Annotated in this window: 56 protein-coding genes (1 of these 56 only partly in view); 21 read left to right on the forward strand and 35 right to left on the reverse strand. The window is 72.9% G+C overall.

The genetic code is table 11. The annotated features are described in order from the left end of the window. On the reverse strand, nt 1–1,459 hold a 1,459-nt coding region (locus tag E1284_RS04255; RefSeq protein WP_481726173.1), incomplete at its 3' end, for a preprotein translocase subunit SecA. A 235-nt stretch (nt 1,460–1,694) separates the two neighbouring features. Here E1284_RS04255 and E1284_RS43585 point away from each other — a divergent pair. Beyond that, on the forward strand, nt 1,695–1,829 hold the full coding sequence (locus E1284_RS43585) for a hypothetical protein (RefSeq protein ID WP_275407033.1): 135 nt from the start codon (nt 1,695–1,697) through the stop codon (nt 1,827–1,829). Nucleotides 1,830–1,906: 77 nt separating this feature from the next. Here E1284_RS43585 and E1284_RS04260 read toward each other — a convergent pair whose 3' ends face one another. Further along, a complete protein-coding gene (locus E1284_RS04260) occupies nt 1,907–3,130 on the reverse strand; it encodes an ROK family transcriptional regulator (protein WP_131937252.1) in 1,224 nt (407 codons plus the stop codon). A 253-nt stretch (nt 3,131–3,383) separates the two neighbouring features. Here E1284_RS04260 and E1284_RS04265 point away from each other — a divergent pair, with 253 nt between their 5' ends. The 6 genes from E1284_RS04265 (at nt 3,384) to E1284_RS04290 (ending at nt 9,425) form a co-directional block, all read left to right on the forward strand. Then, nucleotides 3,384–4,655: an extracellular solute-binding protein gene (locus E1284_RS04265; RefSeq protein ID WP_131937254.1), complete on the forward strand. Its 1,272-nt coding sequence runs from the start codon at nt 3,384–3,386 to the stop codon at nt 4,653–4,655. 21 nt (nt 4,656–4,676) lie between these two features. Then, nucleotides 4,677–5,648 (forward strand): carbohydrate ABC transporter permease, encoded by a 972-nt coding sequence (locus E1284_RS04270; protein ID WP_131937256.1) that lies wholly within the window; start codon nt 4,677–4,679, stop codon nt 5,646–5,648. Beyond that, entirely contained in the window at nt 5,645–6,487 is an 843-nt protein-coding gene (locus E1284_RS04275; protein ID WP_165965119.1) for a carbohydrate ABC transporter permease, read from the forward strand. Before E1284_RS04270 ends, E1284_RS04275 begins: the two co-directional genes overlap by 4 nt. Further along, entirely contained in the window at nt 6,484–7,962 is a 1,479-nt protein-coding gene (locus tag E1284_RS04280; protein WP_243714242.1) for a glycoside hydrolase family 3 protein, read from the forward strand. Before E1284_RS04275 ends, E1284_RS04280 begins: the two co-directional genes overlap by 4 nt. Nucleotides 7,963–8,139: 177 nt before the next feature. Beyond that, nucleotides 8,140–8,604, forward strand: a complete 465-nt coding sequence (locus E1284_RS04285) for an RrF2 family transcriptional regulator (protein ID WP_131937258.1) — start codon at nt 8,140–8,142, stop codon at nt 8,602–8,604. 32 nt (nt 8,605–8,636) lie between these two features. Next, nucleotides 8,637–9,425 (forward strand): DNA-formamidopyrimidine glycosylase family protein, encoded by a 789-nt coding sequence (locus E1284_RS04290; RefSeq protein ID WP_131937260.1) that lies wholly within the window; start codon nt 8,637–8,639, stop codon nt 9,423–9,425. Between the two features lie 80 nt (nt 9,426–9,505). Here the strand turns inward: E1284_RS04290 and E1284_RS04295 are convergent, their stop codons facing one another. From E1284_RS04295 to E1284_RS04345, 11 genes are all read right to left on the reverse strand, one after another. Then, nucleotides 9,506–9,976 carry a Dps family protein gene (locus E1284_RS04295; protein ID WP_131937262.1) on the reverse strand — a complete coding sequence of 157 codons (471 nt, stop codon included), beginning with the start codon at nt 9,974–9,976 and terminating at the stop codon, nt 9,506–9,508. 128 nt (nt 9,977–10,104) lie between these two features. Beyond that, nucleotides 10,105–10,458 carry a helix-turn-helix domain-containing protein gene (locus E1284_RS04300; protein WP_131937264.1) on the reverse strand — a complete coding sequence of 118 codons (354 nt, stop codon included), beginning with the start codon at nt 10,456–10,458 and terminating at the stop codon, nt 10,105–10,107. 111 nt (nt 10,459–10,569) lie between these two features. Then, complete coding sequence (locus E1284_RS04305; protein ID WP_131937266.1) at nt 10,570–11,865, reverse strand: CinA family nicotinamide mononucleotide deamidase-related protein; 1,296 nt, start codon at nt 11,863–11,865, stop codon at nt 10,570–10,572. Nucleotides 11,866–12,330: 465 nt separating this feature from the next. After that, nucleotides 12,331–12,915 carry a CDP-alcohol phosphatidyltransferase family protein gene (locus E1284_RS04310; protein ID WP_131937268.1) on the reverse strand — a complete coding sequence of 195 codons (585 nt, stop codon included), beginning with the start codon at nt 12,913–12,915 and terminating at the stop codon, nt 12,331–12,333. Next, nucleotides 12,912–14,372: a 30S ribosomal protein S12 methylthiotransferase RimO gene (rimO, locus tag E1284_RS04315; protein WP_131937270.1), complete on the reverse strand. Its 1,461-nt coding sequence runs from the start codon at nt 14,370–14,372 to the stop codon at nt 12,912–12,914. Before rimO ends, E1284_RS04310 begins: the two co-directional genes overlap by 4 nt. A 91-nt stretch (nt 14,373–14,463) precedes the next feature. Next, nucleotides 14,464–15,210: a helix-turn-helix domain-containing protein gene (locus E1284_RS04320; protein WP_131937272.1), complete on the reverse strand. Its 747-nt coding sequence runs from the start codon at nt 15,208–15,210 to the stop codon at nt 14,464–14,466. 173 nt (nt 15,211–15,383) lie between these two features. Then, on the reverse strand, nt 15,384–18,047 hold the full coding sequence (locus E1284_RS04325) for a DNA translocase FtsK (RefSeq protein WP_131937274.1): 2,664 nt from the start codon (nt 18,045–18,047) through the stop codon (nt 15,384–15,386). A gap of 100 nt (nt 18,048–18,147) precedes the next feature. Next, the gene (locus E1284_RS04330) at nt 18,148–19,833 is read right to left on the reverse strand and encodes a ribonuclease J (RefSeq protein ID WP_131937276.1); all 1,686 of its coding nucleotides are present in this window, start codon (nt 19,831–19,833) and stop codon (nt 18,148–18,150) included. Continuing rightward, nucleotides 19,830–20,729, reverse strand: coding sequence for a 4-hydroxy-tetrahydrodipicolinate synthase (gene dapA, locus E1284_RS04335; protein WP_243714243.1), 900 nt, complete (start codon nt 20,727–20,729; stop codon nt 19,830–19,832). The genes E1284_RS04330 and dapA overlap by 4 nt, the downstream gene beginning before the upstream one ends. Before the next feature lie 182 nt (nt 20,730–20,911). Then, nucleotides 20,912–21,133 (reverse strand): hypothetical protein, encoded by a 222-nt coding sequence (locus E1284_RS04340; protein WP_067631925.1) that lies wholly within the window; start codon nt 21,131–21,133, stop codon nt 20,912–20,914. 139 nt (nt 21,134–21,272) lie between these two features. After that, complete coding sequence (locus E1284_RS04345) at nt 21,273–22,328, reverse strand: glycoside hydrolase family 18 protein (protein WP_243714244.1); 1,056 nt, start codon at nt 22,326–22,328, stop codon at nt 21,273–21,275. A 216-nt stretch (nt 22,329–22,544) separates the two neighbouring features. On the opposite strand from E1284_RS04345, the gene E1284_RS04350 reads away from it, so the two are divergent. Further along, nucleotides 22,545–22,736, forward strand: coding sequence for a hypothetical protein (locus tag E1284_RS04350; RefSeq protein WP_131937280.1), 192 nt, complete (start codon nt 22,545–22,547; stop codon nt 22,734–22,736). A gap of 84 nt (nt 22,737–22,820) precedes the next feature. On the opposite strand, the gene E1284_RS04355 is transcribed toward E1284_RS04350, so the two are convergent. Both E1284_RS04355 and E1284_RS04360 read right to left on the reverse strand, forming a co-directional pair. Then, nucleotides 22,821–23,165 carry a VOC family protein gene (locus tag E1284_RS04355; protein WP_131937282.1) on the reverse strand — a complete coding sequence of 115 codons (345 nt, stop codon included), beginning with the start codon at nt 23,163–23,165 and terminating at the stop codon, nt 22,821–22,823. Beyond that, nucleotides 23,162–23,449: a hypothetical protein gene (locus E1284_RS04360; protein ID WP_131937284.1), complete on the reverse strand. Its 288-nt coding sequence runs from the start codon at nt 23,447–23,449 to the stop codon at nt 23,162–23,164. Before E1284_RS04360 ends, E1284_RS04355 begins: the two co-directional genes overlap by 4 nt. A 124-nt stretch (nt 23,450–23,573) precedes the next feature. On the opposite strand from E1284_RS04360, the gene E1284_RS04365 reads away from it, so the two are divergent. The 4 genes from E1284_RS04365 to E1284_RS04380 are packed head-to-tail and all read left to right on the forward strand — an operon-like array spanning nt 23,574 to nt 27,335. Then, nucleotides 23,574–24,131 carry a CGNR zinc finger domain-containing protein gene (locus E1284_RS04365; RefSeq protein ID WP_131937286.1) on the forward strand — a complete coding sequence of 186 codons (558 nt, stop codon included), beginning with the start codon at nt 23,574–23,576 and terminating at the stop codon, nt 24,129–24,131. 54 nt (nt 24,132–24,185) lie between these two features. Next, entirely contained in the window at nt 24,186–24,725 is a 540-nt protein-coding gene (locus E1284_RS04370) for a GNAT family N-acetyltransferase (protein ID WP_131937288.1), read from the forward strand. Between the two features lie 56 nt (nt 24,726–24,781). Next, nucleotides 24,782–26,434 (forward strand): MFS transporter, encoded by a 1,653-nt coding sequence (locus E1284_RS04375; RefSeq protein ID WP_243714245.1) that lies wholly within the window; start codon nt 24,782–24,784, stop codon nt 26,432–26,434. Nucleotides 26,435–26,468: 34 nt separating this feature from the next. Further along, nucleotides 26,469–27,335 carry a 1,4-dihydroxy-2-naphthoate polyprenyltransferase gene (locus E1284_RS04380; protein WP_131937290.1) on the forward strand — a complete coding sequence of 289 codons (867 nt, stop codon included), beginning with the start codon at nt 26,469–26,471 and terminating at the stop codon, nt 27,333–27,335. Here the strand turns inward: E1284_RS04380 and E1284_RS04385 are convergent. After that, complete coding sequence (locus E1284_RS04385) at nt 27,299–28,309, reverse strand: hypothetical protein (protein ID WP_131937292.1); 1,011 nt, start codon at nt 28,307–28,309, stop codon at nt 27,299–27,301. The genes E1284_RS04380 and E1284_RS04385 overlap by 37 nt on opposite strands. 96 nt (nt 28,310–28,405) lie before the next feature. Then, nucleotides 28,406–29,080 (reverse strand): uracil-DNA glycosylase, encoded by a 675-nt coding sequence (locus E1284_RS04390; protein ID WP_131937294.1) that lies wholly within the window; start codon nt 29,078–29,080, stop codon nt 28,406–28,408. A gap of 112 nt (nt 29,081–29,192) precedes the next feature. On the opposite strand from E1284_RS04390, the gene modA reads away from it, so the two are divergent. The 3 genes from modA to E1284_RS04405 all read left to right on the forward strand — a co-directional run bounded on the left by modA (nt 29,193) and on the right by E1284_RS04405 (nt 31,277). Continuing rightward, complete coding sequence (modA, locus tag E1284_RS04395; protein ID WP_131937296.1) at nt 29,193–29,972, forward strand: molybdate ABC transporter substrate-binding protein; 780 nt, start codon at nt 29,193–29,195, stop codon at nt 29,970–29,972. A gap of 77 nt (nt 29,973–30,049) precedes the next feature. After that, nucleotides 30,050–30,739 (forward strand): Uma2 family endonuclease, encoded by a 690-nt coding sequence (locus E1284_RS04400; protein ID WP_243714249.1) that lies wholly within the window; start codon nt 30,050–30,052, stop codon nt 30,737–30,739. A gap of 70 nt (nt 30,740–30,809) precedes the next feature. After that, a complete protein-coding gene (locus tag E1284_RS04405; protein WP_131937300.1) occupies nt 30,810–31,277 on the forward strand; it encodes a nitroreductase family deazaflavin-dependent oxidoreductase in 468 nt (155 codons plus the stop codon). 3 nt (nt 31,278–31,280) lie between these two features. Here the strand turns inward: E1284_RS04405 and E1284_RS04410 are convergent, their stop codons facing one another. The 16 genes from E1284_RS04410 to rimP form a co-directional block, all read right to left on the reverse strand. Further along, complete coding sequence (locus tag E1284_RS04410) at nt 31,281–31,820, reverse strand: transglutaminase-like domain-containing protein (protein WP_131937346.1); 540 nt, start codon at nt 31,818–31,820, stop codon at nt 31,281–31,283. After that, nucleotides 31,820–32,557: a 4-hydroxy-tetrahydrodipicolinate reductase gene (gene dapB / locus E1284_RS04415; RefSeq protein ID WP_131937302.1), complete on the reverse strand. Its 738-nt coding sequence runs from the start codon at nt 32,555–32,557 to the stop codon at nt 31,820–31,822. Before dapB ends, E1284_RS04410 begins: the two co-directional genes overlap by 1 nt. A 37-nt stretch (nt 32,558–32,594) precedes the next feature. Continuing rightward, nucleotides 32,595–33,218 carry an FMN-dependent NADH-azoreductase gene (locus tag E1284_RS04420; protein WP_131937304.1) on the reverse strand — a complete coding sequence of 208 codons (624 nt, stop codon included), beginning with the start codon at nt 33,216–33,218 and terminating at the stop codon, nt 32,595–32,597. Nucleotides 33,219–33,315: 97 nt separating this feature from the next. Continuing rightward, the gene (locus E1284_RS04425; RefSeq protein WP_131937306.1) at nt 33,316–34,635 is read right to left on the reverse strand and encodes a M16 family metallopeptidase; all 1,320 of its coding nucleotides are present in this window, start codon (nt 34,633–34,635) and stop codon (nt 33,316–33,318) included. A 78-nt stretch (nt 34,636–34,713) separates the two neighbouring features. Beyond that, nucleotides 34,714–37,044, reverse strand: a complete 2,331-nt coding sequence (locus E1284_RS04430; protein WP_131937348.1) for a polyribonucleotide nucleotidyltransferase — start codon at nt 37,042–37,044, stop codon at nt 34,714–34,716. 282 nt (nt 37,045–37,326) lie between these two features. Then, nucleotides 37,327–37,596: a 30S ribosomal protein S15 gene (rpsO, locus tag E1284_RS04435; protein WP_021599383.1), complete on the reverse strand. Its 270-nt coding sequence runs from the start codon at nt 37,594–37,596 to the stop codon at nt 37,327–37,329. Nucleotides 37,597–37,821: 225 nt separating this feature from the next. Then, nucleotides 37,822–38,766: a bifunctional riboflavin kinase/FAD synthetase gene (locus E1284_RS04440; RefSeq protein ID WP_131937350.1), complete on the reverse strand. Its 945-nt coding sequence runs from the start codon at nt 38,764–38,766 to the stop codon at nt 37,822–37,824. Nucleotides 38,767–38,863: 97 nt separating this feature from the next. Continuing rightward, nucleotides 38,864–39,532 (reverse strand): PAQR family membrane homeostasis protein TrhA, encoded by a 669-nt coding sequence (gene trhA / locus E1284_RS04445; RefSeq protein WP_243714246.1) that lies wholly within the window; start codon nt 39,530–39,532, stop codon nt 38,864–38,866. Nucleotides 39,533–39,636: 104 nt separating this feature from the next. Further along, nucleotides 39,637–40,509, reverse strand: a complete 873-nt coding sequence (gene truB, locus E1284_RS04450) for a tRNA pseudouridine(55) synthase TruB (RefSeq protein WP_131937308.1) — start codon at nt 40,507–40,509, stop codon at nt 39,637–39,639. 15 nt (nt 40,510–40,524) lie between these two features. After that, nucleotides 40,525–41,724 carry a DHH family phosphoesterase gene (locus tag E1284_RS04455; protein WP_341770369.1) on the reverse strand — a complete coding sequence of 400 codons (1,200 nt, stop codon included), beginning with the start codon at nt 41,722–41,724 and terminating at the stop codon, nt 40,525–40,527. Next, a complete protein-coding gene (gene rbfA, locus E1284_RS04460; RefSeq protein WP_131937310.1) occupies nt 41,721–42,233 on the reverse strand; it encodes a 30S ribosome-binding factor RbfA in 513 nt (170 codons plus the stop codon). The genes E1284_RS04455 and rbfA overlap by 4 nt, the downstream gene beginning before the upstream one ends. 33 nt (nt 42,234–42,266) lie before the next feature. Beyond that, a complete protein-coding gene (locus E1284_RS04465) occupies nt 42,267–42,575 on the reverse strand; it encodes a DUF503 domain-containing protein (protein WP_243714247.1) in 309 nt (102 codons plus the stop codon). Nucleotides 42,576–42,783: 208 nt separating this feature from the next. After that, nucleotides 42,784–45,774, reverse strand: coding sequence for a translation initiation factor IF-2 (gene infB, locus E1284_RS04470; RefSeq protein ID WP_131937312.1), 2,991 nt, complete (start codon nt 45,772–45,774; stop codon nt 42,784–42,786). A gap of 108 nt (nt 45,775–45,882) precedes the next feature. Beyond that, nucleotides 45,883–46,224, reverse strand: a complete 342-nt coding sequence (locus E1284_RS04475; protein ID WP_341770370.1) for a YlxR family protein — start codon at nt 46,222–46,224, stop codon at nt 45,883–45,885. Continuing rightward, nucleotides 46,190–47,239, reverse strand: a complete 1,050-nt coding sequence (nusA, locus tag E1284_RS04480) for a transcription termination factor NusA (RefSeq protein WP_131937358.1) — start codon at nt 47,237–47,239, stop codon at nt 46,190–46,192. The genes E1284_RS04475 and nusA overlap by 35 nt, the downstream gene beginning before the upstream one ends. Nucleotides 47,240–47,264: 25 nt before the next feature. Further along, a complete protein-coding gene (gene rimP, locus E1284_RS04485; protein WP_131937316.1) occupies nt 47,265–47,873 on the reverse strand; it encodes a ribosome maturation factor RimP in 609 nt (202 codons plus the stop codon). A gap of 154 nt (nt 47,874–48,027) precedes the next feature. On the opposite strand from rimP, the gene E1284_RS42905 reads away from it, so the two are divergent. The 3 genes from E1284_RS42905 to E1284_RS04505 all read left to right on the forward strand — a co-directional run bounded on the left by E1284_RS42905 (nt 48,028) and on the right by E1284_RS04505 (nt 50,778). Beyond that, entirely contained in the window at nt 48,028–49,056 is a 1,029-nt protein-coding gene (locus E1284_RS42905) for a DUF4439 domain-containing protein (RefSeq protein ID WP_243714248.1), read from the forward strand. 81 nt (nt 49,057–49,137) lie between these two features. Then, complete coding sequence (locus E1284_RS04500; protein ID WP_131937318.1) at nt 49,138–49,587, forward strand: hypothetical protein; 450 nt, start codon at nt 49,138–49,140, stop codon at nt 49,585–49,587. A 93-nt stretch (nt 49,588–49,680) separates the two neighbouring features. Next, nucleotides 49,681–50,778, forward strand: a complete 1,098-nt coding sequence (locus E1284_RS04505; protein WP_131937320.1) for a TRM11 family SAM-dependent methyltransferase — start codon at nt 49,681–49,683, stop codon at nt 50,776–50,778. On the opposite strand, the gene E1284_RS04510 is transcribed toward E1284_RS04505, so the two are convergent. Next, the gene (locus E1284_RS04510) at nt 50,770–51,471 is read right to left on the reverse strand and encodes an HAD family hydrolase (RefSeq protein ID WP_131937322.1); all 702 of its coding nucleotides are present in this window, start codon (nt 51,469–51,471) and stop codon (nt 50,770–50,772) included. The two genes, E1284_RS04505 and E1284_RS04510, sit on opposite strands and share 9 nt — an antisense overlap. Nucleotides 51,472–51,575: 104 nt before the next feature. Between E1284_RS04510 and E1284_RS04515 the strand changes: the two genes are divergently transcribed. The 3 genes from E1284_RS04515 (at nt 51,576) to E1284_RS04525 (ending at nt 54,795) form a co-directional block, all read left to right on the forward strand. After that, on the forward strand, nt 51,576–53,132 hold the full coding sequence (locus E1284_RS04515) for a PQQ-binding-like beta-propeller repeat protein (RefSeq protein WP_131937324.1): 1,557 nt from the start codon (nt 51,576–51,578) through the stop codon (nt 53,130–53,132). A gap of 61 nt (nt 53,133–53,193) precedes the next feature. Further along, nucleotides 53,194–53,463: a hypothetical protein gene (locus E1284_RS04520; protein WP_131937326.1), complete on the forward strand. Its 270-nt coding sequence runs from the start codon at nt 53,194–53,196 to the stop codon at nt 53,461–53,463. Nucleotides 53,464–53,592: 129 nt separating this feature from the next. Beyond that, nucleotides 53,593–54,795 (forward strand): lysylphosphatidylglycerol synthase transmembrane domain-containing protein, encoded by a 1,203-nt coding sequence (locus tag E1284_RS04525; RefSeq protein ID WP_131937328.1) that lies wholly within the window; start codon nt 53,593–53,595, stop codon nt 54,793–54,795. Nucleotides 54,796–54,808: 13 nt separating this feature from the next. On the opposite strand, the gene E1284_RS04530 is transcribed toward E1284_RS04525, so the two are convergent. Then, nucleotides 54,809–55,644, reverse strand: partial view of an ROK family transcriptional regulator gene (locus E1284_RS04530; RefSeq protein WP_131937362.1) — the 3' portion only. It continues 391 nt past the right edge of the window; only the last 836 of its 1,227 coding nucleotides appear in the window; its start codon lies off the right edge, out of view — the gene reads right to left on this strand; the stop codon is at nt 54,809–54,811.

Genomic DNA, 55,644 nt, shown 5'->3' on the forward strand with positions numbered 1-55,644 from the left:
GGATGTCGGTGCCGCGGCCGGCCATCTGGGTGGAGACGGTGATCGCGCCGTACGCGCCGGCCTCGGCGATGATCGCGGCCTCCTCGGCGTCGTTCTTGGCGTTGAGGACGACCCGGTCGAGCCCGGCGCGGGCGAGGCTGCGGGCGAGGCGCTCGGACTCGGCGACGTCGCCGGTGCCGATCAGCACCGGGCGGCCGGCGGCGTGCGCGGCGGCGACCTCCTCGACGATCGCGACCTCCTTGTCGGCGGTGGTCGCGTAGAGGCGGTCGGGCCGGTCGTCGCGGACGCAGGGCCGGTTCGGCGGGACCACCGCGATCTGCAGCGCGTAGAACTCGGTGAGCTGGCCGGAAACGGCCATCGCCGTGCCGGTCATGCCGCACCGCACGGGGTAGCGGCCGATCAGCTCCTGCACGGTGATCGAGTCGAGGATCTCCCCGCTCGGGGACGCTTCGAGGGCCTCCTTCGCCTCGACCGCGGCCTGCAGGCCGTCCGGCCAGCGCTGCAGGAGGGCGACCCGGCCGCGCGACTCGCTGATCAGCTTCACCGCGCCGTCCCGGACGATGTAGTCCACGTCGCGGTGCAGCAGGACCTCGGCGTGCAGGGCCACGTTGACGGCGGTCAGCGTGCGGAGGTTCTCGGGGGCGTAGAGGTCGACGCCGAGGACGCGCTCCACCTCCCGCGTCCCGGCCGGGGTGAGCTGGACGCTGCGCGCCTCGTCGTCGGTCGCGTAGTGCAGCCCGGGCCGCAGCCGCCGGACGAGGTCGGCGTACCGCGGGTCGGCGGGGTCGAGGTCGGCGGCGCCGGCGAGGACGAGCGGCACCATGGCCTCGTCCACCAGCACCGAGTCGGCCTCGTCGATCAGCGCGACGGACGGCTCCGGCTGGACGGCGTCGGCGGCGTCGGTGCAGAGCCGGTCCCGGAGGAGGTCGAACCCGACCTCGCTGACCGGCGCGTAGGTCACGTCGGCCCGGTACGCCGCGCGGCGCTCGTCCGGCGTGGACGACTGACCGACCCAGCCGGCGGTCACGCCGAGCATCGCGTAGAGGGGGCCCATCCACTCGGCGTCGCGGCGCGCCAGGTAGTCGTTGACCGACATGACGTGGACCCGGCGGCCGCGCAGCGCGTACCCGGCGGCGGCCAGCGCGCCCGACAGGGTCTTGCCCTCGCCGGTGGCCATCTCGGCGACGTGCCCGGACAGCAGCGCCAGCGTCCCGATCAGCTGCACGTCGTAGGGCCGCTCGCCGAGCGTCCGGCGGGCGGCCTCGCGGCCGAGGGCGCACAGTTCGGCGAGGTCCTCCTTCTCGCGGAGGGCGGAGGCGGCGGCGGTCAGCTCGGCGTCCGACAGGTCCTGGACGCGGGACTCGCGCTTGCCCGCCTCGTCCACCAGCGCCCGGAAGGGCGCGAGGTCGACGCTGCCGGGCTTCTGCACGAGCCGCCGCAGCCGGTCACGCAGCGCCATGGCGGCCCTTCGGTTCTTCTCTCACGGTTCCCCCCAACGGCGGATGCGCGACGGTCGTTCCCTCCATGATCCCAGGGGGAACCCCCGCGGCGACCCGGGCGTTCTACGCTGTTGGTCTGACCTGGAATTCATCCCTCGGACGGACCCCTCGCACCCCTCTCATTTGAGAGCATGGAGGCATCACGGGGTTTGCGGTGGCCAAGGGGAAAGCGCCACCGCGGAACGGGGTTTCGCCATGACACCTACGGCACGCAAGGCCGCCGCGCTCCGGCGCAAGCGCCAGATCATCAGTCAGACCGTCATCGACCGCGCGCTGAACGACCCGCGGCGCCACAAGGAGGCCGCGGTCGCGGTGGCGGCCGCCAAGTAGCGGAGCGCCCCGCGCGGGGAACGGTCCACGCGAGGCAGGAGCCCCCGGCCGCACCGGCCGGGGGCTCTTCCCGTCTCTCAGGACGCGCCGTCCGCCGAGAAGACGTCGTCGCGGGCCTTCTGCAGCGCCGCGTACAGGGCGCCGCGCAGCACCGGGTTGCCCTCCACCTCGGTCACGGCCACGGTCGGACGGGTCGGGGTGATCCGCCCGACGATCCGCTCTATGCGCGCGGCGAGCGGCCGGCCGCCGGCCCGGCCGAGGCTGCCCGACAGGACCACCAGCCCGGGGTCCAGCACGATGTTGACCGAGGTCACGCCGTAGGAGATGCGGTTGGCGAGCTCGTCCAGGAACGCGCCGCCGCGGTCCTCGTCGGCGGCGGCCGCGCTGACGCAGTCGTAGGCGGTCTCCCCCGCGATCCCGTGCCCGTGCGCGAGTTCGCGGACGGCGTCCGCGCCGACCAGGGCCCCGTAGCCGCCGGAGAGGGTCGGGATGCCCCACGACCTCGACTCGGTGACGCCCTCGTCCTTGGGGCCCCGCCGGGCGGCCCCGACCGGCAGCGGCGCGCCCGGGACGGGCAGGTAGCCGATCTCCCCGGCGCCGCCCCACCGGCCGCGGTGCAGCCGGCCGCCCAGCATGACCGACAGGCCCATGCCGCGGTCGAACCACATCAGCGCGAAGTCATCGGCGTCGCGCGCGGCGCCGTAGGCCCGCTCGGCGATGGCGGCGAGGTTGACGTCGTTCTCGATGGTCACGGGCCGGCGCAGGTCGGTCTTCAGGGCGGCGAGGACGCCCTCGTGCCAGGTCGGGAGGTCGAAGGCGAACTGGACGTCCCCGGACCGGGGGTCGACGACGCCGGGCGACCCGATCACGAAGGCGCTCAGCTTCGACAGCGCGACCTTGGCCGAGCGGCACGCCTTCACGACGGCGTCGTGCACCGTCTTCACCGGCTCGGCGGTGCCGTTCGGGTCCACGGTGACCTGGGCGGTGATGTGCCCGGTGATGTCGGCGACGCCGGCGGTCACCCCGTCCGGCCCGACCTCGAGCCCGGCGACATAGGCGCTGGACGGGACGACGGCGTACAGCGCGGCATTGGGCCCGCGCCCCCCGGCCTGCTCGCCGACGACCGAGACCAGCCCCCGGTCCTCCAGTCTCGACAACAGCTGGGAAGCGGTTACCTTCGATAGCCCGGTGTGCTCGCCGATCTGCGCGCGGGTCAGCGGGCCCCGCTCGACGAGCAGGTCCAGTGCCGCGCGGTCGTTGAGCTCACGCAGCAGCCTCGGCGTTCCCGGGCGTCTGGCCATGCCGGCCCCCTCGATGTCTCAATCCGCTAACGAGCAGTTTTGTTTAGGAAAGTTTCTTGTTAGTTTACGCCCAAGCGCCGACCGGACCGGTACCCCGGACCGGGGGCGCGCGCAGAGCGCGGACTGGCGAGCAGGGCGCCCGCGAGCGATGCGAAAGCGAGTAGGACATGGCCAGGACCTTAAAGGGTCGGCGCCGTCTCCCTCGCACGCAGGCCATGAGGCCACGCGAGGCGACGCCGGAAAGGATCCCCCAGTGAAGTACATCAAGGTTGCGGCCGCCGCGGCCGCGATCGCCCTGGCCGCCACGGCCTGCGGCGGCGAGAGCAAGGACGACAAGGCCGACGCGGGCAAGGACCCCGCGCAGCTCAAGGTCTGGATGATGGGCGACGGGACGCCCGAGCAGACCAAGCTCCTCGACGAGGTCGAGACCGAGTTCAAGCAGAAGCACCCGAACACCGACGTCCAGATCAAGTACGTGCCCTGGCCGCAGGTCGCCACCACCTTCCAGAAGGCGGCGGCGGGCGGCGAGGGGCCGGACGTCACCGAACTCGGCAACACCGACGTCCAGTCCCACATCGACCAGGGCAGCCTCGCCGACATCACCGACCAGTTCAAGGGCTGGGCGGACGGCAAGACGCTCAACAAGACCGCGCTCGGCAACGACAGCGCCGACGGCAAGATCTACGCCGTGCCGTGGTACGGCGGCGTCCGCGGCATCTGGTACCGCACGGACTGGTTCCAGAAGGCCGGCGTCCAGCCGCCGAAGAACTGGGCGGAGCTGACCACCGCGGCGAAGAAGGTGCAGGACACCGCGAAGGTGCCCGGCATCGGCGCCCCCAGCGACCAGACCAACGCGCTGCTCAGCTTCATCTGGGGCAACAACGGCACCGTGGCCGTCGACGACGGCAGCGGCGGCTGGAAGGGCCAGCTCGACCAGCCGCAGGCCGTCGAGGCCGTGAAGTACTACGCCGGCCTCGTCACCACCGAGAAGGTCGCGCCGGAGAAGTACATCGGCAAGAACGAGCTGGACGGCCCGCAGCGCGACTTCGCGCTCGGCAAGCTCGGCATGTACATCGACGGCAGCTGGGCGCTGAAGCAGATGAAGGAGATCTCCCCCAAGAACGCCGACAAGTGGGCGGTCTTCCCGATCCCGGCCAAGGACGGCGGTAACGCCCCGGCGCTCGCGGGCGGCTCCGACCTCGCCGTCTGGAAGGACAGCAAGGCCAAGGCCGCGGCCTTCGACTACATCACGGTGCTGAACAACGCCAAGAACGCCAAGGCGTGGGCCGACCAGAGCGGCTTCTCCTCCATGCGCTCGGACGTGAAGTTCACCGACCCGCAACTGGAGGTCTTCACCCAGATCGCCGCCAACACCAAGTTCCCCCCGATCGGCCCCGGCTGGGCGGAGTTCGAGCAGGCCAAGAAGGTGCTGCCGAACACCGTCAAGGCGATCATGCAGGGCAAGAACGCCGATGAGCAGATGAAGAAGGCGAACGAGCAGGCCAACACCCTGCTGAACCCGTAGTACCAGCTGATCGGAACGTCCATGCTCGACACCGCTCCCGCGGTGCGGAGAACGCCCGGCCGGAGGTCCTCCGGCCGGGCGCGCCCCCGCCGCCGGCCCCGCCTCGGGCCCTACCTGCTGATCGCGCCGACCGTGCTCGTGATCGCGGTCCTGATGTTCTGGCCGATGATCCAGATCGGGATCATGTCGTTCCAGAAGGTCGGCAACCGCCAGCTGCGCGGCGAGCCGGCCGAGTCGGTGGGCACCGAGAACTTCACCAAGATCCTCAATGACCCGTTCTTCTGGCAGACCTTCAAGCACACCGTGCTGTTCGCCGTCGTGGCGGTCAGCCTGACAATGCTCATCGGGACGCTGATCGGGCTGCTGCTCAACAAGCTCGGCAAGAAGATGTCGAGCTTCGTCGCGGGCGGCGTGATGGTCGCCTGGGCGACCCCGCCCGTCACGGCCGCGATCATCTTCAGCTGGCTGTTCGGCACCACCGGCGGCCTGGTCAACTGGTCCCTCGATCTGCTGCCCGACTTCCTGGTCGGCGGCGGCTGGCTCGACTACAACTGGTTCGCCACACCGCTGTCCACCTACACCGTGCTGACCGTGTGCGTGGTGTGGCAGGCGTGCCCGTTCGTGGCCGTGTCCGTGCTGGCCGGGCTGAAGAGCGTCCCCGGCGAGCTGTACGAGGCCGCCCGGGTGGACGGCTCCAGCCCGTGGCGGACGTTCTGGAGCATCACCTACCCGATGCTCAAGCCGATCTTCATGGTCTTGCTGGTCATGTCGATCATCTGGGACTTCAAGGTCTTCACGCAGCTGTTCATCATGGCCGGGCTGGCCAACCGCGACGCGTTCAACCTGTCGTTGTACGCCTACTCCGAGGCGTTCGGCTCGCTCAATCCGAAGCTCGGCATGGGCTCGGCGATCGCGCTCGTGCTCACGTTCATCCTGCTCATCGTCACCGCCCTCTACGTGCGGGTCATGGTCCGTCAGGGGGAGACGCGATGAGGTCCTCGCTGCCGCGCAAGATACTGCTGAACGGGACGGGCCTGCTGGTCTTCGTCCTCGCGGTCTTCCCCGTCTTCTGGATGGCCTCCACCGCGTTCAAGCCGAACTCCGAGATCTTCAGCACGACGCCGAAGCCGTTCCCCACCCATCCGACGCTGAAGCACTTCGACCTGGTGCTGAACGGCGGCATCGCCGAGGTCTCCTTCTGGGCGTACTTCGCCAACAGCGCGATCCTCGCCATCGTCACGGTCCTCGTGTCCGGCCTGCTCGCGCTGATGGCCGCCACCGCCGTCGCCCGGTTCCGCTTCCGGTTCCGCACCACCTTCCTCGTGATGCTCCTGGTGGTGCAGATGGTGCCGCTGGAGGCGCTGGTCATCCCGCTTTTCCTGGACCTGAAGCAGCTCGACATGCTGAACAGCCTGGCGGGTCTCTCGCTCGTCTACATCGGCTTCGCCGTGCCGTTCGCGATCTGGATGCTGCGGGGCTTCGTCGCCGCGGTGCCGCGCGAGCTGGAGGAGGCCGCCGCGATCGACGGCGCCGGCCCGGTCCGGACGTTCTTCACGGTCATGCTCCCGCTGGTCGCGCCCGGACTGGTGGCGACCAGCATCTTCTCCTTCATCACCGCCTGGAACGAGTTCATCTTCGCCTACACGTTCCTGGAAGACCAGGACAAGTACACCCTGCCGATCATGCTGCAGTTCTTCTTCGGCCGCAGCGGCAACGCCTGGGGGCCCATCATGGCAGCGTCCACGCTGCTCACCATTCCCGTCATCGCCTTCTTCCTGCTCGTCCAGCGCCGCATGGTGTCCGGCCTCACCGCCGGGGCGGTGAAGGGGTGACGACCGACGACATCGCGACCACGGCGGAGATCGCCCGGCTGGCGCGCGGCACGCTGCTCCCGTCGTTCCCCGGGGCGACCGCGCCGCGCTGGCTGCTGGACGAGCTGGAGGCCGGCCTCGGCGGCGTCACGCTGTTCGCGCTCACCGGCAACGTGCCGAGCCCCGAGTCGCTCGCGGCGCTCACCGCGCAGATGCGCAAGGCGGGCGACCCGTTCGTCACGATCGACGAGGAGGGCGGCGACGTCACCCGGCTCGGCGGCCACGCCACCGGCAGCCCCTACCCGGGCAACGCCGCGCTCGGCGCCGTGGACGACCCGGAGCTGACCCGGCGCATCTACCGCTCGCTGGGCGCCGAGCTGGCCGAGGTCGGCGTCAACTTCAACTTCGCGCCGTCGGTGGACGTCAACACCGCCGACGACAACCCCGTCATCGGGACCCGCTCGTTCGGCGCCGACCCGGACCTGGTCGCCCGGCACGCCGCCGCGTCCGTCACCGGGACGCAGGAGGCGGGCGTCGCGGCCTGCGCCAAGCACTTCCCCGGCCACGGTGCCACGGTGGACGACTCCCACCTGTCGATCCCCCTCGTGGACGCCGACCTGGAGCTGCTGGACCGCCGCGAGCTGGTGCCGTTCCGGGCCGCGATCGCCGCCGGCACCCGCGCGGTGATGACCGGCCACCTCAACCTGCCCTCGATCACCGCGGGCGCGCCCGCCACCCTGTCGCACGCCGCGATCACCGGGCTGCTCCGCGAGCACCTCGGCTACCAGGGCGTGATCGTCACCGACGCGCTCGACATGGAGGGCGCGAGCGGCGCGATCGGCATCCCGGAGGCGTCCGTGCGGGCCCTCATCGCGGGCGCCGACCTGCTGTGCCTCGGCCCGCACGAGCACGCCGAGACCGTCGCGGCGACGCTCGCCGCGATCGACGAGGCGGTGCGGGCCGGACGGCTGCCGGCCGCGCGGCTGGCCGAGGCGGCCGAGCGCACCGCGCGGCTGCGGGAGTGGCTCGCCGGGCACGGCACCGCCGCCGTGGACCGCGCCGCCGGCCTGGCGGCCGCCCGCCGCGCGCTGCGTGTCACGGGAGCGCTCCCAGGCTGGGACGGGCCGCCGCTGGTCGTCGAGACCGAGTCGACCGGCAACATCGCCGTCGGCCCGACCCCGTGGGGGCTGGGCCCGTGGGCGCCCGACGCCGTCCAGACCGACGGCGCGGACGGGGCGGCGGACCGGGTCCTGGACCGCGCCAAGGGACGCGGCCTCATCGTCGTCCTGCGCGACGCGCACCGGCACGCCGGGCAGCGCGCCCTCACCACGGCCCTGCTGACCGCCCGCCCCGACACCGTGGTGGTGGAGATGGGCCTGCCCGTCTGGCGCCCCCGATCGGCCGTCTACCTGGCCACCTACGGCGCCGCCGCCGCCAACGCCCAGGCCGCCGCCGAGCTGCTCGGCCTGACCGGCTCCCCGGCCGCGGCCGGCTAGACCCGCGGCGCGCCCGCCGGACTCAGAGCCCGGTTCCGGCGGGCGCACCGCGTCGCGGTCCAGGTCGCGGTCCAGGTCGCGGTCCAGGACGCGGTCCAGGTCGCACGCAGGTCGCACGCGGGGTCCCCGCCCGGCGGCCGGGCCCGACCGGTCCGGCCGACAAGGGATAATACGTACATGCGATTGTCCGCCCGGGTCGACTACGCGTTGCGCGCCTCCGCCGAACTGGCGGTCGCCGGGAGTCACCCGGTGACCGCGGTCCAGCTCGCCGAGGCCCAGCAGATACCGCCCAAATTCCTGGAGAACATCCTCGGCCAGCTGCGCCGGTCCGGCATCATCCGGAGCCAGCGCGGCCCCGAGGGCGGCTACTGGCTGGCGCGGCCCGCCGAGCGGATCTCCCTCGCCGACATCATCCGCGCGATCGACGGGCCGCTGCTCGGCGTCCGCGGCGAGCGCCCCGAGCACGTCGGCTACGAGGGGCCCGCGCGGTCCCTGCAGGAGGTGTGGATCGCGCTGCGCGCCAGCGAGCGCGCCATCCTGGAGCAGGTCACGCTCGCGCACATCGCGGCCGGGGAGCTGCCCGCCCCCGTCGCCAAGCTCACCGAGGACCCGTCCGCCTGGGAGAGCCCCTCCCTGATCTGACTCCCGGCGACCGTCCGGAGGAGAGAAGGCCCATGCCGGAAGGGGACGTCGTCTGGCTGACGGCGCGGCGGCTGCACGAGGCGCTCGCCGGGCGGGCGCTCACCCGCTCGGACTTCCGCGTCCCCCGGCTCGCGACCGCCGACCTGCGCGGGCGGACGGTCCTGGACACCGTGCCGCGCGGCAAGCACCTCCTCACCCGGGTCGAGGACGGGCTCACCGTCCACACGCACCTGCTGATGGAGGGGCGCTGGCAGATCCGCCGGGCGGGCCCCGCGCCGCGCGACCACCGCGTCCGGCTGGTGCTGGGCAACGCGGAGTGGCAGGCGGTCGGGTACTCGCTCGGCGTCGTCGAGTTGCTGCGGACCGCCGAGGAGGACCGGGCGGTCGGCCATCTCGGACCCGACCTCCTCGATCCGTCCTGGGGGCCGGAGACGGCCGCGGAGGCCGTCGCGCGGCTGGCCGAGCAGCCGGCGCGGCCGGTCGGCGAGGCGCTGCTCGACCAGACGCGGCTCGCCGGGATCGGCAACGTCTACAAGGCCGAGGTCCTGTTCCTGCGGGGCGTGAACCCGTGGGCCCCTGTCGGGGACGTCCCCGACCTCCCGGCGCTCGTGGAGCTGTCTCACCGGCTCCTGGACGCCAACAAGGAGCGGCACGGCCACATCACCACCGGCGAGCGCGGACGCGGCCGCGAGCACTGGGTGTACGGGCGGGCGGGACGCCCCTGCCGCCGCTGCGGCACCCGGATCGAGCGCGCGGAGCAGACCGGCGAGCGCGTCACGTTCTGGTGCCCGCGCTGCCAGCCTCGCCCATCGAGCCGCTAGGCGAGCCGGAGCGATGCAGCGATGGCCGCACAGCCGTCGGCGGCCGGGCCCCAAGGCTCCGGCCGCCGGCGGCTGCGCGATCAACGCGTCTGGGCCTGGAACATCCAGTGCTGCTTCTCGAGTTCGGCGGTGATGCCGATGAGCAGGTCCTGGGTGACCTGGTCGGGCTCGTCGGTCGCGGCGATGCGCTCCCGGAAGCGGCCGATGATCTGCGCCAGGATGTCGGTGATCGCGGCGACGACCTTGTCGTCGTCGAGGTAGCCGGCCTCCAGCTGCGGAAGCTCGGTGCGGTCGGCCACGGTGCGGGACCGGCCGTCGGGGTTCACACCGACCGCCACGGCCCGCTCGGCCACGTCGTCCTGCCCGGTGCGGGCGAGGGCCACGACCTCGTCGAGGTGCTCGTGCACGACCTTGAAATTGCGCCCGGTCAGGTTCCAGTGGGCCTGCTTGGCCACCAGGGCGAGATCAACGAGGTCGACCAGCGCGCCCTGCAGGGCCTGGCCCACCACCTTCACGGCGTCGTCGGGAAGCGGGCTCTTGACCGTCGCCATTATCGGGCTCCTTCCGCATCGTTACGGTTATCCGTTACAACACGCAAAGATCCCCGGTAATGCCGCGTTCATGCGTGAGGCCGCGCACACCCGCGGCTCCGGTAGGGCATGAACGCGCCAGGAGCGGGTCAGGCCGCGACCATGTCGGCGCGGAACTCCCCGGTGATCTCCTCCGGCGTCTCCGGAATGCTCTCTGCGGTGATGCGCTCGTGCTCGGGCGCGCCCGCCATGACGGGCTCGTGCTGCAGCTCGGCGAGGGCCAGCTGATCCGCGACTTCCCTCAGCACGTGCGACAGCGGGACTCCCAGGGCCTTGCAGATCGAGGACAGCAGCTCCGACGAAGCCTCTTTCTGTCCCCGCTCGACCTCGGAGAGATAGCCGAGTGACACCCGCGCCGCCGCGGACACCTCACGGAGGGTGCGTCCCTGGCGCAGCCGCAGCTGCCGCAGTACGTCACCGAGCAGCTGGCGAAGCAGGACCATCGTCTCGCTCCCTCCCTCAGTTCGGACCATCTGCCGGTTCCACCGTACCCGCCTTGACGGTGACCATGGCAGACCGTTGATTTCGTGTTCGCTCGGAACGTAACGCTGTAATCAGTCCCGGTCTTCCCGATCTGCCTGAGCCTCCTCGCTCTCGTCCTCGGCGTCAAGCCCCAGCAGGACGCGTCTCAGCAGCTCAAGGGCGTGCACGACGGTCATCCGCCGGATCACCGCGCGGAGCTCCGGCCCGGCACCGGGCACGGGGAGTTTCGGGCTGACCACAGTGCGCGAATCGCCGGGACCGGCCACGCCGATATAGACCGTTCCGACCGGCTGCCCGTCCTGGGTGACGGGACCGGCGACACCGGTGACGGCGAGCCCGTAGGTCGCGCCGACCGTGTCGCGGACGCCCGCGGCCATCGCGCCGGCCACGTCCGGGTGGACGGCGCCGTGCTCGGCGAGCAGATCCGCCGGGACGCCGAGCAGCCGGTGCTTCGCCTCCGTCGCGTACGTCACCATGCCGCCCGCGTAGGTGGCGGACGAGCCGGGCATCGCGGTCAGCTCCGCGCCGATGAGCCCGCCGGTCAGCGACTCCGCCGTCGCGACCGTCTCCCCGCGGGCGGCGAGCAGGCGGTGGACGACCCGGTCCAGCGTGTCCTCCTCGGCCCCGTAGACGGCCGAGCCGAGCAGCTCCCGGACGCGCGCCTCGACGCCCTCCAGCCGCCCGGCGGCGTCCGGGCCGGCCACGGTGATGCGGATCTTCACCTCGGCGGGGTCGGGCAGGTAGGCGAGCCGGACCCCCTCCATGGCCTCGACCTCGGCGAGCTTCGTCGCGACGACCGACTCCCACACCCGGTCGGTGCGCAGCGTGCGGCGCGCGACCGCGGGCAGCCCGGCGGCGCGGGCCAGCTCCGGCAGCACCACCTCGTCCATGATCGTGCGCATCTCGTGCGGGACGCCGGGCAGCGCGTAGACGACGCCGCCGGGCAGCTGGACGCGCAGGCCGGGCGCCGAGCCGGCGGAGTTGGCCAGCACTCCCGCGCCCTTCGGCACGTCCGCCATGCGCAGCGCCATCGGCTGCAGCTCGCGGCCGGCACGGGCCACCCGCTCGCGCAGCCGCCGCTCCAGCTCCGGGTCGCGGACGAGCGGCACGCCCGCCGCCGCGGCGAGCGCGTCCCGGGTGAGGTCGTCGGAGGTGGGGCCGAGCCCGCCGGTGGTGATGACCGCGTCCGCCCGCTCGAGCGCCGACGCCACCGCCGCGACGATCACGTCGAGCTCGTCGCCGACGACCACGCTGCGGGTGACGTCGACGCCGTGGTCGGCCAGCCGGCGGCCCAGCCACGCCGCGTTGCCGTTGACGGTGTCGCCGAGGAGCAGTTCGTCCCCGACCGTGAGCAGTTCGACTCGCATGGCGTCCGAATCTACCGCCAGGAGCGCCGCGCCACGGGCACGTGGACGGCGCGGGCGCATCCCCGGTTCACCGGGAAATGCGGCCGAATGAGGACGGCACGGGCGCGGCGCGTTCGCACCGGTCCAACGGGCGCATCCCTTTTCCGTCCCGGTGTGAAAGAGGCGGCCGCGCTTTGTCCGCCGGGACGGGACCGCGCCCGTCAGGGCACGCGGGCGAGGCGGCCGCGTGAACGCGGATCGTCGCCGCGGATCATTGCTTGCAGGTCCGACAAATGCCGCGAAGTCCAGGTCACGCTGTGAGTCAAAACTCATTTGATCGATTCGTCCGCACGGACGCGAGCGGGGATAATCGAATTCGCGTGGCGCCCGCGAGACGGGGCCGCGGGACCACGACCGGGGTGGGCGTGGCCTCGCGGCCCCCCGCGGGCGCCGCGGCTCTACCCCCGGAAGCTCCGGGACGGCGCCTCAGGACGCCGCGGAGCGGCGGCGCAGCCGCCACGCCTGGGCGAGGTAGTCCACGCCCGTGACGACGGTGACGACGAGGGCGGCGCCCATCGTGACCCAGCGGACGTAGTCGAGCGGGCCGGGCAGGATGTAGAAGCCGATCGCTATCACCTGCAGCATCGTCTTCAGCTTCCCGCCCTTGCTGGCCGGGATCACCCCGTGCCGGATCACGACGAAGCGCAGCACCGTGATGCCGATCTCGCGGACCATGATGGCGGCCGTCACCCACCACCACAGCTCCCCCATCACCGACAGGCTGACCAGCGCCGCGCCGGTGAGCGCCTTGTCGGCGATCGGGTCGGCGATCTTGCCGAAGTCGGTGACCAGGCCGCGCGCCCGGGCGATGTCGCCGTCGATCTTGTCGGTGACCGAGGCGGCCGCGAACACCGCGAACGCGGCGAGCCGCCAGCCGGTGCCGTCCAGGAACAGCAGCCACACGAAGAGCGGGACCAGCGCGATCCGCACCATCGTGAGCGCGTTGGCGATGTTCCACACCCCGGCCGGGGGCGGGTCGCCCGCGACCGGTTCGGTGGCGCCGGCGATCATGCGGTGTCCGCGTTCGGGCCGGCGCTCGCGTCCGCGACGGGGTCGACGGCCGCGTCCGCGATGAGGTCGACGCCATCGCTGCCGACGACGCGGGCGGCCACGATCTCGCCGAGCGCCAGGCCCTCGCCGCGGACGAGGACCGTCCCGTCGACCTCCGGCGCCTGGTGCTCGGCGCGGCCCTCGAAGCCGCCCTCCTCGCCCTTGTCCTCCAGCAGGACGCGGACGAGCGAGCCGATCCGGTCCTCGGCCCGCTGGGACGTCAGCTCCTCGGCCAGGCCGGACAGCTCGTCGACGCGGCGGGCGATCTCGGCCGGGCTGAGCTTGCCCGCCAGGTCCGCGGCCTCCGTGCCGTCCTCGTCGGAGTAGCCGAACACGCCGACCGCGTCGAGGCGGGCGGCGGACAGGAACTCGGCCAGCTCCTCGAAGTCGTCCTCGGTCTCGCCGGGGAAGCCGACGATGAAGTTCGACCGGACGCCGGCGTCCGGGGCCAGCTCGCGGATCTGGCCGAGCAGCCCGAGGAACCGCTCCCGGTCGCCGAACCGCCGCATCGAGCGCAGCACCGGCCCGGACGCGTGCTGGAACGACATGTCGAAGTAGAGGGCGACACCGGGCGTGCCGCAGATCGCCTCGATGAGGCCGGGGCGGGTCTCGGCGGGCTGCAGGTAGCTGACCCGCACCCGCTCGATGCCGTCCACGGCGGCGAGGCCCGGCAGCAGCTTCTCCAGCGCGCGCAGGTCGCCGAAGTCCTTGCCGTAGGACGTCGAGTTCTCGCTGACCAGGACCAGCTCGCGGACGCCGTGCCCGGCGAGCCAGCGCGCCTCCTCCAGCACCTCCGCCGGCGGCCGGGACACGTACGCGCCGCGGAACGCGGGGATCGCGCAGAACGTGCAGCGCCGGTCGCAGCCGGACGCCAGCTTCAGCGGGGCCACCGGGCCGCCGCCGAGCCGCCGCCGCAGCACCCGCGGACCGGACGCGGGCGCCACCCCGTCCGGCAGGTCGGCGGGCGCGCCGTGCCCCGGGACCGCCACCCCGGACGCCGACCGGTCCACCGGGCTGATCGGCAGCAGCGTCCGGCGGTCGCGCGGCGCGTGCGCGTCCCGCCTGCGACCCGCCATGACGTCGTCGAGCCGCTCCCCGATGCCGGCGTAGTCGTCGAAGCCGAGCACCGCGTCGGCCTCCGGCAGCGCCTCCGCCAGCTCCTTGCCGTACCGCTCGGCCATGCAGCCGGCCGCCACGACCTTGGCGCCGGAGTCGTGCGCGGCGAGCAGCGTGTCGATGGAGTCCTTCTTGGCCGCCTCGATGAACCCGCAGGTGTTGACGACGACCACGTCCGCGCCGCCGGCGTCGTCGGCCAGGTCCCAGCCGGCGGCCTCCATGCGCGCGGCGAGTTCCTCGGAATCGACCTCGTTGCGGGCGCAGCCGAGCGTGATGAGAGAGACCTTGCGGCGAGTCGACATGCCCTCAAAGGTAATGGGCGCGGGCGCCGGGACGTACCAGCGGGCCCCCGGGCGGGTCATCGCGGGGGGACGGCCGCCGCGCACGTCCGGCTCAGGCGTGTTCCGGGTCCTGCCGGTCGAAGCTCAGGCGCTGCACGCCCTTGCCCTTGCCGGGCGAGCCGATGTCCTTGCCGTTGACGGTCAGGTTGACGCTGCCGCCCACGCCGATCACCAGCTTGACCTTCTTCTTGGCGCTGAAGTCCTTCTGCTCGCCCTTGTGCAGCGTGCCGATGAACAGCGTCCTGCCCTGGTCGCCCATGACGTTCAGCCAGGTCGTGCGCTTGGCCTCGACCCGCACCTCGACCTTGGTGCGCGGCGCCTCCGCGACCGGCGCGCCGCTCTGGGACGCCGACGGCTTCGGGCTCGGCGGCACGGGCGTCCCGGCGACCTGCTGCGCGGTGCGCTGCTCGCCGCCGCCGTCGTGCCCGACCACCTGGACGACCCCGTAGATGACGACGAGCGCGAGGGCGAGCGCCATCGCGGCGCTCCAGTTCGGCGCCTTGCGCTCGCGGAACGCGACGGGCTGCTCCGGCTCGAACGCCGACACCGCCGAGACGGGCTGCGGGGCGCCGCCGTGCGCGGCGTCGAACTCGGCGACGAGCGGTTCGGGGTCGATGCCGATGACCCGGGAGATGCTGCGGATGTGGCCGCGGGCGTAGAAGTTGCCGCCGCAGAGGGAGAAGTCGTCGGCCTCCATGCCGCGGATCACGGTCTCCCGGATCCGGGTCTGGAGACTGACCTGTGTCACCGAGAGACCGGCCCGCTGACGCTCCTCCGCCAAGGTCTCACCGATGCTCACCTCGGGCCTCCTTCGGGGGCGCTCGTGGCCGATCTTCCGGGACACCAGTCTAGGAACGGGAATGCCCGTTGAGCGACTGCCAACACGTTCGAAACAGGGCAAGATTTCGCATCATTCCGCAATGCCCTGCCCTTGCCCCGCACGACCTGCACCGGCCTCCGCGGGGCCCCGGCTCAGCCTCCGCCGCGCAGTTCCGCGAGCACCCCGGGGAGATCGTCCGGCTTGGCGAGGACGTCCCGCGCCTTGGACCCCTCGCTCGGCCCGACGATGTCGCGGCTCTCCATCAGGTCCATGAGCCGGCCGGCCTTGGCGAACCCGACGCGGAGCTTGCGCTGCAGCATCGACGTCGACCCGAACTGGGTGGACACGACCAGCTCGATCGCCTGGACGAGCAGGTCCATGTCGTCGCCGATCTCCTCGTCGATCTCCTTCTTCGGCTTGTTGGCCTCGGCGACGTCCTCCCGGTACTTCGCCTCCATCTGCCCCTTGCAGTGGTCGACGATCCCGTGGATCTCCTTCTCCGCCACGTAGGCGTTCTGGAGGCGCATGGGCTTGCTCGCGCCCATCGGGAGGAACAGCGCGTCGCCCTGCCCGACGAGCTTCTCCGCGCCCGGCTGGTCGAGGATGACGCGGCTGTCGGACAGCGAGGACGTCGCGAACGCCAGCCGGGACGGCACGTTGGCCTTGATGAGCCCGGTGACGACGTCCACCGACGGCCGCTGCGTCGCCAGGACGAGGTGGATGCCGGCGGCGCGGGCGAGCTGGGTGATGCGGACGACCGAGTCCTCGACGTCGCGGGGCGCGACCATCATCAGGTCGGCCAGCTCGTCCACGATGACCAGCATGTACGGGTACGGGGTGTAGACGCGCTCGCTGCCCGGCGGCGGCTTGAGCTTCCCCGCCTTCACCGCCTTGTTGAAGTCGTCGATGTGCCGGTACCCGGACGCGGCGAGGTCGTCGTAGCGGCGGTCCATCTCGCCGACGACCCACTCCAGGGCCTCGGCGGCCTTCTTCGGGTTCGTGATGATCGGCGTGATCAGATGCGGGATGCCCTGGTACATCGTCAGCTCGACCCGCTTGGGGTCGACCAGGATCATCCGCACCTCGTCGGGCGTGGCGCGCATCAGGATCGAGGTGATGAGCCCGTTGATGCACGTCGACTTGCCCGCGCCGGTGGCGCCCGCGATGAGGATGTGCGGCATCTTCGCCAGGTTCGCCACGACCGTGCGGCCCTCGACGTCCTTGCCGAGCCCGACGATCATCGGGTGGTGCTCGTTGGTCGCGGCGGGCGAGCGCAGCACGTCGCCCAGGCTGACGATGTCCTTGTCGGTGTTGGGGATCTCCACGCCGATCGCCGACTTGCCGGGGATCGGGGAGATGATCCGCACGTCGGCGCTCTTCACCGCGTAGGCGATGTTCTTGGTCAGCGCGGTGACCTTCTCGACCTTCACCGCCGGGCCCAGCTCGATCTCGTACCGGGTGATCGTCGGGCCGCGGGTGAACCCGGTGACCTGCGCGTCGATGTCGAACTGCTCCAGCACGCCGGTGAGCGCGTTCACGACCGTGTCGTTGGCCTTCGTCCGCGGCTTGGACACGCTGCCGGGACGCAGCGCCGACGGGTCGGGCAGCAGGTAGATCTCGCCGGACGACGACAGCGGCAGCTGCTCGGACCGGCGCGGCGCGGGCGTCGGGTCGGGGACCTCGTGCCGCGCCTCCTGCCCGGCGTCGTGCCCGGCCTCGGCCATCGGCCCGCCGGCGGCGTGCGCGTCCACCGGCTCGTCGTCGGCGGGCGGCGCGGGCGGCGGGACGTCGGCGCCGAACGGGTCGGGCTCGAACAGCTCGTCGGCGAGGTCGCGCTGCGGCCGGGCGGCCTTCTTCGACTCGTCCTCCAGCAGCGGCGTGTCGTAGGGCCGCGAGTGCTCGCCGATTTCCAGCTCGTCGCCGCCGTCCTCGGCCTTCTTCTTGCGGCGGCGCTTCTTCGGCGCGTCCTCGCCCTCCTGCCCGGCGTCGGACGGACGCTCCGGGCGGCTCTGCAGGGTCGCCATCGCCCACAGGTCGGCGACCCGCTCGGGGACCTTCGCGATCGGCGTCGCGGTGACGACCAGCAGCCCGAACCCGGACAGCAGCAGCAGCAGCGGGACGGCCACCCACCCGCTGAGCGCCGCGTCGAGCGGCGCCGACACCAGCCAGCCGAGCACGCCGCCGGACTCGCGCACGCCCGCCATGTCCTCCGCCGGGGACGGGACTCCGGCGGCGATGTGCAGGATGCCGAGCACGCCGACACCGAGCGCGGTGATGCCGATGACGATGCGGCCGGTGTCCTCGTGGTGCTCGGGGTGGCGCAGCGTCCGCCACGCCAGCAGCGCCAGCAGGACCGGCAGCGCCATCGCCAGGATGCCGAGGCCGCCGCGCGCGACCTTCTCCAGCGCGATCGTGACGACGCCGTCCGGCCGGAACCAGGTGACGGAGGCCAGCACGATGGACGAGCCGAGCAGCGCCAGCCCGAGGCCGTCGCGCCGGTGCTCGGGGTCGAGGTTGCGGGCGCCGTGCCCGTAGGCGCGGAAGACCGACCCGACCGCGACGGCCGCGAGCAGGTACAGCTTGAACAGGAGCTTGAAGAAGCCGAGGACGGCCTGGGAGATCGGGTCGGGCTTCTGCGGGGGGCGCCCCCGCGCCGAGCCCCGGCCGCCCTTGGAGGTGCCGCTCGGTCGCTTCCGGGGGGACGAACCTGCGGGCTTGCGAGCCGCACTGCCTCCCGCACGCGAAGAGGACTGCTTTACGCCCCCATGGCTACGCCCCGCCTCCCGCTTTGCACCCCCGGACGCACGTGTGGCCATGCTTATGAGAGTAACCAAGGACCCCGAGGGTTCCCGGGGAGGCGGCCGGGCGTGTTGGAGAACGGACGGCCGCGGGCCCCGCGGCCGTCCGCCCCCGCGCCTAGACCTCCACGACCACCGGGACGATCATCGGGCGGCGCCGGTAGTTCTCGCTCACCCACTTGCCCACGGTGCGCCGGATGAGCTGGTTCAACTGGTGCGAGTCGTTCACGCCGTCGCCGGCGGCGTCCCGCAGCGCGCCCTCGATGCGGGCGATGACCTCGTCGAAGTCCTCGTTGACGATGCCGGCGCCGCGGGCGTGCACCTCCGGCCCGGCGACGACCTTGCCGGACGTCGAGTCGATGCCGACGACGATGGAGACGAAGCCCTCCTCGCCGAGGATCCGCCGGTCCTTCAGCGAGGTCTCGGTGACCTCGCCGACCGACAGCCCGTCCACGTAGACGTAGCCGGCGGGCACCGCGCCGACGATCTTGGCGCGGCCGTCCACGAGGTCGACGACCACGCCGTCCTCGGCGATGACGATGCCGTCCTCGGGGACGCCGGTGAGCGCGGCCAGCTTGGCGTGCGCGCGCAGGTGCCGCCACTCCCCGTGGATGGGGATGAAGTTGGCCGGCTTCGTCACGTTCAGCACGTACAGCAGCTCGCCGGCCGACGCGTGCCCGGACACGTGCACGAGCGCGTTGCCCTTGTGCACGATGCGGGCGCCCCAGCGGGTGAGGCCGTTGATGACGCGGTTGACCGCGTTCTCGTTGCCGGGGATCAGCGAGGACGCCAGCAGCACGGTGTCGCCCTCGGTGATGCGGATCGAGTGGTCGCGGTTCGCCATCCGCGACAGGGCCGACATCGGCTCGCCCTGCGACCCGGTGCACACGAGCACGAGCCGGTCGCCGGGGATGTCGTCCAGGTCCCGCTGCTCGACCATGATGCCGTCGGGCACGTTCAGGTAGCCGAGCTCGCGCGCGACGCCCATGTTGCGCACCATGGACCGGCCGACGAAGCAGACCTTGCGGCCGTTGGCGACGGCGGCGTCCAGGACCTGCTGGACGCGGTGGATGTGCGAGGCGAAGCAGGCGACGATGAGCCGCTCCTGCGCGGTGCGGAACACCTCGTCCACGACCGGGCCGATGTTGCGCTCGCTGGTGACGAACCCGGGCACCTCGGCGTTGGTCGAGTCCGACATCAGCAGGTCGATGCCCTCGGCGCCGAGCCGGGCGAACCCGGGCAGGTCGGTGAGCCGGCCGTCCAGCGGCAGCTGGTCCATCTTGAAGTCGCCGGTGTGCAGGACGAGGCCGGCGGGCGTGCGGATCGCGACGGCGAGCGCGTCCGGGATGGAGTGGTTGACGGCGAGGAACTCGCAGTCGAACGGCCCGAAGTCGCGCCGCTCCCCCTCCTCGACCACGTCGGTGACCGGTTTGATCCGGTGCTCGGTGAGCTTGGCCTCCAGCAGCGCGAGCGTGAGCTTCGAGCCGACGAGGGGGATGTCGCGGCGTTCGCGCAGCAGGTACGGGACGGCGCCGATGTGGTCTTCGTGGCCGTGCGTGAGGACGATGGCCTCGATGTCGCCGAGGCGGTCCCTGATGTACTCGAAATCGGGCAGGATCAGATCGACACCGGGCTGCTCGGTCTCGGGGAACAGCACGCCGCAGTCGACGACGAGCAGGCGTCCGCCGTACTCGTACACCGTCATGTTGCGGCCGATCTCCCCGAGCCCGCCGAGCGCGACGATGCGCAGGCCGCCCCTGGGCGGCGCGGGCGGGTCCGACAGCTCCGGGTGAGGGTGACTCACCTGGTGACCTCCGGGATGACTGCCTCCGGCACTTTGACTCCCCCTATCGTGAGGTCTTCTCGCAGGCGCGCGGCGAACTGCGGCGAGGCCTCCACGAGCGGCGCGCGGAGCGGGCCGCCTCCGGGGAGGCCGAGCAGGTTCAGCGCTGCCTTGACGGCGATGGCGCCCTGCGTACGGGTCATGATGGCGGTGACCACGGGCAGCAGCCGGCGGTGGATCTCCAGCGCCCGGCCGTGCTCACCGGCGCGGTATGCGTCGATCATCTCATGGAGCTCGACGCCGACGACATGCCCGACCACGCTGACGAACCCCGCCGCGCCGACCGAGAGCCAGGGCAGGTTGAGGTTGTCGTCGCCGGAGTACCAGACCAGATCGGTCGCCGCCATCACGCGGGACGCGCCGAACAGGTCGCCCTTGGCGTCCTTGACGGCGATGATCCGCGGGTGCTCGGCGAGCTGGACGAGCGTGTCGTTCTCGATCGGCACCCCGGCGCGCCCCGGGATGTCGTACAGCATGCAGGGCAGCCCCGTCGCGTCGGCCACCGCGGTGAAGTGGCGGACGAGGCCCTCCTGCGGGGGCTTGTTGTAGTAGGGCGTGACCACGAGCAGCGCGTGCGCGCCGGCGGCCTCGGCCTGCCGCGCGAGCTGCAGGGTGTGCTCGGTGTGGTTCGTGCCGGCACCGGCGACGATCACGGCGCGGTCGCCGACCGCCTCGATGACCGCGCGCAGCAGTCTGCTCTTCTCGTCGTCGCTCGTCGTCGGCGACTCGCCCGTCGTCCCGTTGACGACGAGGCCGTCGTGGCGCCGCTCGTCGACCAGGTGGGTCGCGAGGCGCGCGGCGCCGTCGTAGTCGACGCCGCCGTCGGGCAGGAACGGGGTGACCATGGCGGTCAGCATCCGTCCAAACGGAGCGTCAGTCGTTGTGCTGGGTGCCATGCAACGAACGGTACCGTTACGGCCGTTCGACTTGGACCCGCAGGTCGAACAGAAAGGCAGAAGCCGCCGCCACACGCTCGGGGGTACGCGTGGCGACGGCTCCCACATCCCACATCGTGGCACGCAAAAGCCGCGTTACGGGGTCAGTCCGGCCACTTCCCGGACTCGATCGGATAACGTGACCCAGCGGTCATCTCATGCAGCCGGACGCGCAGCTCCTCGACGTCGGGAGTGCGCACCAGATCGTTGCCGCGGACGGCCCACCAGAGGCCGGACCCGCCCCGTCCGATCCGCCAGCCGGCGAACTCGGCTGACAGCTCGCCGATCCGGTCGGCGTCGCGCCGCGCGGTCTGCTGAACCCCCATCGGCCTCGTCCCCACTTCCTTTGCCTTCCGGTGACCCTGCCCTGACTTCCGCACCGGGCAATACCCTCGAAGTTGAACGGCTACCCAACCCTTTCTACCTGCACCTTCAAGAGAATCGGAACGTGGCGGCGAGGGTTTCTCAACCGCCAACACTTTCTGTCGCCCGGGGCAGCCAGGTGGAGCGGTAACGGGCCCACTCCTCGTCGCGCGTCGTCCAGCCCGCGTACACGCCGACACCGTACGGACGCCTGGGCGGACGCTTCAGCCCGTCCACCCCGCGCCGGACGCCGCGCACCGCGACCTGCAGGTTCTCCGCCCAGCCCAGGAGCGGCGTGTAGGTGGGGACGCCCATGAAGACGGTCGTGCGGTCGCCGATGAGCTCCAGCGTCGCCCGCGTGTGCCGGGCGTAGTGCCATCCGGCGAGGGACCGGGTCGGCAGCGACACGTCGTAGGTCATGATCGCGACCTGGTCGGCGCGGTCGGCGACGGCGCGCAGGAAGTCCCTCGTCGGGCGCGGCGGGTAATGGACGGCTCCGGTGCGCGGGATCAGCGCCTTGTAGACCGGCTGGAGGCCGTCGAAGAGCGTCGGCTGCTCCAGGGCCACCGACAGCAGCCTGCCCCGCGACCTGGTCAGCTCGCGGGTGCGGTCCATCAGCGTCAGGAACGCGCGGTCGTCGGGGTAGATCGGCTCGAAGTCGTAGTGGATGCCGTCGAAGCCGAGGTCGAGGAAGGCGGCGTCGGTCCGCAGGACCCGCTCCCGGACGGCCGGGTCGTCGAGGTCGATGACGCCCTCGCCCTCCACCACCCTGATCTGCCCCAGGTACGCCTGCGAGCGGACGCCCGGCGCGTACTCGCGCATGGCCGCGATGAGCCGCCGCGCGTTGCGGTACTTCGCGGCGGGGACCGTCCCGTCCGCCTCGAACGGGCCCGCGTGGAAGAACACGTCGGTGATGCGGTTCCGCTTCAGCAGGTCGCCGAACGCGCGGTACTCGGCGTCGCTGTGCGCCTCCCCCACCCACTGGTGCCTGGCCCACAGCGCGTTGGCCTCGGTGCCCCGCGCCTCCGGCTCGGGCTGCCACCAGACCCACGCCCCGGCGAAGACGAGGGCGACCAGGCCGAGGACGTACGCCGCCGCCCACCCGGTGCAGCGCAGCAACCGGCGCACGATCCCCGAAACCCGCCCTTTGCGCTTCATCACGTAATGATCCCGGATGAGCGGGGTGCTCCGGACGCCCAGTGCCAGGAATCCGCCATGAAACGATCATGGTTGCGGCGCGATCGCGCGCCGCGCGCCTCAGCCGTTGACATGCGGGGAACCCTGTGATGACGAGGCGGCTCAGCGATGCGCCCGTCGTCTCCGACGGGAGCCGCCCCGGTCCTTACCGTCCGTCCGGATGGAGGTCGAAACGGCATGCGAGTACGACCGGAGCAGGTGCCGTCCCGGCGCGGGGAGCCGCGCCCCATGATCAGCACGCGGGCCCTCGTGATCATCCTCGCGGCGGTCGGCGCCGCCGCCCTCACCGCCGCCGCCCCGCGGTTCGCGATCCCGATCGGCGTCGGCGTGGGCGTCGTGACGCTGCTGGCCCAGATCGTCAAGGACTAGACCGGGCCGCGGATGCGCCGGATGAGCGCGGCATGGACCGGTACGGGGCCGGCGGCCGGTGGCGGCCGCCGGCCCCGCATCGGGTCACGCCAGGGGGCAGAAGCAGAACTCGTTGCCCTCGGGGTCGTGCCAGACCTGGAAGGACGCGCCGGGCGGGGTGGGCGCCCGGGTGGCCCCGAGGCCCGCCGCCCGCTCACCGGCCGCCTGGACGTCGGGGACGTCCAGGTCGAAGTGCAGCCGGTTCTTGATCGTCTTCCGTTCCGGGACCCGCTGGAAGGACAGGACGGGCCCGTTCCCGCCCAGCGGCTCCAGATCGAGCCAGTCGCCCTCGGCGCGCGTCGTCCTCAGGCCGAGCAGCCCGCCCCAGAACGCCGCCATGGCGTCCAGGTCGGCGCAGTCGATGACGATGTTGCCCACCTTCGGGATCATCGGGCGCCTCCCGCTGCCGCGGCGGTGCCGGCGGTGCCGGCCGTGCGCGCGGCGGCGCGTGCGCAGTACGCCGCGGGGTGGGCGGAACGGCGCCGGACGGGCCGGGCGCCGATCCGCTCGGGCACGCCGCCGAGCAGCCGGCGGCGGATCCGGGCGGCGCGCCGGGCCTCGCGGGCGCGGGCCCTGAGCCGCGCCTCGACGAGGTCGGCGTGCAGGCGCGCGTACTCGCGCTCGGCCCAGGCGTGCCGCATGGCGAGCCCGGCCAGGTACGGCAGCTGTTTCATCGCGTCCTCCCCTTCGTTGACACCACCTAAACGGTAACGCTGGTGTCGTCTTCATGCAACCGGTGAAATCAGAATGACGGTGTCGCGCGTTGGTAGGATTCACAGCGGACACGCAGGAGGGTTCATGGCCGACGCTCACGCCGATGGGGACCCCGCGCTGCTGCTGACGGACTTCGTCAACACGCTCGACGTCGACTCCTCGACGGACGGGATCGCCACGCCCGCCGGGCTCGCCGGGTGGCTCGCCGAGCGCGGGCTCGTCCCGGGGCCGGTGGACGCGGGCGACGACGACGTGCGCGCCGCCGTGACGCTCCGGGAGGGGCTCCGCGAGGCCATGGCCGCCCACCACGGGCCGCAGGGCGCCGACTTCCCGGACGACCTGGAGGACGTGCTGGCCGTCCTCCCGCTGCGGGTCGCGCTCACCGGCCCGCGTCCCGGGCTCGTCCCGCTCGACCCGCCCGGCACGGCCGCCGCGGGCCTCGCCCGCGTCGCCGCCGCGATCATGGACTCCGTCGCCGCCGGGACGTGGCCCCGGCTGAAGGCCTGCCAGGAGGACACCTGCCGCTGGGCGTTCCTCGACACGTCCAAGAACCGGTCCCGCGCCTGGTGCTCGATGAGGGTCTGCGGCAACCGCACCAAGACCCGCGCCTACCGCGCCAGGCGGAAGCCCGCGGCCGGCTGATCGCCGGGGGTCGCTAGGGTGAAGCGGCGGGTTTCCAGCGAGAGGACGGGCGCCATGGCCGATGTGGGAGTGCGGCCCGCGCGGCGCGCGGACGCGGCCGCCGTCGCCGGCATCCAGGTGCGGGCGTGGCGGCACGGGTACCGCGATCTGCTGCCGGCCGGCGTGCTCGACGAGGTCACCGCGCCCGACGCCGTGGAGACGTGGCGGGACCGGTGGGCGGAGGCCGCGGCGGCGCCGCCGACCCCGCGGCACCGGCTGCTGGTCGCGGTGGCGTCCGACCTGGTCGTCGGCTTCGCCGCGCACGGCCCCGCCGAGGACGCCGATCTCGACGCCGCCGCCACCGCGGAGCTGATCACACTGCTGGTCGACCCGCTGCACGCCCGCGCCGGGCACGGCAGCCGGCTGCTCGCCGCGACCGTCGACCTGCTGCGCGAGGACGGCTTCACCACCCTGATCAGCTGGGTCTTCGAGGGCGACGAGGTCACCCGGACGTTCCTCGGCTCGGCCGGCTGGGCCCCCGACGGCACGGCCCGCACGCTCGACATGGGCGAGCCCGTCCGGCAGATCCGCCTGCACACCGACATCGGCGCCTGACCGCTTCACCCGGGGTCGGTGAGGTGCACACCCGGCCCGGCAATATCTTTGAAGCCGTGCCCGAGTCCAGCTCCCTGACGCCGCCGCGCGCCCCCGCGGCCGCGGCTCCCGCCGTCCGGCACCGCCGGCTCGGCATGGTCGTCATCAGCCTCGGCGTCTCGCTGATCGTGGTGGACGCCACGATCGTCGGCGTGCTGCTCCCCCGGATCGTCGCCGACCTCGGCCTGACGACCACGGACGCCGAATGGGCGACCTCGGTGTACGCGCTGGTGTTCGCGGCGCTGCTCATCCCGTTCGGGCGGGCCGGCGACCTGTTCGGGCGGCGCCGGCTGTTCGTGCTCGGGACCGCGGTGTTCGCGGCGGCGAGCGTCGCCGCCGCGCTGGCCGGGGACGGCTCGGCGCTGATCGCCGCGCGGGCCGCGCAGGGCGTCGGCGCCTCCATGATCATGCCGGCCACGCTCGCCACGCTGAACGCCGTGTTCACCGGGCGGGACCGCGCCGTCGCCTTCGGGATCTGGGGCTCGATGATCAGCGGGATGGCCGCGCTCGGGCCGCTCGCCGGCGGGGCGATCGCCACCGGCGGCGGCTGGCGCTGGGCGTTCGGGATCAACCTGCCGCTCGGCGCCCTGCTCGTCGCCGGGGCCCTGTGGCTGCTGCCCGAGACCCGGCAACCCGGTACGCGGGGCGCGCGGCGGGAGATCGACTGGCCGGGCGGTCTGCTGTCGGCGCTCGGGCTCGGCGCCCTCGTGTGCGGGATCATCGAGGGCCAGACCTACGGCTGGTGGACGCCGACGCGCCCGTTCACGATGGCCGGGTTCGACTGGCCCGAGACGGCGGTGTCGCCGGTCCCGGTCGTCCTCGCGCTCGGGGCGCTGCTGCTCGCGGCGCTGGTCGTGGTGGAGCGGTCCCGGGCCGCCGCCGGGCGCCCGGTCATGCTCGACCTGGAGCTGTTCCGCATCCCGAACTTCCGCCGCGGCAACCTCGCCTCGGCGCTCATCAACGTCGGCGAGCTGGGGCTGCTGTTCGTCCTGCCGCTGTTCCTGCTGGGCGTCCACGGCACCGACCCGCTGCAGATCAGCCTGGCGATCCTGCCGCTCGCCGTCGGCGCGTTCCTGACCGGCGGCTACGCGGGCAGGCTGGCGAACAAGCGCGGCGCGCACCGGGTCGTGCAGACCGGCATGGTGCTCGAAGTCGTCGCCGTCGTCATGCTGGCCCTCACCCTGTCCCCGACCACCGGCGGGCTCGGTCTCGCGCCGTGGATGCTGCTGTACGGGCTCGGGCTCGGCCTGACGTCGGCGCAGCTGACGAACGTGTCGCTGGCGGACGTCCCGCCGGCGCAGTCCGGGCAGGCGTCCGGGACGCAGTCGACGGCCCGGCAGGTCGGCGCGGCGCTCGGCATCGCCGCGATAGGGACGGTGTTCGCGACGAGCCTCGGGCACGCGATGACCGACCGGCTGGCCGACTCGGCGCTCCCGCCGGGACGGCAGGCCGCCATCGCGCACGACCTGCGGGAGAGCGCCGGGACGTACGGCCGCGACCTGCACGCGGCACCCGGCCTGGAGGCCGAGGCCCGCGCCGCCGACGAGAGCCTCGCCGCCGCCGCCCGGCACGCGGCCCTCACCACCGCCGCGATCCTCGCGCTCGGGCTCGGCGCGTCCCTGCGGCTGCGCCCGAGCGGTGATCGCGATCGGGAAGAATCGAAGAGGTAGTCCCCCTGTCGTCCCACGAGAACAAGCGGTAACTGTGGCCACGCTCTCCCAATGGGTCGCCGGATCCCGGCCCCGCACCCTGCCCGCGTCCCTCGTTCCCGTCGTCGTCGGCACCGGCGTCGCGGTCGGCGAGGGCGACCCCGTCTGGTGGCGCGCCGTCCTCGCCGGGGTCGTCGCACTCGTCCTGCAGATCGGGGTGAACTACTCCAACGACTACAGCGACGGCATGCGCGGCACCGACGAGGACCGCGTCGGCCCGCTGCGGCTCGTCGGGTCGAGGGCCGCGCCGCCGAAGCAGGTCCTCGCCGCCGCGCTCGGCTGCTTCCTCGCCGCGGCCGCGGCCGGGCTGGTGCTCGCCGCCGTGACGACGTGGTGGCTGCTGCTGGTCGGCGCCGTCGCGATCCTCGCGGCCTGGTTCTACACCGGCGGCAAGACCCCGTACGGATACCGGGCGCTGGGCGAGGTGTCGGTGTTCATGTTCTTCGGCCTCGTCGCCGTCGTCGGGACGGTGTACGTCCAGGTCGAGGCGCTTCCGTGGGAGGCGTGGGCGGCGGCGGTGCCGATCGGGCTGCTGGCCTGCGCGCTGCTCGTCGCGAACAACCTGCGCGACATCCCGACCGACCGCGAGTCGGGCAAGCGGACCCTGGCCGTGCTGCTCGGCGGCCCCTGGACCCGGATCCTGTACGCGGCGTGCACCGCGCTGCCGTTCATGTTCGTCCTGGCGCTGGCGGCGCCGCACCCGTGGGTGCTGCTCGCCCTGCTCGCGGCGCCGCTGTCGCTGCCGCCGACGCAGAAGGTGCTGCAGGGCGCGACCGGCCCCGCCCTGATCCCCGTGCTGGGCGAGACCGGCCGGCTCCAGATCGCCTACGGCGCGCTGCTGGCGATCGGCCTCGCGCTCTGACGCTCGGCGAGCAGGAAGGCGCCGGTGAGGCCCATGATGAGCCCGCCGAGCAGCCCGGACACGGCCGCCAGCCCGGCCACCGCGGTCGAGTCGCCTCCGAGGTCGCCCATCTGGGCGACCAGCACCAGGAGCCCGTAGAGCGACCAGGTGAACGTGGCGGCCGCACCGACCCACGCGACGGCCAGCGGCACCGCGAACCTCGCCGGGCGCCCGCCGCGCCGGACGATCAGCAGCAGCGCGGCGGCGCCGGCGAGCGCGAGACCGCCCCAGACGCCGTCGGCGAGCTGCTGGGCGAGGTTCCTGCTCTCGATCTGGTCGGCGCGGAGCCCTGCCGTCCCGCCGAAGGCCCAGAAGACGTGCACGGCCGCGAAGGCCGCCGCGAACACGGTCGCCGCGCGCGCCAGGAGCGCCTGCAGCGGGTGGGTCGCGCCCTTGGGGACGTCCTTGGTGCGGACGGTGAAGACGTCCGTCCACCGGTCCCGCGCGTACAGGACGAAGGCCGTGAGCAGGCCGAGCCCCTGCACGGTGAAGCCCCCGTAGACAACACCGAACACCCACCCTTGGAGCGCGCCGTCGCCGGAGGCCACCGGCTCCGACGAGAAGAGCGTCTGCAGCAGCGTGCCCAGCGGGACGGCGAGGACGATCGGCGCGAGCAGCCCGGCGGCGACCCAGATCGGCGTCAGCACCAGCCACGCCGGGAGCCGCCTGCCCCACGGGAACGTGAACGCCAGCGCGACCAGCACGGCGACCGCGTCCATGCCCATGGTGATCGCGTTGCCGACGTAGAGAGCCGACTCCCGCGCCGCATCGGTGTCGTTCCATCCGACCGTGCTGCCGGACAGCCACGCGATCTTGATGGTGAGGTAGGGGACGCACGCGGCGATCGTCGCCGCGCAGACGGCGAGGCGCAGGCGCCCCGGCCCGCCGTGCGCCGCACGCGCCGGCCGGGTGAGCGGGTGAGCTGAAACGGTCATGCCCCGACCATGCCGGGACCGGCCCCGGCCGCGCTTCCCGCCGCCGGGTGAGACCTGGCCCGCCCCTCCCCCGCACGGGTGAGGGGCGGGCGCGGGCTACCCCCAGCTGATCTCCGGGAGGCCGGCGTCGACGAGGGCCTTGTTCACGGCGCTGAACGGGCGCGTCCCGAAGAACTTCTTCGCGCTCAGCGGGCTCGGGTGCGCCGACTCGATCACGGTGTGCTGCGGCCCGGTGATCAGCCGGGCCTTCTTGCGCGCGTAGGCGCCCCACAGCACGAAGACGACGCGCTCGCTCTTGTCGTTCAGCGCGCGGATCGCGGCGTCGGTGAAGTCCTCCCAGCCCTTGCCGGCGTGCGAGCCCGCCTCGCCGCCGCGCACGGTCAGCACCGCGTTCAGCAGCAGGACGCCCTGGTCGGCCCAGCGGGTCAGGTCGCCCGACGCCGCCGCAGGGACGTCGAGGTCGGTCGCCAGCTCCTTGTAGATGTTGCGCAGCGACGGCGGCAGCCGCACCCCCTCCCGCACGCTGAAGCTGAGCCCGTGCGCCTGGCCGGGGCCGTGGTAGGGGTCCTGGCCGAGGATCAGCACGCGGGTGCCGTCGAACGGGCAGTGCCGGAAGGCGTTGAACAGGTCCTCCCGCGGCGGGTAGACGGTCTGCGCCGCGTACTCCCCGGCGACGAACGCGCCCAGCGCGGCGGTGGCGATCGGGTCGAGCAGCGGATCGAGCCGCTCCCGCCAGTCGCCGGGCAGCAGTTCCATCAGGTCGAGGGACATCGTCGGGCCTCCGAGGACGTGATCTCCAATTGCCGGAAACACTAGTGCGCGCCACTGACACGCCACGCCGAATCACGGGCGGGAAAGGGCCCCGACCGTAGGATGACGCCATATGCCCGATTCCCCCCGTCGGCGGCGCCTCCGCGCGTCCGTGCTGCTCGCCGCGCTCACCCTGCCCGCCCTCGGCTCGGGCTGCGGCGGCCCGTCTGGGCCGGCCACGCTGACCGTCCTCGCCAGCTCGTCGCTCACCGAGGTGTTCGGCGAGATGGGGACGGCCTACCACCAGGAGCATCCGGGGGTGAGGCTGCGCTTCGTGTTCGGCGGGTCCGTCGAGATGGCCGACCGGCTCTCCGAACGCGCCCCCGGCGACGTCCTCGTGACCGCGGACCGGGCGAGCATGGACGACGCCGCCGACGACCTGGCCGGACGCCCCCGGGTCGTCACCCACGACACGCTCACCATCGCGGTCGGCCCCGGTAACCCCAAGCGCGTCCGCGACCTGCGCGACCTGGAGCGGCCGGGCCTGCGCGTGGTGGTCGGCGCGGGCACGGTCCCGGTCGGCCGCTACACCCGCCAGATCCTCGCGAACGCGGGGCTGACGGTCCGGTGGAGCTCGGAGGAGATCAGCGCCCGCGCCGTCCTGGACCGCATCCGCGCCGGCGAGGCCGACGCCGGCCTGGTCTACATCACCGACCTGCGCTCGGCGGGTGTCGCGGCGAGCAGCGTCCCCATCCCGGCGGACCTGAACGTCACCGCCGCCTTCAACGCCGCCGCCGTCAAGGACTCCGAGCACGAGGACGAGGCGAACGCCTTCGTCTCGTGGCTCCTGACGCCCACCGCCCAGAAACTGTTCCACAAGTACGGCTTCCCCAACCCGCCGTCCCCCCGCTGACCCGCTTCCCGAACGGGATCACCGATTCCGGATACGCTGACTACACACGGTCTCTATAGTGACGGGAGCCGAGCGTGATGGAGGAATCACCCAAAGTGAGCATTATTGCCACTGTTCACCACCACCGCGAGCTCCCCGACACCCCCTACAACCTCTGGATGCGGGACGAGCTCGCCGACGTACTGGATCTCCCCCACGACGGCACCCGTGTCGAAATCATCGGTGGGGAGATCGTCGTGTCACCAGGGCCGGACATGGCTCACAACTTCATCGTCCAGGACATCTCGGACGCCTTCGCGGCCGCGCGTGTCAGGGACGCCTCCTTTCCGTGGCGCTGTGTCGCCACGCAGGACCTGAACGTCAGCGACATCCATGACGGCTACATCCCCGACCTGTGCGTCCTCAACAGGAGGACCGCCGCGGAGGGACGGCGCGCGCAGCTCCGCAAGGCTCTGCCCGCCCACCTCGAACTTGCGCTCGAGGTCACGTCGCCGAGCAATGCCCCGGACGACCGCCGCCCGGGCAACCGGCGGGCCAATCCGAGCAAGTGGAACGGCTACGCGCGGGTCGGCATCCCCTTCTACCTGCTGGTCGACCGCGATCCCAAGGAAGCGCGAACGACTCTCTTCAGTCGGCCCCACACCATGGTCGGCGAGTACCAGGAGGCGGTGAGCTGGGCGTTCGGCGAGCCCGTCAAGCTGCCGGAGCCGTTCGGCCTGGAAATCCTCACCGACGAGTGGGAGCCCTGGCAGCGCGGTACGGTCTGAGCGCTCAACGCGCCCGCTCCCACCCGCACAACCCCCGCTTCCCCGGCCCGTCCCGGGGAAGGTGGAGGTCATGGAGATCCTGGACCGGCCCGCACCCCCGAAGGGGCTGGGCCGCACACTGGCGCGCCTGCCCGTCCACCTGTACCGGATGCACCTCGGCCGGTTGATGCGCGGCCGCTTCCTGCTGCTCGATCACACCGGCCGGAAGTCCGGCAGGCCCCGGCAGGTGGTGCTCGAAGTGATCGAACACGCGGACGACGGCTACATCGTCTGCTCGGGTTTCGGCCCCAAGGCCGACTGGTACCGCAACGTCCTCGCCCATCCCGACGTCACCATCCAGGTGGGCCGGCACCGCATGGACGTCACCGCCCACCGGCTTCCCCCCGCCGAGGGCGGCGAGATCATGGCCCGCTACGCCCCGCGCCACCCGAAGGCCGCCGCGAGACTCGTCCGCCTGATGGGCTTCAGCGTCGACGGCACCGCCGACGACTACCGCCGCGTAGGCCGAGAACTCCCCTTCCTCCGCCTCTCCCCCTGACGCTCAGCCGTCCAGGGCGGCGGGGAGGGCTGTCGGGTGGGGCATTGATTTCAGGGCCTCTAGGACCGTTTCCGGGGGTGCTGCGTAGATCGTGGGGTGGATCGGGTCGGCAGGGTAGGCGAGGCGGTTCTCGGAGGGGGAGAACCGGACGTCTATGCCCGGTTTGTTGCCTCGGGGGTCGAGGAGGACCCAGCGGTCGTCCACCAGGGCGGCGGTCAGGCCGTGGAGGATGCCCGATGCCTGCTGGTAGGCAAGGCCCGCTTGGATGCCTCCCGCGCGCAGGAGGGCCACGTAGGCGTGGGACTTGGCGTAGCACAGCCCTGTGCGCTGGTCGAGGACGTCGGAGGCGCGCCAGGGGACGCGGGGGTCGCCGGTGTCCATGGAGTGCGGGACACGGTCGCGGACGTGGTCGAACGCGGCGTGGGCGTAGGCGATGTCGTCGCCGGTCCGCAGCTCCGCGGCGATCGACTGGACGAGCGGGTGCTCGATGTCGATCGCCTCGGAGGCCGCGAGGTAGTCCCAGGGGTCGGCGGCGAAGTCCATCACAGGCCGAGGAGCGACTCGATGCCGAGGGTGAGGCGGTCGAGCTCGGGGACCCTGCGGACGGCGAGCAGGACGCCCGGCATGAACGACTCGCGGTTCATCGAGTCGTGCCGGATGGTGAACAGCTCGCCGTGGCCGCCGAGCACGACCTCCTGGTGCGCGACGGCGCCGGACATCCGGACCGCGTGCACCCGGACGCCGTCCACGTCCGCGCCGCGGGCGCCGTCGACCTCGGAGGTCGTGGCGTCCGGGGACGGGGCCACGCCGGCCTCCGCGCGGGCGGCGGCGACGAGTTCGGCGGTGCGGTAGGCGGTGCCGGACGGGGCGTCGGCCTTGTTCGGGTGGTGCGTCTCGACGATCTCGACGGACTCGAAGAACGGCGCGGCCTTCTGCGCGAAGTGCATCATCAGCACCGCGCCGATCCCGAAGTTCGGGGCGATGAGCACGTTCCCGGACGACTCGTCGGTCAGCCAGGAGCGGACGGTGTCGAGGCGGGACGGGTCGAACCCGGTGGTGCCGACGACGGCGTGCAGGCCGCGCTCGACGCACCATCTGAGGTTGTCCATGACGACGCCGGGGTGGGTGAAGTCGACGACGACCTCGGCGGCGGTGAGCGCGTCGAGCGCGTCGCCCTGGTCGACGGCGGCGACGAGCTCCATGTCGCCGGCTCCCTGCACGGCACGGCACACCTCGGCGCCCATGCGGCCCTGCGCGCCCAGCACCCCGACCTTTGTCACGTGTCCCTCCCGGATGGCGTCCCGCCCGAGCCTATCGTCAGAAGCGCTTGCCCAGCTCGCGCGCCTCGGCGTGCGCGGCGCGGCGCCCCGCGCCGGCGTCGGCCACCGCGAGGTTGGGGCGGAACTCGATGCCCGCGATGTCGGTGATCCCGGTCCAGCGCAGCCAGCCGTCCAGGAAGGGGACCTGGTGGTCGCGGCCGAACGCGGGCGGGCGGCCGTCGCCGTAGACGGCGCTCGTGCAGACGACGGCGGCCTTCTTGCCGTGGAGGAGGCCGGTGTAGCCCTTCTCCGGGTCGAAGCGGAAGACCCAGCCGGGCTGCGAGATCACGTCGATGAACTGCTTGAGGACGTAGGGGATGCCGGAGTTCCACATCGGGACGCTGAACAGGTACCGGTCGTAGGAGGCGAAGCGGTCGAAGACGGCGCGGGCGGCCCGCCACGCGGCGGCCTGTTCGCCGGACGGGTCCTCCCCCGCGAACACGGCCATCTTGGCGCCGGCGCCGGCCGGGCCGAACGCGGGAAGGGTGCCGTCCCACAGGTCGAAGTGGTCGACGACGTCGCCGTGGACGTCGCGGTAGGCGTCCAGGAAGGTCCCGGCGATCGCCAGGGACTCGGACGCGGCGCCCCGGGGGGACGCGGAGATGTGCAGCAGACGGGACACGGGGAGTCCTCTCAACGCGGGCATGCGGACCACGGTCCGATTACCTTTCACAAGGTAACGGACCATAGTCCGCTTAACAAGCCCGCGCGGGCAGGATTCAGGCGGAGAAGTCGCGGTCTCCGACGGGGCCGATGACGGTGAGCGCCTGCGGGGCGGACAGGACGTCGCGGGCGATCGCGCGGACGTCGTCGAGCGTGACGGCCTCGATGCGCGCCAGGACCTCGTCCACCGGCAGCAGCGACTCATAGACCAGCTCGCTCTTGCCGATGCGGCTCATGCGGGAGCCGGTGTCCTCCAGGCCGAGGACCATGGCGCCGCGCAGCTGGCCCTTGCCGCGCTCCAACTCCTCGTCGGTGAGGCACTCCCCGGCGGCCTTGCCCAGCTCGTCCCGGCAGATCGAGAGGACCTCCTCGGCCTTCGCCGGCTGGCAGCCCGCGTAGACGCCGAAGATGCCCGAGTCGGCGTACTGCGCCGTGTAGCTGTAGACCGAGTACGCCAGGCCGCGCTTCTCCCGGATCTCCTGGAAGAGGCGGGACGACATGCCGCCGCCGAGCGCGGCGTTCAGCACGCCGAGCGCGAACCGGCGGTCGTCGGTACGGGACACGCCGGCGCCGCCGAGGATGATGTGCGCCTGCTCGGTGTCCTTGTCGATCACCACGCTGCGCGGGTCGAGCGGCGCGGGCGCCCCGTTCAGGCGGGGCGCGGCGGGCTCGGCGTCCCCGGTGAGGTGCCCGGCGAACGCGCGGGACACCAGCCCGACGACCTCGTCGTGGTCGATGTTGCCCGCGACCGACACCACCAGCTTGGACGGGACGTAGTGCTCCCGGTAGTAGCCGTGGATCCGGTCCCGGGACAGCGCGTTGATCGAGTCCTCGGAGCCGAGGATGGGGCGGCCGAGCGGGGTGTCGCCGTACAGCGCGGTGGAGAACTCGTCGTGGATCAGGTCGCCCGGGTCGTCGTCGCGCATGTGGATCTCTTCGAGGATCACACCGCGCTCGGCCTCGACGTCCTCGGGGCGGTTGACCGAGTCGGCGACCATGTCCGAGACGACGTCGACGGCGAGCGGCAGGTCGGCGTCGAGCACCCGCGCGTAGTAGCAGGTGTACTCCTTGGCGGTGAACGCGTTGAGGTCGCCGCCGACCGCGTCGATCGCCGCGGAGATCTCCAGCGCCGAGCGCCGGCTCGTGCCCTTGAACAGCACGTGCTCCAGGTAGTGGCTCGCACCGGCGTCGGCGGGCGCCTCGTCCCGGGAGCCGACCGCCGACCAGATGCCGAACGCCGCGGACCGCACGGTCGGCATCGACTCGGTGATGATCCGCAGCCCGCCGGGCAGGACGGTGCGGCGCACCGCGCCGGCCCCGTCGGTGTGGATCGTGGTGGTGGTGCCGGGCTCCTGCGCCCGCGCCGGCAGGGTCACGTGTCGCTCACATTCCTTCGTGGGAAAGCACCCAGCCGGCCGTCCCGCAACGGGACGGCCGGCTGGGCATGGACCGGGTCAGGAGTTGCGCTGGCCGGCGTCGTCGCCGCCGCGGCGGGTGCGGCGGCGGCGCGGGCCGCGCTCGCCGTCGTCCCGGCGCGGCCGGCGCTCGCCGGAGCCGTCGCCGTTGGACGCCGCCTCGGCGGTGTCCTCGCCGCCCTCGGCCTTGTCGGCGGCCTCGCGCTCGACCACCTCGACCGGCACCAGCGACAGCTTGCCGCGCTGGTCGATCTCGGTGACCTCGACCTGGATCTTCTCGCCGACGCCCATGACGTCCTCGACGTTCTCGATCCGGGCGCCGCCGTGCAGCTTGCGGATCTGCGAGACGTGCAGCAGGCCGTCCTTGCCGGGCAGCAGCGACACGAACGCGCCGAACGTGGTGGTCTTGACGACGGTGCCGAGGAACCGCTCGCCGACCTCCGGCATGTGCGGGTTGGCGATCGAGTTGATCGCCTGCCGCGCCGCCTCGGCGGACGGGCCGTCGGTCGCGCCGACGTAGATGGTGCCGTCGTCCTCGATCGTGATGTCGGCGCCGGTGTCGTCCTGGATCGAGTTGATCATCTTGCCCTTGGGGCCGATGACCTCGCCGATCTTGTCGACCGGGACCTTGATCGTGATGATCCGCGGCGCGTTCGGGCTCATCTCGGCGGGCGCCTCGATGGCCTCCTGCATGACGTCCAGGATCGCCAGGCGCGCGCCCTTGGCCTGCTTCAGCGCGGCGGCCAGCACCGAGGCGGGGATGCCGTCGAGCTTGGTGTCGAGCTGCAGCGCGGTGATCAGGTCGCGGGTGCCGGCGACCTTGAAGTCCATGTCGCCGAACGCGTCCTCGGCGCCGAGGATGTCGGTGAGCGTCACGTACTCGTCGCCCTCGTTGATGAGGCCCATCGCGATGCCCGCCACCATCTGCTTCAGCGGGACGCCCGCGTCCAGCAGCGACATGGTGGACGCGCACACCGAGCCCATCGAGGTGGAGCCGTTGGAGCCGAGCGCCTCCGACACCTGCCGGATCGCGTACGGGAACTCCTCGCGCGTCGGCAGCACCGGCAGCAGGGCGCGCTCGGCGAGCGCGCCGTGCCCGATCTCGCGCCGCTTCGGCGAGCCGACCCGGCCGGTCTCACCGGTGGAGTACGGCGGGAAGTTGTAGTTGTGCATGTAGCGCTTGGTGCGCTCGGGGTTCAGCGTGTCGATCGTCTGCTCCATGCGGAGCATGTTCAGCGTCGTCACGCCGAGGATCTGCGTCTCGCCGCGCTCGAACAGCGCCGAGCCGTGCACGCGCGGGACGACGTGCGCCTCGGCGGTCAGCTGGCGGATGTCCTTCAGGCCGCGGCCGTCCATGCGCAGCCCGTCGCGGATGACCCGCTCGCGGACCAGCTTCTTGGTGACGGCGCGGTAGGCGGCGGAGATCTCCTTCTCGCGCCCCTCGAACTGCTCGGCGAGCTTCTCGGCGGCGGCCGCCTTGATCTCGTCGAGCCGGGACTCGCGCTCCTGCTTGCCGGCGATGGTCAGCGCCTGCGCGAGGTCGCCGCTGACGGCGTCGGAGACGGCGGCGAGGACGTCGTCCTGGTAGTCCAGGAAGATCGGGTACTCGCGGGTCTCCTTGGCGGCCACGGCCGCGAGGTCGCTCTGCGCCTTGCACAGCACCTTGATGAACGGCTTGGCCGCCTCGAGGCCCTCGGCGACGGTCTCCTCGGTCGGGGCGGTGGCGCCCTCGCCGACGAGCCGCAGGGTCTCGCGGGTGGACTCCGCCTCGACCATCATGATCGCGACGTCGCCGTCGGCGAGCACGCGCCCGGCCACGACCATGTCGAAGGTGGCGCGCTCCAGTTCGGGGTGGGTGGGGAAGCCGACCCACTGGCCCTCGATCAGCGCGACGCGGACGCCGCCGATCGGGCCGGAGAACGGCAGCCCGGCCAGCTGCGTGGACATCGAGGCGGCGTTGATCGCCACGACGTCGTACAGGTGGTCGGGATGCAGCGCCATGATCGTCTCGACGATCTGGATCTCGTTGCGCAGGCCCTTGGTGAACGACGGGCGCAGCGGCCGGTCGATCAGCCGGCAGGTGAGGATCGCGTCCTCGGAGGGCCGGCCCTCGCGGCGGAAGAACGAGCCGGGGATGCGCCCGGCCGCGTACATCCGCTCCTCGACGTCCACGGTCAGCGGGAAGAAGTCGAGGTTGTCCTTCGGCTTCTTGGACGCGGTGGTCGCCGACAGCACCATCGTCTCGTCGTCGAGGTAGGCGACGGCCGAGCCGGCCGCCTGCCGGGCCAGCCGGCCCGTCTCGAAGCGGATGGTGCGGGTGCCGAACGTGCCGTTGTCGATCACGGCCTCGGTGCTCTGCGCTCCGTCGATGCGCACGGCTTCTGTCACGGGAAACCTCCTCAGGGTTCCATGTCGGACCTCGCGGCCGTTTCCCGTCGGCTTGTCACGCTGCCGGTCTTCGATCGAAGCACCCGGATCGAGATCGCCGCCGATGCGGCGGAACGGATCCGGAAGCCACTACCGAGGACCGGCCCGCACCAGCGGTGTCCGCGAGGCTTGTCTGCAGTTGTGCGGCCGGGGCGGGCGGCGTCGCGCGCGCCCGCCCGGCCATAAAAGGAAGGGAGCGGCCCGGCGGGCCACTCCCTCACCGTGCTAGCGGCGCAGGCCGAGACGCTCGATCAGCTGCCGGTAGCGGTTGATGTCCTTGTTGCTCAGGTACTTCAGGAGGCGGCGACGACGGCCGACCAGCAGCAGGAGGCCGCGGCGGCTGTGGTGGTCGTGCTTGTGCTCCTTGAGGTGCTCGGTCAGATCGTTGATGCGGCGCGTGAGCAGCGCGACCTGGACCTCCGGCGATCCGGTGTCACCCTCAGTGGTCGCGTACTCGGCGATGATCTGGTTCTTCGTGGCGGTGTCGAGCGACACGTGGCTCCTTCGATGGGATCGTCACCCGCAGATCCGGGCCCGGAGAGCGCACGGGTCCGCATGGTGCGTTTCAAGAGGGTGGCGGGCCGCATGAGGGTGCAGCCAGCCGCGCCGGGGCCCTTCCCGGCGACTCTTCACCGTACCATGCCGAAAACCCGCCCGGTCACGAAGCGAAAACCCCTGCTACCGGAGTGTACGCACAGGTCAGGGCCGGTCTGCGGGCGATCAGGCGGAGGTGATCTCCCGGGCCCGCGCCACGTCCCGGTGCATCTCCTCGACCAGCGCGTCGATCGAGTCGAACTTCAGCGTGTCGCGGATGCGGGCGGTGAAGTCCACCGCCATGTGCTCGCCGTACAGGTCGAGGTCGTCGCGGTCCAGCGCGTACGCCTCGACGGTCCGCTCCCCCACGCCCTCGAACGTCGGGTTCGTCCCGATGGAGATCGCGGCGGGCCAGCGGAAGCCCGGGTACCGGCCGGAGTCGCAGACGAGCCAGCCGCCGTAAACGCCGTCGGCCGGGATCGCGGTGTTCGGCGGCATCTCCAGATTGGCGGTGGGGAAGCCGAGTGCCCGCCCCCGCTGGTGGCCGCGCACGACGACGCCCTCGACGCGGTGCGGCCGGCCCAGCGCGCGCGCCGCCGCCTCGACCTCGCCCGCGTCCAGCCGATCCCGGATGTAGGTGGACGAGATCGTGTCGCCGTTGGCCACCAGCGGCATGCCCTCCGCCGTGAAGTCGTACTTCTCGCCGAGCTCGCGCAGGAGCGCGACGTCGCCCTTGGCCTTGTGCCCGAAGCGGAAGTCCTCACCGACGATGACGTGCGCCGCGTGCAGCCGGTCGACCAGGACCTGCCGGACGAACTCGTCCGGCGGCGTCCTCGACAGCTCGAGGGTGAAGGGGACGACGACGACCGCGTCCGCGCCGAGGCCCTCCAGCAGCTCGATGCGGTGCCGGGTCGTGGCGAGCAGCGGCGGGTGGGTGCCCGGCCGGACGACCTCGTCGGGGTGCGGGTCGAACGTGATGACCACCGAGCGCAGGCCGCGGCGGCGGGCCTCCGCCACCGCGGCGCCGACGATCCGCTGATGGCCGCGGTGCACGCCGTCGAACACCCCGATGGTGATCACTGAACGGCCCCAGTCCGCGGGAACCTCGTCGAGGCCATTCCAACGCCGCACCATTCTCTCCCTGCGTAGGACGTGCCTGTCCGGCCTTCTCCTGCCGACCTTAAGAGTGCCATGGCCGGGCGCCCGCGGTCGCACCGAGGGGTACCCGTCAGGCCGACTGGTAGACGACCAGGGAGACCGCTATGTACTGCAGGATGTACGCGGCGAGCGTGCAGGCGTGGAAGACCTCGTGGAAGCCGAACCAGCGCGGGAACGGGTCGGGGCGGCGCAGGCCGTAGACGACGCCGCCGACGCTGTAGCAGATGCCGCCGGTCGCGACCAGGACGCAGGCGGCGGTGCCCGCGCCGTCCAGGAACTGGGGCAGGAAGAACACCGCCACCCAGCCGAGGACGATGTAGAGGGTCACGTAGAGGGCGCGGGGGGCGCCGATCCAGGCGGTGCGGAACACGACGCCGGCGATGGCGCCCGTCCAGACGGTGATGAGGACGGCGAGGCGCACGCCGCCGTCCAGTGCCAGGACCGCGAAGGGGGTGTACGTCCCGGCGATGATCAGGTAGATGTTGGCGTGGTCGAACCGGCGGAGCACCTCGATCAGCCGGTGCGAGCGCTGCCGGTGGTACGTCCCCGAGATCCCGAACAGCATCCCCGATGTCGCCACGTACAGCGCCGACGCGAGCCGCGCCTCCACGCTCGGGCCCAGCGCGACGAGCACCAGCCCGGCGACCAGCACCGCGGGGAACGCGCCGAGGTGCAGCCAGCCGCGCAGCCGCGGACGGGTCGGGGACGCCACCGGGGGGTGGTCCTTCACAGTGGTCACGGACACCTCCTCACCTTCGAACCTACGCTTACGTAGGTTACGCGGGCGTAGGTTACCGCGCAGCACTTTCGTCCGGTGATGCTCGCCACGGGAAGCCCGCGCGGTCAGGGTACGAACACCGCGAGGGGCTTGGCGGCCCGGCCCTGCTCCTCGACGAGGGCGAGCAGCGTGCCGTCGGGCGCGAAGACGCCGACCGGGCCGGGACCGAGGCCGGCGGCCGGGAGCCGCCCGCCGTGCGCGACCTTGCGGGCGTCCTCGGCCGAGACGTCCCGCCGCGGGAACACCTTGGCGACCGCCTCGTTCATCGGCAGGATCTCCAGCTTCTCCGCGAGCTGGTCGAGCGTGCGCGCCATGGACAGGTCGTAGGGCCCGACGCGGGTGCGGCGCAGCGCGGTGAGGTGGCCGCCGCAGCCGAGGGACGCGCCGAGATCGCGGGCCAGCGCCCGGATATAGGTGCCGGACGAGCACGAGACGGACGCGTCCACGTCGATCAGGTCGCCGTCGCGGCGGACGCCGGTGACCGTGAACGCGTGCACGGTCACCGGGCGGGCGGCGAGCGCGACCTCCTCGCCCTTGCGGGCCATCTTGTAGGCGCGCTCGCCGTTCACCTTGATCGCGCTGACCTGCGGCGGGACCTGCCGAATCGTCCCGGTCAGCTCCGCGATGCCCGCGTGCAGCGCCTCGTCGGCGACGTGCGCGGCGGACGCGGACGCGGTGATCTCGCCCTCCGCGTCATCGGTGTTGGTCGACTGCCCCAGGCGGATCGTGGCGTCGTACCCCTTCTCCGTCAGCGCGAGGTGGCCGAGGAGGCGGGTCGCCTTGCCGACACCGAGGACGAGCACGCCCGTCGCCATCGGGTCGAGCGTGCCCGCGTGCCCGACCCGGCGGGTCTTCGCCAGCCGCCGCATCCTCCCGACGACGTCGTGCGACGTCCAGTCGGCGGGCTTGTCCACGATGACGAGTCCCGAGTTGTCCACGCGCGCTCCGAAATGTCAGTCGTCGTCGGGGTCGCCGGGCACGCGCAGGGCCGCGCGCAGCCGGTCGATGATGGCGGCGGGCTCCCCGCCCATGGTGAACGCGGCGGCGGTGCGGTGCCCGCCGCCGCCGAGGTCGACGCAGGCGCGGCCCACGTCGACCGCGCCCTTGGAGCGGGTGGAGACGTACCACTCGCCCCGGTCGTTCTCCTTGCACACGACCGCGACCTCGGCCTCGTCGGTGCGCCTCAGCTGGTCGATGACCCCTTCGAGCTGGTCGTAGTGGACGTCGCGGGCGGCCCGGTCGGAGCGGGCGACCGCCGTCCAGACCAGGCCGAGGCCGCCGGCGGCGTCGCGCTCCAGCCGGGCCCGCGCCAGCGCGCCCGCGAGGACCTGCAGGTACCCGAAGGGGGCCCGGTCCCACAGTTCGCGGCTGACCGCGTCCGGCCGGACGCCCGCCGTCAGCAGCCGTCCCGCCAGGTCGTGGACCTCGGGGGTCGTGCACGGGTACTTGAACGAGCCGGTGTCGCTGGCGAGCCCCGCGTACAGGCCCTGCGCGATGTCGCGGTCCAGCGGGACGCCGAGCCTGCGGATCAGCTCCTCGACCAGCACCGCGGTCGCGGCGGCGTCCGGGTCGACGAGCCGCACGCCGCCGAACCCGGTGTTGGACGCGTGGTGGTCGACCACGATCAGCGCGCCCGCCCGGTCGGCGTGCTCGGCGAGGCCGCCGAGCCGCGCCCGGCCCGCCGCGTCCAGCGAGATCATCAGCTCCGGGGCCGCCGGCATCCGCGCGGGCTCCACCAGCAGCTCCTGGCCGGGCAGGAACCGCAGGATCGCCGGGACGACGAACGGCTCCGCGAAGGACGCCGTGCACCGCTTGCCCAGCGCGCGGAGCGCCTGCGCCAGCGCCAGCATGGAACCGAGCGCGTCGCCGTCGGGGGCGACGTGGCAGGCGAGGCAGATCTCCTCGGCGGCGCGGATCAGTTCGACCGCACGGTCCCACTCCAGGTCTGCGGACGTCCCTGCGGACGTCCCGGCGGACGTCCCGGCCGGCACCGCGGCCGGCACCGCGGCCGGTATCGCGGTCCCGCCGCGGGCGCCGCCGCCTCCGCCGCGCGGGACGACGTCATGGCCGCTCACGGCGTGCCCGTCGTGCAGGTGGAACTGCTCCGGCCGGCCGCCGCCCGGGGTCTCCGCGCGGCCCTGCGGCCCGCTCACGACGACGGGCGTCCGGAACGGCCGTCCTCACCGTCCCCCGCGGCGTCGTGCCCGTCCGAGCCGGGGTCCGCCTCGTCGAGGTCCGCGTCGGCGGCGGGTTCGCGGTAGGGGTTCGCCTCACCGGCCGGGGAGGCGCCCTGCGCGGCCTTCGCGACCTCGGCGTCCCTCGCGCGGGCCTTGGCCAGCAGGTCGTCGATGTGCGCCGCGTTCTCCATCAGGGAGTCCATGACGAACGTGATGCTGGGCGTGTGCCGGACCCCGGTCTTCCTGCCCACCTCCGACCGGATCACGCCCTTGGCGCTCTCCAGCGCGGCGGCCGTCTCGGCGCGCTCGCCGTCCGACCCGTACACCGTGTAGTACACGGTCGCGTCGCGCAGGTCGTTGGTGATGCGGGTGTCGGTCACGGTCACGAAGCCGAGCCGCGGATCCTTGATCCGCCGCTCCAGCATCTCGGCCACGATCTGCTGGATGCGGTCGGCGAGCTTGCGCGCCCGGGCTGCGTCCACCATGATCGCACTCCCTTTCTATGGTCTGCCGACCCGTTATTCGTCGTCGCTGAATATCCGCTGGCGGGCGGACAGGAGTTCGATCTCCGGCCGCCCGGCCACCAGGCGTTCGCACTGGTCGAGCACCTGGGTGCAGTTCGCGGCGGTCCCCGAGACCACCGCCACCCCGATCTCCGCCCTGCGGTGCAGGTCGTTGCCGCCGGTCTCGGCGACGGCCACCGCCGGGAAGTGCTTGTGCACCTCGGCGATGATGGGCCGGACGACGGACCGCTTCTGCTTCAGCGAGCGGACGTCCCCCAGCAGCAGGTCGAGTGTCAGCGCACCCACGTACACCTGGTCGATCACCTCGGGATCTTCTGGAGATGGAACGACGGGGATCACCCGCCGTGTTCCCGGCCCTACCCGCACGCGGCGGGACCGGCCGGACATGACGGACGCCAGGCTAGAAGATCAGCCTGGCGTCGTGTCATCCGATTAACGATCACATCGGCGACGGGCCGCCGCCCGCGCGGACCGGGCCCGCAGGCCCGGCCGCGCGGACGTGCCGCCGGCCTCAGACGCGGGGCTTCTCCCGCATCTCGAAGCACTCGATGACATCGCCGAGCTTGATGTCGTTGTACCCCACGCCGATACCGCACTCGAAGCCCTCGCGGACCTCGGTCGCGTCGTCCTTGAAGCGGCGCAGCGACGACACCGTGAGGTTGTCGGCGACCACGACGCCGTCGCGGACGAGGCGCGCCTTGGCGTTGCGCTGGATGATCCCCGAGGTGACCATCGAGCCGGCCACGTTGCCGATCCGCGGCACCTTGAAGATCTCGCGGACCTCGGCGGTGCCGAGCTGGACCTCTTCGAACTCCGGCTTGAGCATGCCCTTGAGGGCCGCCTCGATCTCCTCGATCGCCTGGTAGATGATCGAGTAGTACCGGATGTCGACGCCCTCGCGGTCGGCCAGCTCCTGCGCGTTGCGCTCCGGCCGCACGTTGAAGCCGATGATGACCGCGCCCTCCTCGGACGCCAGCGACAGGTTGACGTCGTCCTGCGTGATCGCGCCGACACCCCGGCGGATGATCCGCAGGCTGACCTCGTCGCCCACGTCGATCTTGAGGAGCGAGTCCTCCAGGGCCTCGACCGAACCGGACACGTCGCCCTTGAGGATGAGCAGCAGTTCCTGCCGCTTGCCCTCCTGGAAGTCCTTGAACAGTTCCTCGAGGGAGCTGCTCTTGCGGCTCTTCAGCAGTTCGGCGTTGCGCTTGCGCGCGACCCGCTTGTCGGCGATCTGCCGGGCGATCCGGTCGTCGTCGACGACCAGGAAGTTGTCGCCCGCGCCGGGCACGGCCGCGAGGCCGAGCACCATCACCGGACGGGACGGGCCCGCCTCCTCGACGTTGTTGCCGTTCTCGTCGAGCATCGCCCGGACGCGGCCGTTGGCCACGCCGCAGACGATCGAGTCGCCGACCCGCAGCGTGCCGCGCTGCACCAGCACGGTCGCCACGGCGCCCCGGCCCTTGTCCAGGTGGGCCTCGATGGCCGAGCCCTGGGCGGGCATGTCGGGGTTGGCCTTCAGCTCGAGCTCGGCGTCGGCGGTCAGGACGATCGCCTCCAGCAGCCCGTCGATGTTGGTCCCCTGCTTGGCGGACACGTCGACGAACTGCGTCTGCCCGCCGAACTCCTCGGCGACCAGGCCGTACTCGGTGAGCTGCGCGCGCACCTTGTTCGGGTCCGCGCCCTCGACGTCGATCTTGTTGACCGCGACGACGATCGGGACCCCCGCCGCGGTGGCGTGGTCGATCGCCTCGGTGGTCTGCGGCTTGACGCCGTCGTCCGCGGCGACCACCAGCACCACCAGGTCGGTGGTGTCGGCACCGCGGGCGCGCATGGCGGTGAACGCCTCGTGGCCCGGGGTGTCGATGAAGGTGATCTTGCGCTCTTCGCCGTCGACCTCGGTCTCGACCTGGTAGGCGCCGATGTGCTGGGTGATGCCGCCGGCCTCGCCCGCCTGCACGTTGGCGTGCCGGACGGCGTCCAGCAGCTTGGTCTTACCGTGGTCGACGTGGCCCATGACGGTGACCACCGGAGGACGGGCCTGGAGGTTCTCCTCGCCGCCCTCGTCCTCGCCGTACTCGATGTCGAACGACTCGAGCAGCGCGCGGTCCTCGTCCTCGGGGCTGACGACCTGGACGTCGAAGTCCAGCTCGAGCCCGAGCGCCATGAGGTCGTCGGGGTCGACCGACTGGGTCGCGGTGACCATCTTGCCGAGGTGCATCATGATCGCGACGAGCGACGCCGGGTTGGCGCCGATCTTCTCGGCGAAGTCGGTCAGGGTCGCGCCCTGCGGCAGCCGGATGGTCTTGCCGTTGCCGCGCGGAGCCGAGACACCGCCGGCGGCGGGCGCCTGCATGTTCTCGAACTCTTGACGACGCGCCCGCTTCGACTTGCGTCCGCGCGCGGGACGGCCGCCGGGGCGTCCGAAGGCGCCCTGCGTGCCGCCGCGGCCGCGACCGCCGCCGCCCGGACGGGGACCGAAGCCGCCGCCGGGACGACCGCCGCCGCCTGCGCGGGGACCGCCGAAGCCGCCGCCGGGACGACCGCCGGCACCGGGACGGCCGCCGCCACCGCCGCCGGGACGGCCGCCGCCGCCCGGACCGCGGCCGCCGCCGCCGGGACCGCCGCGCCCGGGGGCGCCCGCGGGCCGCGAGGACGGCATGTTCATCGGGCTCGGCCGCGGGCCGCCCGGCCGGGGCGGCATGCTGCCCGGGTTCGGGCGCGGGCCGCCGGCACCGGGCGCACCGCCGGGACGGCCGCCGGGACGCGGACCGCCGGCGCGGTCGCCGCCGGGACGCTCGCCGCCGGGGCGGTCGGCGCCCGGCCGCGGGCCGGGGCGCGGGCCCGGCTTGGGCGCGCGGCCCATGCCGGTGTTGGTCGAGCTGAACGGGTTGTTGCCCGGACGGGGCCGGCCACCGCCCGCGCCGCCCTGGCGCGGACCGGGACGCGGGCCCGGCTTGGGACCCTGGGGACCCGGCCTCGGGCCGCCCGGCGCGCGGGTTCCGGCACCGCCGCCGGCCGCCGGAGGCGCCGCCGGACCGGCCGCGGGCGGGGCGCTCGGGCCCTGCGCCGCGGGCGCGTTCACCGGCGTGCTCGGCGCCGGCGGGACGGGTGGGCGCGGGCCCGGCTTGGGCATGCCGCCGCCCTGGCCGCCGGGGCCGCCCTGGCCGCCGGGGCCCGGCTTGGGCGCGGGCGGACGCGGCGCGGCGGGCCGGGGGGCCTGCTGGCGCGCACCCTGCCCGTCGGAGGCGCCGCCGCCGGGCGGGCCCGGACGCGGCGCGGCGGGACGCGGACCCGAAGGTCGCTTCGGCGCGCCCCGATTGTCCCCCTGCTTGGAGGACGAAGAATTTGAGAAGGCTTCCTTCAGCCTGCGTTCGACCGGCGCCTCGATCGTGGAGGACGCCGACCGTACGAACTCGCCCATCTCCTTGAGCTTGGCCATGACGACCTTGCTCTCAACACCGAACTCCTTGGCGAGTTCGTACACCCGGACCTTCGCCACTGCACTCCCTACTCGGTCCGGGGGTGCGGCCTCCGGACCGTCGCTAACTTGCCGTACTCATCGCGGCGTGCTCATCGAGCGCTCATAGCAATCTCGACCTGCTTCCGACTAGACGTCGCTTACCATTCGGCCATCCTGCTGCGGCGCGGCGGGCACCGCAACTCGCGCCCGCAGCGCACTGGCGTCGAGCGGACCCGGAAGGCGGAACGCCCTCGGGAACGCCCGACGTCGCTCTGCGAGCTCGAGACACGCCGGATCGGGATGCAGATGCGCGCCCCGTCCCGGCAGCCGCCCGCGGGTGTCGGGGACGATGACGCCCTCGACCACCACCAGGCGCAGCAGGTCGGACTTGGCCGTGCGGACCCGGCAGCCCACACACGTGCGTACAGGGACCGCCCGGCCACGTTCCATGAGTCTACCGCGCCGAGGCGTCGGCGGGGCCTGTCGCATGCTCTCCTGACGTAGAAGATCCTGTTTCGCCGGATTCGGCGGCCTGCGCGGGGGGCCGCTCGGGCTCGGTGTCGGACCGGATGTCGATCCGCCAGCCGGTCAGCCGGGCCGCCAGCCGCGCGTTCTGCCCCTCCTTGCCGATGGCCAGGGACAGCTGGTAGTCGGGCACCACCACCCGGGCGACCCGGGCGTCGGCGTCCACCACCTGCACATGCGTAACCCGCGCCGGCGACAGGGCATTCCCGACGAACTCCGCCGGATCGTCCGACCAGTCGACGATGTCGATCTTCTCGCCGTGCAGCTCGGCCATCACGTTGCGGACCCGGCCGCCGAGCGGGCCGATGCACGCGCCCTTGGCGTTCACGCCCTGCTTGCGCGAGCGCACCGCGATCTTCGTGCGGTGGCCGGCCTCGCGGGCGATCGCGGCGATCTCCACGGTGCCGTCGGCGATCTCGGGGACCTCCAGCGCGAACAGCTTGCGGACGAGGTTCGGGTGCGTGCGCGACAGCTGCACCGACGGCCCGCGGTGCCCCTTGCGGACCTGGACGACGTAGGCGCGCAGCCGCTCGCCGTGCTCGTAGCGCTCGCCCGGCACCTGCTCCTGCGGGGGCAGCACGGCCTCGATCCGGCCGAGGTCGACCAGCACGTTGCGCGGGTCCTTGCCCTGCTGGATGATGCCGCTGACGATGTCGCCCTCGCGGCCGGCGTACTCGCCGAACGTCAGCTCGTCCTCGGCGTCGCGCAGCCGCTGCAGGATCACCTGCTTGGCCGTGGTCGCCGCGATGCGGCCGAACCCGGTCGGGGTGTCGTCGTACTCGCGGAGGTCGTTGCCCTCCTCGTCGGTCTCGGTCGCCCACACGGTCACGTGCCCGCTCTGCCGGTCCAGCTCGACGCGCGCCTTCGGCGCCGCGCCCTCCGTCCGGTGGTAGGCGATCAGCAGGGCGTCTTCGATGGCCTTGACGGCCACGTCGAGCGAGATGTCCTTCTCGCTCTCCAGGCCCCGCAGGGCGGTCATGTCGATGTCCACGAGGTTCCCCCCTCTAGTCCGGCTCAGCCGGAGAACGCTTATCGTCGGCCGTCCGCTCCAGGGGTCTGAACTCCACCTGCACCCGGCCGCGCCCCAGCTCGCCCAGCCCGAACCGGCGCCGCACCGTCCCGGCGCCGGCGGCCTTCGCGCCGGCGGATCCGCCGCCCTTCGGCCCGGCTCCCTTGCCCCGGCCCTTCTGGACGACGTCGATCTCGACGGCCTCGTCGTCGGCCGCGACCACCCGGCCCTCGATCTGGCCTCCCTCGGCCAGCGGGGCGACGACCAGCCGGCCGACGGCGCGGCGCCAGTGCCGCGGCTCGGTGAGGGGTCGGTCGACGCCGGGCGAGGTCACCTCCAGCACGTAGGGCGAGGTCCCCATCACGTCGGAATCGTCGAGCAGGCGCGAGGCCGCCTCGCTCACCCGGGCCACGGCGTCCAGGTCGACCCCGCCGTCCCCGTCCACGACGATCTTCACGAGCCGGCGGCGGCCGGCCGGGCGCACGTCGACCTCCTCCAGGTCGAGGCCCGCCGCGCCGACGGCGGGCGCCAGCAGCCGGGTCAGCTCGGCGATCGCGGCGTCGCGCCCGCCCTGAGCGCGGCCACCGCGGGACTCGACGCTCATGGGCCCTCCTCGTCTTCCCTCTGTTGTCACGCCGGCGATCCGCGGATGTCACCGTACGTCCGCCGGCACCTCAAGACTATCGACAGCCGGAGACCGCGGCGGTCTTTCGGACGGCTCACCGGCGCGGCGGATATGGAATGCTTGAGCTGGCCCGATGGACGCGACCGGACAGCGCGACCGCGAGCAGGTCCGCGGGGCCACCGCCACCACACCACCGGGTGAGGAGTCTGCCTTGCCAGAGGCGATGCCGCGCCGCGCGCTGCTGCTCGGCGGCGGGGCCGCACTGGTCCTGCCGTGGCTCGCGGGGTGCGCCGCGCAGGCCGCGCCGCGCAAGGACGTGGGCACGCTCGTGGGCGCGATCGCGTCCGAGCGTGAGCTGATCGCGGCGTACGAGGCGGCGCGGGGCTCCGGTGCGGTTCCGGCCGCCCGGCTCGATCCCGTCCTGGCGCACCACCGCGAGCATCTGGCGGTCCTGAAGCGGCACTACGTGCCCGGTTCCGGCGACCGCGCGGACGAGGGCGGCGCCCTGCCGGGTCCGAGCCCCGCTCCGGCGGTCCCGGGCGGTTCGCCCCTCACCTGGCTGCGCGATCTGGAGGACCGCGCGGCCCGTGCGCGGACTGCCGACGCGGCGAAGGCCGGGCCCGCGCTGGCCCAACTGCTCGCGAGCATCGGCGCGTGCGAGGCGGGCCATGCCGGAACGGTCCGGGGCGAGCCGCCGGCCGTCCGGTCCACGACCGGCGCGCGGGCGGTGCGGACGGCGCTGGCCGCCGAGCACGCCGCCGTGTACGGGTACGGGGTGCTCGGGGCCCGGCTGCGCGGGACGCTGCGGGAGACCGCCAAGGAGATGTGGGACGGCCACCGCGCCCAGCGCGACGAACTGGTGTCGGTCCTGTCGGTGCGGCCCGCCCCGGCGGCGGCCGCGTACCGGCTGCCCGTGCGGCCCGCCGACGCCCGCGGCGCCGCCCGGCTCGCGGCGGCGCTGGAGGACGATGTCGCCGCCGCGTACGTCGGCGTCGCCGGCGTCTCCTCCCCCGACCTGCGGGCGTTCGCCGCCGACAGCGCGCAGCGGGCGATGGCGCGGTCGGCGCGGTGGCGCGCGAGGGCGGGCGAGGCGGCGCCGCCCGAGGCGTTCCCCGGGCTGCCGTCCGCGGCCCTGTCGCCGCGTCCCGAACCGGGTGAGTGATCTTCCGCACGGCGGGAACGATGCGCGGCACCGATCGCGTTGGTCCCGGTAGAGGGGACTACTCGGGGGAGGAGCCCAGACGTGAGCACGACTCCGCGGGAGGGCGGGCGCAGCGCCCTCGACGAGCTGCGGGACGCCTATCGTGAACAGCTGAACCGGCTCGCGGCCGAGCGCGACGCCGCGCGGCGCCAGGCGCGCCTGGCGCAGGCGCAGGCGGACGTGGCGCGGGCCGACCTCGCGAGCCTGCAGAGCCGCGTGCGGGAGCTGCTGACCGCCGCCGCCCGGCACCTGCCCGACCTCCCGGCCGCGGACCATCCGGCCGCGGACCGGCCGGCCGTGCAGGGCCCGGCCCGCGCGGAGCTCGCCGCCGGCGACGCGCCGGAGCCCTCCGCCGCCCCGGACGCGCCCGGCCACGAGGCGGCGCGCCTCGAACGCGCCGACCGTCCCGAACGTCCGGAACGCTCCGAGACGGAACGGCCTGAGCGGGCCGAGCGGCCCGAGCGCTCCGAGGGTTCGGCGCGGGCGGCCTGACCGGGGAGGAACGGCCCGTCCAAGGGCCGTGCGGGGGCCACCGGGAACCTGTCCCGGCGGTCTCCGCTCACGGCATCCCCTAGGGTTCTGCGAATGACCGCGTACGGCCTTCTCGTCTCTCCCTCGCACAACCGCGTCTACGCCCAGTCCGCCGCGGACCTGGTGAAGGCCGAGCTGACGGTGTTCAGTGAACGGGCTCTCGGCGGACGGGTCGGGGACGTCCGGGAGGCGGAGATCGGCGGTGTCCCCTACGTGACGTTCACCGGCGACGAGCTGACGGAGCAGGACATCCGCCTCCTGTCGAACCTGTCGTCGTTGTACGCGCTGTTCCAGATCGAGGGCGAGCTGCTGCGCCCGGTCGTGCTCCAGCGTCTGGACGTGTTCGGCAGCGACCTGCTCACCATCCAGAAGTACTCCGGAAAGACGAACGAGTACTTCACCAAGCTGCTGCTGAACGTCACGGCGATGGCCACCGATTCGCCCATGGACCTCGTCACCGGCCGTCCGCGCGTGCTCGACCCCATGTGCGGACGGGGCACGACCCTCAACCAGGCCATGATGTACGGCCTCGACGCAGCCGGGATCGACATCGACGGCAAGGACTTCGACGCCTACGCGGCGTTCATCAAGACCTGGCTGAAGAACAACCGGGTCAAGCACCAGGCCGAGATCGCGAACGTCCGGCGCGAGAAGGCCGTCCTCGGGCGCCGGCTGCACGTGACGCTCGCGGCGTCCAAGGAGCGGTACAAGAGCGGCGAGACGATGGAGATCACGGTCGTGAACGCCGACTCCGCCGGTGCCGGGAAGTTCTTCCGCCCGGCCTCCTTCGACCTGATCGTGACGGACGCGCCGTACGGGGTCCAGCACGGCAGCCGCCGCGGCCTCGCGGGGGGCGGCCCCCGCACCCCCGCCCAGGGCGGCCAGCCCGGCCGCAAGGGGAAGCCGCAGCTGTCGCGCAGCCCCGTGGAGCTGCTGGCCGCCGCCGTCCCGGAGTGGGCGCGGCTGCTGCGGCCGGGCGGCGCGGTCGGGATCTCCTGGAACACCTTCGTCGGCCGCCGCGAGCAGCTCGCCGAGATCCTCGCCGGGAGCGGCCTCGACGTGCAGGACTGCGAGGCTTACCGGGGCTTCCGCCACCGCGTGGACCAGGCCATCTCCCGGGACGTCATCGTGGCCCGCCGCCCGTCAGGCTGAATGCCACTGCTCCACGTGCGGGAGCAGTTCGTCCAGGCCGTGGATGAGGGCGTCCGGCGGTGTGAGGCCGGGCCGCTCGAAGGCGTGCGTGGTCTGGTGCCGGATCTGCACGGCGCGCAGCCCGGCGGACTTGGCGCCGTGGATGTCGTCGTAGGGGCGGTCGCCGACGAAGACGCAGGAGGCGGGGTCGGTGGCGCCGACGGCGTCCATGGCGGCGCGGAACGCCTCGGCGTGCGGTTTCGTCCAGGGGATCTCGCTGGAGTAGACGGCGCCGTCGAGCAGGTCGAGGACGTCGTCGCGGGCGAAGACCCGCTCGTGCCATTCGCGGGTCCAGATGGTGTTGGACAGGACGCCGATCTTGATGCCGCGCTCGCGCAGGGCGGTGAAGAGGCCGGGGACGGCGGGGTCGGTGTGGGTGTGCGGGGTCCACGTCTCGAAGTGCGTCCTCAGCATGTCCTCGGTGGGCCGGACGCCGGCCATCTCGAACGCCTCGGCGAGGGTCGCGCTTCGGTGCTCCTCGGTGCCGCGGCGCCACAGCTCGTCCTCGGCCTCGCAGAGCGCGGCGACGGCCGTCCCGACCGCGTCGGGCGGCAGGTGGGCGGAGCAGATCGCGCGCCACATGTCGGCCAGTTCGAGATCGTGCCAGGGGGTCAGCGTGCCGCCCCAGTCGAAGATCACAGCTTGTACGCCCATGACCGGATGGTAACCATAGGGCCGATCCGGACGATCACCCTTTACGCCGTGGATCCTCCCGGAGGGCGCGACCGGGCCACGTCACGTCCCGTCGAGGAGCCTTGATGCGCAGACCCCTGCTCGCCGCCCTGCTCACCGCCGCTCTCGCCGTCCCGCTCGCCGGCGCGGCCGCGCCGGCGGCGGCGGATCCGATCCCCGACGGGCCCGGCAGGGGCTTCGTCCCGGCCTACATCGGCGGCCCGGCGACGCCGGAGCCGCTGGCCGGGCGGCCTGTTCCGGCCAATCCGCACCAGGGGCCGGTGGGGACGTCGTCCATGCACGCCGACAGCTACGCCTCCGACGCCTACCCGTTCCCCGGGCCGCTCGGCCGCGACCCCGAGGTGCTCAACGAGGCCAAGGGCGGCGGTCTGCCGGGCCTGTGCTCGACGGTGACGTTCGCCCGCCGGACGGGCCTGATCGTCGCGCAGTGCACGCGCGGGCAGAACTTCATGCTGCGGCTGATCGACCCGAAGACGCTGAAGGACCTCGCGACGTTCGAGCTGCCGCCGCGGCCGTCGACCGTCCAGGCGGTGTTCTCGCTGAGCCTCGACAAGGTGCTCACCGACACCTCGGGCGGCGCCTACTACTACCTGGACCCGCAGGACCGCGCCGTGCTGGCGGACTCGGCGTTCCACCTGCGCCGCTTCGCGCACGGCAAGGGCCCGGACGGCACGTGGCGCTTCACGGTCACCGACGACTGGGACCTCGGCGGGTACCTCCCCCACGACTGCGCCACGTGGACGAACCCGTGGCCGAAGGGCGAATGCGACCCCATCACGGCGGTCGGGCCGGACTGGGACGGCCTGATCTGGTGGATCACGCGGAACGGGCGCATCGGCACGCTGAACCCGCAGTCGGGCACCGTCCGCATGACGCGGCTCGCCGGTGAGAGCATCCAGAACTCGTTCGCCGCGGCCGAGAACGGCGTCTCGATCGTCTCCGACCATGCGCTCTACCAGATGCGAGCCGACGCGAGCGGCATGCCGACGGTCGTGTGGCGGCAGCCCTACGACAGGGGTACCGGACGCAAGCCCGGCCAGATCGACCAGGGTTCGGGGACGACCCCCACGTTCTTCGGCGACGGCTACGTGGCCATCACCGACAACGCCGACGACCGCATGCACGTGATCGTCCGCCGCCGGGACGACGGTGGGCTCGTCTGCCAGATCCCCGTGTTCGACAGCGGGGCCAGCGCCACGGACAACTCGCTCATCGGCTACGGCGACAGCCTGTTCGTCGAGAACAACTACGGCTACCGCAACTTCTTCGAGCTTCCTCCGGGTGGGTCGTCCGTGGGCGGGGTGAGCCGCGTGGACGTGAAGCCGGACGGAAAGGGCTGCGAGACCGTCTGGACGAGCGGGGAGCGTTCGCCGTCCACCGTGGCCAAGATCTCCGTCCCCTCCGGCCTGCTGTACCTCTACACGAAGGAGCCCCGCAAGGACCTCCTCGACGCCTGGTACCTGACCGCCGTGGACGTCCACACGGGCCGGACCGCCTACAAGGTCCTCACCGGCATGGGCAAGTGGTTCGACAACAACTGGGCGCCCATCACCATCGGCCCGGACGGGAGCGCGTACGTCGGCGTCCTCGGCGGGCTGGTCGCCGTCCGCGACCGCGAGTAGGGGCCCGCTCGGCGGGGATACCGGTTCGATCAGGAGATAACGATGCGAACCGGGAGGAATCATGAGGGCACGCAGGCCCGGTGAGAGTCGCGACTTCCGCGACGACATCGACGACATGGGCGACAACGACCAGGACGAGGAGATCGGCCTGACCGAGGAGTACGTGACCGACCCGCCCGAGGAACTGGTGATCGAGGAGCCCTCGCAGAGCAGGGACGGGCTCTCCATCACCCAGTACGAGGAGGAGGCCGCCAGGGACGGCGACGACGAGCGCCCGCACTCCGACGCCCCCGCCGAGTCCGACGCGGTGAACCCGACCCGCAGACCCTGACCGCCGGCCCGCGGCGGCCGGTGACGCGTGTGGCAGGGATCCCTTTGCGGTTCGTTTCCGCACCGGGGGGAATGTCATAGGCGGGCCGTAGGTTGCGCTTGGCGGGCTAGCTTGCGAGGTGACCGGGACATGCACGACACAGTCGCGGCACCGGCCCGTCCCCCGGCCGAGGCCGACTCCCCGTTCCCGCCCTCCGGCGGGCGCGACGACGACGCGGGCCGCCCGTGGTGGCGGCGCAGGGCGGGGCTGATCGTCCAGTGGGCGCTGGTCGCGGCGGCCCTCGCCGCCCTCCCGCTCTACCGCGACGAACTCCCCGACCTCGGCGCCATCTGGTCGGCCGCGTCGCACGCCGACCCCGGATGGCTCACCATGGTGGTGCTGGCCGTGGCGGGGTCGATGGGCGCGTTCGCCCGGCTGCAGCGCCGGCTGCTGCGCGTCGGCGGCCTGCGGATGACGCTGCGCCGCGCGTTCGCCATCACCTACGCGGGCAACGCGCTGTCCACGACGCTGCCGGCGGGGCCCGCGGTGAGCGTCGTCTACACGTTCCGCCAGTTCCGCCGCGGCGGGGCGTCGGCGCGCCTCGCCACCGCGGTGATCCTGGCCGGCGGCGTCATCACGACCACCGCCTACTCGCTGGTCGGGCTGCTGGCGCTGCTCGCCGACCCGCACGCCCGCGGGCCCGCGCTGATCGCCCTGGCCGTCCCGCTGGTGCTCGCGGTCCTGCTCGTCCCGGCGCTGCGCCGGCCCCGGTCGCGCGCCCTGATCACGGCGCCGCTGCGCCGCGCCCACCGGTTCGCGCTCGCCCACCCGAAGACGGCCCCGTACGCCGAGCGGCTGGCCGGCATCCGCGACGTGCTGCGCCCGACCGGCCGCGACTGGGCGGCGCTCGCCTCGCTCGCGCTGCTGAACTGGGTGTTCGACATCCTGGCGCTGCTGTCGGCGGCGAGCGCGGTCGGCGTCGACGTCTCCCCGAACGGCGTCGCGCTCGCCTACTTCACCGCGCAGGCGGCGGGCAGCCTGCTGCCGCTGCTGCCGGGCGGGCTCGGCGCGATCGAGGGCAGCATGGCCGCGTCGCTGGTCGCGTTCGGCGCGACGCTCTCCCCCGCCGCGGCGGCCGTGGGCCTCTACCGCCTGGTGTCCTACTGGGCCGTCGTCGCCGTCGGCTGGCTGGCCTGGGCCGCCCTGCACGAGCACGCCCGCCTGGGCGCCCGGCTGAAGTCCCGCCTCGCCGCCGCCGGCACCGTCCTTATGGAGGGCATGGCGGCCTTCGCGTTCGTCGTCCCCTCCACCACGGCCCCGCTGAACCCCCAGGCCAAGCCGAACCGCTCCTAGCGGCCGTCCCCGCTCAGACTGGGCTGTCCTCGGGGGCGCGGAGCCTGGTCAGGACCTGCACCGGGTCGGACAGCACCTCGGCGAAGGCGAACTCGGCGGCGCCGACGAGGGTCGTGTCGTCGCCGAGGGCGGCGGTGCGGAGCTTGACCTTCTCGCGGGGCGCGGCCAGGGCGCCGGTCGCGAGGACGCTGCGGATCTGCGCGGCGGCGCCGAGGTAGATGTCGCGCAGCGTGCCGCCGAACACGACCATGCCGGGGTTGAACACGTTGACGAGGTTGGCGACGCCGAGGCCGAGCCAGGTGCCGACGCGGTGCAGCGCCTCCCGCGCCACGATGTCGCCCGCGTCCGCGGACGCGAGGACGTCGCGGACCGCGTCGCGGCCCGCCAGGCCGGGCGTCTCGCCCCGCCCGGCGTGGTGCAGCAGGGCCCGCTCCCCCACCTCGGCCTCCAGGCAGCCCTTGGACCCGCACGCGCAGGGCCTGCCGCCGGGGTTGACGACCATGTGGCCGATCTCGCCGCCGAAGCCCTCGTCGCCGCCGAGCAGCCGGCCGTGCGCGATGATGCCGCCGCCGACGCCGACGTCGCCGTGCAGGTAGATGAGGTTGTCGCAGTTCACCCCTGAGCCGCGCTCGTGCTCGGCGAGGGCGCCGAGGTTGGCGTCGTTGCAGACGGAGACGGGGATGCCGAGACCGATGCGGCGCGACAGCGCGTCCCCGAGCCGCAGGTCGCCGACATCGAGGTTGGGGCCGAACATGATGGTGTCGTCGGAGCGGCGGACGGTGCCGGGGAACCCCAGCGCGGCGCCGACGCAGACGGCGTCGCGCTCGGCCTTGCGGACCAGCGACCGGG

It is taken from the genome of Actinomadura bangladeshensis (assembly GCF_004348335.1).
GTDB classification, from domain to species: Bacteria; Actinomycetota; Actinomycetes; order Streptosporangiales; family Streptosporangiaceae; genus Spirillospora; species Spirillospora bangladeshensis.

What these genes read in the sequence shown, in the direction of transcription:
- E1284_RS04355 (WP_131937282.1), bottom strand. Translation starts at nt 23,165, where the DNA reads ATGATCCCGAAGGTGGGCAACATCGTCATCGACTGCGCCGACCTGGAC.
- E1284_RS04505 (WP_131937320.1), top strand. Translation starts at nt 49,681, where the DNA reads ATGACCGCGTACGGCCTTCTCGTCTCTCCCTCGCACAACCGCGTCTAC.
- E1284_RS04410 (WP_131937346.1), bottom strand. Translation starts at nt 31,820, where the DNA reads ATGGACTTCGCCGCCGACCCCTGGGACTACCTCGCGGCCTCCGAGGCG.
- E1284_RS04295 (WP_131937262.1), bottom strand. Translation starts at nt 9,976, where the DNA reads ATGGCGACGGTCAAGAGCCCGCTTCCCGACGACGCCGTGAAGGTGGTG.
- E1284_RS04275 (WP_165965119.1), top strand. Translation starts at nt 5,645, where the DNA reads ATGAGGTCCTCGCTGCCGCGCAAGATACTGCTGAACGGGACGGGCCTG.
- nusA (WP_131937358.1), bottom strand. Translation starts at nt 47,239, where the DNA reads ATGACCGCCCTGCGGGGCCTGGAGAGCGAGAAGGACATCTCGCTCGAC.
- E1284_RS04260 (WP_131937252.1), bottom strand. Translation starts at nt 3,130, where the DNA reads ATGGCCAGACGCCCGGGAACGCCGAGGCTGCTGCGTGAGCTCAACGAC.
- E1284_RS04405 (WP_131937300.1), top strand. Translation starts at nt 30,810, where the DNA reads ATGGAGATCCTGGACCGGCCCGCACCCCCGAAGGGGCTGGGCCGCACA.
- E1284_RS04270 (WP_131937256.1), top strand. Translation starts at nt 4,677, where the DNA reads ATGCTCGACACCGCTCCCGCGGTGCGGAGAACGCCCGGCCGGAGGTCC.
- dapA (WP_243714243.1), bottom strand. Translation starts at nt 20,729, where the DNA reads ATGCTGACCGCCATGGTCACCCCGTTCCTGCCCGACGGCGGCGTCGAC.
- E1284_RS04515 (WP_131937324.1), top strand. Translation starts at nt 51,576, where the DNA reads ATGCGCAGACCCCTGCTCGCCGCCCTGCTCACCGCCGCTCTCGCCGTC.
- E1284_RS42905 (WP_243714248.1), top strand. Translation starts at nt 48,028, where the DNA reads ATGGACGCGACCGGACAGCGCGACCGCGAGCAGGTCCGCGGGGCCACC.
- E1284_RS04365 (WP_131937286.1), top strand. Translation starts at nt 23,574, where the DNA reads ATGGCCGACGCTCACGCCGATGGGGACCCCGCGCTGCTGCTGACGGAC.
- E1284_RS04290 (WP_131937260.1), top strand. Translation starts at nt 8,637, where the DNA reads ATGCCGGAAGGGGACGTCGTCTGGCTGACGGCGCGGCGGCTGCACGAG.
- E1284_RS43585 (WP_275407033.1), top strand. Translation starts at nt 1,695, where the DNA reads ATGACACCTACGGCACGCAAGGCCGCCGCGCTCCGGCGCAAGCGCCAG.
- E1284_RS04370 (WP_131937288.1), top strand. Translation starts at nt 24,186, where the DNA reads ATGGCCGATGTGGGAGTGCGGCCCGCGCGGCGCGCGGACGCGGCCGCC.
- E1284_RS04390 (WP_131937294.1), bottom strand. Translation starts at nt 29,080, where the DNA reads ATGTCCCTCGACCTGATGGAACTGCTGCCCGGCGACTGGCGGGAGCGG.
- E1284_RS04520 (WP_131937326.1), top strand. Translation starts at nt 53,194, where the DNA reads ATGAGGGCACGCAGGCCCGGTGAGAGTCGCGACTTCCGCGACGACATC.
- rbfA (WP_131937310.1), bottom strand. Translation starts at nt 42,233, where the DNA reads ATGGTGGACGCAGCCCGGGCGCGCAAGCTCGCCGACCGCATCCAGCAG.
- E1284_RS04310 (WP_131937268.1), bottom strand. Translation starts at nt 12,915, where the DNA reads ATGATCGCCGGCGCCACCGAACCGGTCGCGGGCGACCCGCCCCCGGCC.
- E1284_RS04305 (WP_131937266.1), bottom strand. Translation starts at nt 11,865, where the DNA reads ATGCGAGTCGAACTGCTCACGGTCGGGGACGAACTGCTCCTCGGCGAC.
- E1284_RS04400 (WP_243714249.1), top strand. Translation starts at nt 30,050, where the DNA reads ATGGAGGAATCACCCAAAGTGAGCATTATTGCCACTGTTCACCACCAC.
- E1284_RS04360 (WP_131937284.1), bottom strand. Translation starts at nt 23,449, where the DNA reads ATGAAACAGCTGCCGTACCTGGCCGGGCTCGCCATGCGGCACGCCTGG.
- E1284_RS04475 (WP_341770370.1), bottom strand. Translation starts at nt 46,224, where the DNA reads ATGCGACAGGCCCCGCCGACGCCTCGGCGCGGTAGACTCATGGAACGT.
- E1284_RS04350 (WP_131937280.1), top strand. Translation starts at nt 22,545, where the DNA reads ATGCGAGTACGACCGGAGCAGGTGCCGTCCCGGCGCGGGGAGCCGCGC.
- E1284_RS04285 (WP_131937258.1), top strand. Translation starts at nt 8,140, where the DNA reads ATGCGATTGTCCGCCCGGGTCGACTACGCGTTGCGCGCCTCCGCCGAA.
- rimO (WP_131937270.1), bottom strand. Translation starts at nt 14,372, where the DNA reads ATGTCGACTCGCCGCAAGGTCTCTCTCATCACGCTCGGCTGCGCCCGC.
- modA (WP_131937296.1), top strand. Translation starts at nt 29,193, where the DNA reads ATGCCCGATTCCCCCCGTCGGCGGCGCCTCCGCGCGTCCGTGCTGCTC.
- E1284_RS04510 (WP_131937322.1), bottom strand. Translation starts at nt 51,471, where the DNA reads ATGGGCGTACAAGCTGTGATCTTCGACTGGGGCGGCACGCTGACCCCC.
- rimP (WP_131937316.1), bottom strand. Translation starts at nt 47,873, where the DNA reads ATGAGCGTCGAGTCCCGCGGTGGCCGCGCTCAGGGCGGGCGCGACGCC.
- E1284_RS04325 (WP_131937274.1), bottom strand. Translation starts at nt 18,047, where the DNA reads ATGGCCACACGTGCGTCCGGGGGTGCAAAGCGGGAGGCGGGGCGTAGC.
- E1284_RS04345 (WP_243714244.1), bottom strand. Translation starts at nt 22,328, where the DNA reads ATGAAGCGCAAAGGGCGGGTTTCGGGGATCGTGCGCCGGTTGCTGCGC.
- E1284_RS04525 (WP_131937328.1), top strand. Translation starts at nt 53,593, where the DNA reads ATGCACGACACAGTCGCGGCACCGGCCCGTCCCCCGGCCGAGGCCGAC.
- E1284_RS04340 (WP_067631925.1), bottom strand. Translation starts at nt 21,133, where the DNA reads ATGGGGGTTCAGCAGACCGCGCGGCGCGACGCCGACCGGATCGGCGAG.
- E1284_RS04385 (WP_131937292.1), bottom strand. Translation starts at nt 28,309, where the DNA reads ATGACCGTTTCAGCTCACCCGCTCACCCGGCCGGCGCGTGCGGCGCAC.
- E1284_RS04300 (WP_131937264.1), bottom strand. Translation starts at nt 10,458, where the DNA reads ATGGTCCTGCTTCGCCAGCTGCTCGGTGACGTACTGCGGCAGCTGCGG.